This window comes from Streptacidiphilus sp. MAP12-20 (assembly GCF_041262525.1).
Classification (GTDB): Bacteria; Actinomycetota; Actinomycetes; order Streptomycetales; family Streptomycetaceae; genus Streptacidiphilus.
The window spans coordinates 1-57671 of sequence record NZ_JBGCCK010000001.1; the positions used below are offsets into that span (position 1 = coordinate 1).

Annotated in this window: 47 protein-coding genes and 1 tRNA gene (1 of these 48 running past the window's edge); 22 read left to right on the plus strand and 26 right to left on the minus strand. The window is 70.7% G+C overall.

What is annotated here, in order from left to right; genetic code table 11:
* Positions 1-109: 109 nt before the first annotated feature.
* Entirely contained in the window at positions 110-808 is a 699-nt protein-coding gene (locus ABIA32_RS00005; protein ID WP_370091503.1) for a hypothetical protein, read from the plus strand.
* Between the two features lie 458 nt (positions 809-1266).
* Here ABIA32_RS00005 and ABIA32_RS00010 read toward each other — a convergent pair whose 3' ends face one another.
* From ABIA32_RS00010 to ABIA32_RS00025, 4 genes are all read right to left on the minus strand, one after another.
* Positions 1267-3033: a relaxase/mobilization nuclease domain-containing protein gene (locus ABIA32_RS00010; protein ID WP_370091504.1), complete on the minus strand. Its 1767-nt coding sequence runs from the start codon at positions 3031-3033 to the stop codon at positions 1267-1269.
* The gene (locus ABIA32_RS00015; RefSeq protein ID WP_370091506.1) at positions 3023-3835 is read right to left on the minus strand and encodes a MobC family plasmid mobilization relaxosome protein; all 813 of its coding nucleotides are present in this window, start codon (positions 3833-3835) and stop codon (positions 3023-3025) included. Before ABIA32_RS00015 ends, ABIA32_RS00010 begins: the two co-directional genes overlap by 11 nt.
* 158 nt (positions 3836-3993) lie before the next feature.
* Positions 3994-4983: a DUF2637 domain-containing protein gene (locus ABIA32_RS00020; RefSeq protein WP_370091507.1), complete on the minus strand. Its 990-nt coding sequence runs from the start codon at positions 4981-4983 to the stop codon at positions 3994-3996.
* A 666-nt stretch (positions 4984-5649) separates the two neighbouring features.
* Entirely contained in the window at positions 5650-6837 is a 1188-nt protein-coding gene (locus ABIA32_RS00025; protein ID WP_370091508.1) for a DUF3631 domain-containing protein, read from the minus strand.
* A gap of 387 nt (positions 6838-7224) precedes the next feature.
* On the opposite strand from ABIA32_RS00025, the gene ABIA32_RS00030 reads away from it, so the two are divergent.
* From ABIA32_RS00030 to ABIA32_RS00040, 3 genes are all read left to right on the plus strand, one after another.
* Positions 7225-7731 (plus strand): helix-turn-helix domain-containing protein, encoded by a 507-nt coding sequence (locus tag ABIA32_RS00030; protein ID WP_370091509.1) that lies wholly within the window; start codon positions 7225-7227, stop codon positions 7729-7731.
* Between the two features lie 187 nt (positions 7732-7918).
* Positions 7919-8146 (plus strand): excisionase family DNA-binding protein, encoded by a 228-nt coding sequence (locus tag ABIA32_RS00035; RefSeq protein WP_370091510.1) that lies wholly within the window; start codon positions 7919-7921, stop codon positions 8144-8146.
* Positions 8146-9303, plus strand: a complete 1158-nt coding sequence (locus ABIA32_RS00040; protein WP_370091511.1) for a tyrosine-type recombinase/integrase — start codon at positions 8146-8148, stop codon at positions 9301-9303. Before ABIA32_RS00035 ends, ABIA32_RS00040 begins: the two co-directional genes overlap by 1 nt.
* Positions 9304-9424: 121 nt before the next feature.
* On the opposite strand, the gene ABIA32_RS00045 is transcribed toward ABIA32_RS00040, so the two are convergent.
* The 3 genes from ABIA32_RS00045 to ABIA32_RS00055 form a co-directional block, all read right to left on the minus strand.
* A complete protein-coding gene (locus ABIA32_RS00045) occupies positions 9425-10402 on the minus strand; it encodes a hypothetical protein (protein WP_370091512.1) in 978 nt (325 codons plus the stop codon).
* Between the two features lie 81 nt (positions 10403-10483).
* A complete protein-coding gene (locus tag ABIA32_RS00050; protein ID WP_370091513.1) occupies positions 10484-11605 on the minus strand; it encodes a hypothetical protein in 1122 nt (373 codons plus the stop codon).
* Between the two features lie 260 nt (positions 11606-11865).
* A tRNA-Gly gene (locus tag ABIA32_RS00055) sits at positions 11866-11936 on the minus strand.
* A gap of 489 nt (positions 11937-12425) precedes the next feature.
* Between ABIA32_RS00055 and dcd the strand changes: the two genes are divergently transcribed.
* Positions 12426-13001 carry a dCTP deaminase gene (gene dcd, locus ABIA32_RS00060; protein ID WP_370091514.1) on the plus strand — a complete coding sequence of 192 codons (576 nt, stop codon included), beginning with the start codon at positions 12426-12428 and terminating at the stop codon, positions 12999-13001.
* 28 nt (positions 13002-13029) lie between these two features.
* Here the strand turns inward: dcd and ABIA32_RS00065 are convergent, their stop codons facing one another.
* From ABIA32_RS00065 to ABIA32_RS00090, 6 genes are all read right to left on the minus strand, one after another.
* Entirely contained in the window at positions 13030-13896 is an 867-nt protein-coding gene (locus ABIA32_RS00065) for a metal-dependent hydrolase (protein ID WP_370091515.1), read from the minus strand.
* Between the two features lie 88 nt (positions 13897-13984).
* Positions 13985-14749, minus strand: coding sequence for a Yip1 family protein (locus ABIA32_RS00070; RefSeq protein ID WP_370091516.1), 765 nt, complete (start codon positions 14747-14749; stop codon positions 13985-13987).
* Between the two features lie 87 nt (positions 14750-14836).
* On the minus strand, positions 14837-15874 hold the full coding sequence (locus tag ABIA32_RS00075; RefSeq protein WP_370091517.1) for a LamG domain-containing protein: 1038 nt from the start codon (positions 15872-15874) through the stop codon (positions 14837-14839).
* A gap of 103 nt (positions 15875-15977) precedes the next feature.
* Positions 15978-17057 carry a LamG domain-containing protein gene (locus tag ABIA32_RS00080; RefSeq protein WP_370091519.1) on the minus strand — a complete coding sequence of 360 codons (1080 nt, stop codon included), beginning with the start codon at positions 17055-17057 and terminating at the stop codon, positions 15978-15980.
* Positions 17058-17119: 62 nt separating this feature from the next.
* Positions 17120-17950 carry a LamG domain-containing protein gene (locus tag ABIA32_RS00085; protein ID WP_370091521.1) on the minus strand — a complete coding sequence of 277 codons (831 nt, stop codon included), beginning with the start codon at positions 17948-17950 and terminating at the stop codon, positions 17120-17122.
* 92 nt (positions 17951-18042) lie between these two features.
* Positions 18043-20241: a (Fe-S)-binding protein gene (locus ABIA32_RS00090; RefSeq protein WP_370091522.1), complete on the minus strand. Its 2199-nt coding sequence runs from the start codon at positions 20239-20241 to the stop codon at positions 18043-18045.
* Between the two features lie 258 nt (positions 20242-20499).
* On the opposite strand from ABIA32_RS00090, the gene dnaK reads away from it, so the two are divergent.
* The 13 genes from dnaK to ABIA32_RS00155 all read left to right on the plus strand — a co-directional run bounded on the left by dnaK (position 20500) and on the right by ABIA32_RS00155 (position 37963).
* The gene (gene dnaK / locus ABIA32_RS00095; RefSeq protein ID WP_370091523.1) at positions 20500-22356 is read left to right on the plus strand and encodes a molecular chaperone DnaK; all 1857 of its coding nucleotides are present in this window, start codon (positions 20500-20502) and stop codon (positions 22354-22356) included.
* Positions 22353-23039 carry a nucleotide exchange factor GrpE gene (grpE, locus tag ABIA32_RS00100; RefSeq protein WP_370091524.1) on the plus strand — a complete coding sequence of 229 codons (687 nt, stop codon included), beginning with the start codon at positions 22353-22355 and terminating at the stop codon, positions 23037-23039. The genes dnaK and grpE overlap by 4 nt, the downstream gene beginning before the upstream one ends.
* Before the next feature lie 88 nt (positions 23040-23127).
* A complete protein-coding gene (dnaJ, locus tag ABIA32_RS00105; protein WP_370091526.1) occupies positions 23128-24309 on the plus strand; it encodes a molecular chaperone DnaJ in 1182 nt (393 codons plus the stop codon).
* Between the two features lies 1 nt (position 24310).
* Positions 24311-24790, plus strand: a complete 480-nt coding sequence (locus ABIA32_RS00110; RefSeq protein ID WP_370091527.1) for a heat shock protein transcriptional repressor HspR — start codon at positions 24311-24313, stop codon at positions 24788-24790.
* 484 nt (positions 24791-25274) lie between these two features.
* Positions 25275-26279 (plus strand): LuxR C-terminal-related transcriptional regulator, encoded by a 1005-nt coding sequence (locus ABIA32_RS00115; RefSeq protein ID WP_370091528.1) that lies wholly within the window; start codon positions 25275-25277, stop codon positions 26277-26279.
* A gap of 199 nt (positions 26280-26478) precedes the next feature.
* Positions 26479-27006: a hypothetical protein gene (locus ABIA32_RS00120; RefSeq protein WP_370091529.1), complete on the plus strand. Its 528-nt coding sequence runs from the start codon at positions 26479-26481 to the stop codon at positions 27004-27006.
* A gap of 155 nt (positions 27007-27161) precedes the next feature.
* On the plus strand, positions 27162-29201 hold the full coding sequence (locus tag ABIA32_RS00125) for a substrate-binding domain-containing protein (RefSeq protein ID WP_370091530.1): 2040 nt from the start codon (positions 27162-27164) through the stop codon (positions 29199-29201).
* A 106-nt stretch (positions 29202-29307) separates the two neighbouring features.
* Positions 29308-30333 carry a phosphate ABC transporter permease subunit PstC gene (gene pstC, locus ABIA32_RS00130; RefSeq protein ID WP_370091531.1) on the plus strand — a complete coding sequence of 342 codons (1026 nt, stop codon included), beginning with the start codon at positions 29308-29310 and terminating at the stop codon, positions 30331-30333.
* 4 nt (positions 30334-30337) lie between these two features.
* On the plus strand, positions 30338-31696 hold the full coding sequence (gene pstA / locus ABIA32_RS00135) for a phosphate ABC transporter permease PstA (protein WP_370091532.1): 1359 nt from the start codon (positions 30338-30340) through the stop codon (positions 31694-31696).
* Positions 31696-33399, plus strand: a complete 1704-nt coding sequence (locus ABIA32_RS00140) for a phosphate ABC transporter substrate-binding protein PstS (protein WP_370091533.1) — start codon at positions 31696-31698, stop codon at positions 33397-33399. Before pstA ends, ABIA32_RS00140 begins: the two co-directional genes overlap by 1 nt.
* Positions 33396-36023 carry a hypothetical protein gene (locus tag ABIA32_RS00145; RefSeq protein ID WP_370091534.1) on the plus strand — a complete coding sequence of 876 codons (2628 nt, stop codon included), beginning with the start codon at positions 33396-33398 and terminating at the stop codon, positions 36021-36023. Before ABIA32_RS00140 ends, ABIA32_RS00145 begins: the two co-directional genes overlap by 4 nt.
* A gap of 55 nt (positions 36024-36078) precedes the next feature.
* Positions 36079-37029 (plus strand): sortase, encoded by a 951-nt coding sequence (locus tag ABIA32_RS00150; protein ID WP_370091535.1) that lies wholly within the window; start codon positions 36079-36081, stop codon positions 37027-37029.
* Positions 37030-37060: 31 nt separating this feature from the next.
* Positions 37061-37963, plus strand: coding sequence for a phosphate ABC transporter ATP-binding protein (locus ABIA32_RS00155; RefSeq protein WP_370091536.1), 903 nt, complete (start codon positions 37061-37063; stop codon positions 37961-37963).
* On the opposite strand, the gene ABIA32_RS00160 is transcribed toward ABIA32_RS00155, so the two are convergent.
* The gene (locus ABIA32_RS00160; RefSeq protein WP_370091538.1) at positions 37944-39041 is read right to left on the minus strand and encodes a TDT family transporter; all 1098 of its coding nucleotides are present in this window, start codon (positions 39039-39041) and stop codon (positions 37944-37946) included. The two genes, ABIA32_RS00155 and ABIA32_RS00160, sit on opposite strands and share 20 nt — an antisense overlap.
* A 70-nt stretch (positions 39042-39111) precedes the next feature.
* Between ABIA32_RS00160 and ABIA32_RS00165 the strand changes: the two genes are divergently transcribed.
* Complete coding sequence (locus tag ABIA32_RS00165; protein WP_370091540.1) at positions 39112-40065, plus strand: LysR family transcriptional regulator; 954 nt, start codon at positions 39112-39114, stop codon at positions 40063-40065.
* On the opposite strand, the gene ABIA32_RS00170 is transcribed toward ABIA32_RS00165, so the two are convergent.
* Positions 40066-41340 carry an MFS transporter gene (locus ABIA32_RS00170; RefSeq protein ID WP_370091542.1) on the minus strand — a complete coding sequence of 425 codons (1275 nt, stop codon included), beginning with the start codon at positions 41338-41340 and terminating at the stop codon, positions 40066-40068.
* Positions 41341-41424: 84 nt separating this feature from the next.
* On the minus strand, positions 41425-42201 hold the full coding sequence (locus tag ABIA32_RS00175; RefSeq protein ID WP_370091543.1) for a carbon-nitrogen family hydrolase: 777 nt from the start codon (positions 42199-42201) through the stop codon (positions 41425-41427).
* 118 nt (positions 42202-42319) lie between these two features.
* On the opposite strand from ABIA32_RS00175, the gene ABIA32_RS00180 reads away from it, so the two are divergent.
* Positions 42320-43150: a maleylpyruvate isomerase family mycothiol-dependent enzyme gene (locus tag ABIA32_RS00180; RefSeq protein WP_370091544.1), complete on the plus strand. Its 831-nt coding sequence runs from the start codon at positions 42320-42322 to the stop codon at positions 43148-43150.
* Between the two features lie 165 nt (positions 43151-43315).
* Here the strand turns inward: ABIA32_RS00180 and ABIA32_RS00185 are convergent, their stop codons facing one another.
* The 6 genes from ABIA32_RS00185 to pdhA all read right to left on the minus strand — a co-directional run bounded on the left by ABIA32_RS00185 (position 43316) and on the right by pdhA (position 50914).
* On the minus strand, positions 43316-44707 hold the full coding sequence (locus tag ABIA32_RS00185) for a nitrate/nitrite transporter (RefSeq protein ID WP_370091545.1): 1392 nt from the start codon (positions 44705-44707) through the stop codon (positions 43316-43318).
* Between the two features lie 70 nt (positions 44708-44777).
* Positions 44778-45839, minus strand: coding sequence for a hypothetical protein (locus tag ABIA32_RS00190; protein ID WP_370091547.1), 1062 nt, complete (start codon positions 45837-45839; stop codon positions 44778-44780).
* Positions 45840-45951: 112 nt separating this feature from the next.
* The gene (locus ABIA32_RS00195) at positions 45952-47055 is read right to left on the minus strand and encodes a M64 family metallopeptidase (protein ID WP_370091548.1); all 1104 of its coding nucleotides are present in this window, start codon (positions 47053-47055) and stop codon (positions 45952-45954) included.
* A gap of 315 nt (positions 47056-47370) precedes the next feature.
* Positions 47371-48768 (minus strand): dihydrolipoamide acetyltransferase family protein, encoded by a 1398-nt coding sequence (locus ABIA32_RS00200; RefSeq protein WP_370091549.1) that lies wholly within the window; start codon positions 48766-48768, stop codon positions 47371-47373.
* 18 nt (positions 48769-48786) lie between these two features.
* Entirely contained in the window at positions 48787-49749 is a 963-nt protein-coding gene (locus tag ABIA32_RS00205) for an alpha-ketoacid dehydrogenase subunit beta (RefSeq protein ID WP_370091550.1), read from the minus strand.
* A 40-nt stretch (positions 49750-49789) separates the two neighbouring features.
* Complete coding sequence (gene pdhA / locus ABIA32_RS00210) at positions 49790-50914, minus strand: pyruvate dehydrogenase (acetyl-transferring) E1 component subunit alpha (RefSeq protein WP_370091551.1); 1125 nt, start codon at positions 50912-50914, stop codon at positions 49790-49792.
* A gap of 251 nt (positions 50915-51165) precedes the next feature.
* On the opposite strand from pdhA, the gene ABIA32_RS00215 reads away from it, so the two are divergent.
* Positions 51166-51825, plus strand: coding sequence for a response regulator (locus ABIA32_RS00215; RefSeq protein WP_370091552.1), 660 nt, complete (start codon positions 51166-51168; stop codon positions 51823-51825).
* Between the two features lie 67 nt (positions 51826-51892).
* Complete coding sequence (locus ABIA32_RS00220) at positions 51893-52972, plus strand: phosphotransferase enzyme family protein (RefSeq protein ID WP_370091553.1); 1080 nt, start codon at positions 51893-51895, stop codon at positions 52970-52972.
* Between the two features lie 80 nt (positions 52973-53052).
* On the opposite strand, the gene ABIA32_RS00225 is transcribed toward ABIA32_RS00220, so the two are convergent.
* The 4 genes from ABIA32_RS00225 to ABIA32_RS00240 form a co-directional block, all read right to left on the minus strand.
* Positions 53053-54600: a protein kinase gene (locus ABIA32_RS00225; RefSeq protein ID WP_370091554.1), complete on the minus strand. Its 1548-nt coding sequence runs from the start codon at positions 54598-54600 to the stop codon at positions 53053-53055.
* Positions 54601-54729: 129 nt separating this feature from the next.
* Positions 54730-56250, minus strand: a complete 1521-nt coding sequence (locus ABIA32_RS00230) for a protein kinase (RefSeq protein WP_370091555.1) — start codon at positions 56248-56250, stop codon at positions 54730-54732.
* Between the two features lie 161 nt (positions 56251-56411).
* Positions 56412-56957 carry a bacterial proteasome activator family protein gene (locus ABIA32_RS00235; RefSeq protein WP_370091556.1) on the minus strand — a complete coding sequence of 182 codons (546 nt, stop codon included), beginning with the start codon at positions 56955-56957 and terminating at the stop codon, positions 56412-56414.
* 139 nt (positions 56958-57096) lie between these two features.
* Positions 57097-57671: the 3' portion of a hypothetical protein gene (locus ABIA32_RS00240; protein ID WP_370091557.1), read on the minus strand. 76 nt of this gene lie beyond the right edge of the window; only the last 575 of its 651 coding nucleotides appear in the window; its start codon lies off the right edge, out of view; it ends in the stop codon at positions 57097-57099.

A 57671-nucleotide genomic window follows, 5' to 3' on the forward strand; every position in this document is an offset into this window, starting at 1 on the left:
GAGATCGTTGACCGATCGTCAGGAAGCTATGTCAGCTGACAGGTGTCAAGCATCAACTGAAGCCGCAGTGTCAAGCATCAACCGAAGTAGGACAAAATCGGCAGATGAAATGCGTGACTACTTCGCCTACGAGGCCAAGGATCTGACGCCGTGGGTCGCGAAGCACCTCGGGCGCATAGGCAACGCGATGTACCTGGAGAGCAGGTTGGAGCTCGTCGGGACGGAGCAGAAGATCGCTGGCTACAGGATCGATGTTCTGGCCAAGACCAAGGTCGATGGAGCCGACCGCTTCGTTGTGATCGAGAACCAGCTTGAGCGCTCTGACGCGGATCACCTCGGGCGGCTCATCACGTGCGCCGCGGAGATCAACGCGAGTCATGCCATCTGGGTGGGCGTGGACTTCCGCGCGGATCACCTACGGGTGATGGAGTCGCTGGCTGGCTCGATGGGCTGCCAGTTCGTCGCGCTCCAACTCGATGCCGCAATCACCAAGCAGGGCAGCGCCTACATCGATTTTGTTCTCCCGAGCACGTATGAGTACCCCGAAGACCATCTGCGAGCCGTGCTGCAGGACGCCACTCGCTGGGCACAGCGGAACTACCTGACGCTCATCCGCCTCAAGCGCGTCCGCGAGCTGTATTCCGGCGCGGATTACACGCGCTATCGCCGGCAGGTGGAGGAGATGGGCCTCTGGTCTGCCTGGACGGACCAACTGGCCGACAAATTCCTTGAGGAGGCACCCACATCGCGACGCACCGGTCCGGTCGTTCCGGCAAATGCGGAAGCAGAGGGAGCACCGAAATCCTGACCTGGGCAGGGGAGTTCCGTCCTGTCCGGACGGCGTAGATGGTGACGCCTGCGCGTCTCACAGTGCGACCTCAGTAGTTGGTATCTGTTGGCCCCGGCTGGCGGTCGGGTAGCCGGGTGCAGCCTGGTCGGCCCCAGACGCGTGGTGCAGCGGGTGATCACGCTTCAAAGCCGTTCATGCATCCCGTCGGCGGTGGCGTTCTGCAAGCGCCGCAGGGGGACTTCGGCGGGTTGTTCTCGCTGATCAGAGCCAAGATGCTCAGCTGGGCTGGGCTTCGACCAGACCCAGCTGCCTACTGCCGCGAGCGCGGTGGCCCCTCCCGTCCTGGCCCACGTCTGCGTGACCGACGGCTACCGTCGCTACCGGCTGAGATTCCAATGCGAAATCGGAGAATTTCACTTTGAAATTCGCCGGGCTTCGCGTTGAAATCTCTCCTGCGCTCGGCTCCGATCTCTGTGTCAGCGGGTGCGGCGTCGGTGGTCGGTGTCGATCGGGCGCGGCTGGCCAGGTGCGACTCCGGTGCCGGGTGTGATGGGGGTTCGACGGGTGGCGCTGCGGTGGGTGGCGGCGTTGGTGCGGCGGTTGATCTGGTCGGCGGTGTGGTTGCGCAGGCGCCACAGGAGGACTTCGGCGGGGTGGTCGGCGGTGGCGAGTTCGCGTTGTCCGGTCAGGTCGGCGAGAGCGCGGCGAGCGGGGGTGCCGGCGGATTCGGCTTGGGCGAGTGTGGTCGCCAGGGCGGGCCAGGCGGGGTCGGTGAGGATCCGCTGGGCGTGCTCGGGCACGACCGTCCGCACGACGACGGCGAGCCGGTCGGCCTCCTCTCGATTGGGGGTGCGGTCGGTGAGCTGCGCGAGTCGGGGCTGGGCGGCCTGCTGTTGGGCGCTCCGGAGGTGGGCGAGGGCCTGGTGGGCGGCTGCGGCTTGCTGCTCGTGGCCGCGCTGGGTGTGCCACTCCCCCAGGGCGATGAGCAGGAAAACCGCGGAGACAAGTGCGGCGGTGACGAAGTCGCCGTCCTTGCTTCCGGGCACGGTCAGCAGCGCCCTTCCGGCCTGGCGCAGTGCGTCGGCGGCCCGGTGCTCGGCGCGGATCGCTGACCGGTTGGCGCGGCCGAACGTTGCTGCTGCGGCGCGCAGTTCGGCGCGGAGCTGGCGCGGTGCCGCGGCGGCGGTGTTGTGGAGCAGTTCGGCGAACGCCGCCGCCTGCGCCTGGACCTGGGCGTCCATCTCCGCGCTCGCCGATCCGTCCGTGGCCTGAGCGACGAGTGCGAACGCGGTGCGCAGCTCGGTGTCGGCACGCTGCCAGGTGCTGCCCGCATCGGCCTGACGGTCGACGCGGACGACCGACACCGTCTGCACGCTGTCCTCCTCGGCGGGGGTGAAGCGTTCGCGGAGCCGGATCACGGACAGGTCGGGTGCGAGTTCGGAGCCGCCGTAAAAGATCAGCTCCCCCTTGCTGTTGGTGTCGCCGGGCGCGGCGAGACTGTAGCCGGTGACCTCTCCGGTCACGGGTCCGAGGCGTGGCCGGACGTTCACGCCGAGGGCGGTGAGGACCGCGAAGAACTCGGCCTCGTCCCGCGCGGCGGCTGCGGCGGCGTAGGCGTGCTCGCGCAGCCAGACCCGCGCGGTGTTCTTGCGGCCCTGGCGCTCGGCCTTGGCGCGCTCGGCGCTGGTCGGAGTCTTGGGCGCGGTGCCGTCGCCGGACTTGAGCCGCCGCAGCCCGAGTTCGGCCTCGATGCGACGGCATTCCTCCTGGGCGCGGCGGCCGTCGCCCTTGTTGCGGGGTCGGCGGCCGTCCTCGCGGACGCTGGTGGCCATGATGTGGATGTGGTCCTCGGCGTGGCGGACGGCGATCCAGCGGCAGGCGGCGTCGTCGCCGTGTTCGGCGATGCCGGTGGCGTGCACGATGCGGCGGGCGACCTCGGCCCACTCGGCGTCGGTGAGGTAGCGGTCGCCGGGGGCGGTGCGGACGGGGCAGTGCCACACGTGCTGCGGCACCTTCTTGCCCAGGCGCTGCTCGCGCAGCCGCACGGGCTGGTCGAGGTAGTCGGCCAACTCGGTGAGCGCGGCCTGGTGCTGGTCGAGCGGAACGCGGCCGGGATCGATCAGGCCTGGCATGGCGAAGGCGGCGACGATGTGCGGGTCGGTGTGCTCGTCGCGGCGGCCGGGGCCGAAGAGGTAGGAGAGCAGGCCGCGGGAGCGGTCGCCGGTGGAGACGTCAGGCACCACGGCGGCCACCTCCGTCCAGGACCTGCTCCAGGGCGCGGCGGGCCAGCACCGCGACCTGGTGCAGCTCGTCGAGGATCTCCTCGGCCCGGTCGGGCAGCACGCCGCTGTTGACGGCGCGCATGAGCTGGTTGAGGTTGTTCCCGATACGGCCGAACTCCCGGATCAGCTTCCCGAACAGGACCATCAGGTCCTGGGTGGCCTGCGGCGACGGCAGCGCGGGCACGCCCTCGGGACGCTGGTCGGGCAGGTAGGCGTGCGCGAACGCGAGGCCAGCGTCCATCAGGTACCCGGAAAGGGAGCGACCGGCCTCCTGGGCAGCGCGCTTGAGGAACACGCGTTCCGCTGGTTCAGCCGAGCATGTCAGCTGCACCGAGCGCGTGATACCGGAGCGCGGCCGGTACAGGACGTCACTCAGGTGCCGGCGACGTGCGGCGCCGGGCACGGAGTCGTCGTGAGCGGGTGCGGGGATGTCGTTCGCGGCGACGCCGCGGTGGACGAACTCGGCAGGAGTGACGGTCGGCGCGAAGCGCGCGTCGTCGTCGGGCTGGTCCTGGTGGTGGCCGCGCTCGGCCCCAACCCCCGCCTCTGCTCCGGTCGCGGCCCCGTGGGCCAGGGCGGGCACAAGCGCGAAGTCCGCATCGCCGTCAGGCGATGTGGACTTCGCCCCAGCTTGCTCCGCTGTCGAGGGGAGGCCGTCCCCGATGATGCTGCGGTCGAGCGTGGGCGGTTGCCCTGCGGCGAGGCTAGCGGCTGGCGGCGCTTCGGTCGTGCGGGACTTGCGGGAGAAGGGGTTGCGGCTCACGAGGGGCGGGGGCTCCAGTCGTTGCTCGGACGGGTGTGAGGTGGCGAGTGTGCGGAGATTCGACGGTTTGGCCTGGCCGGACTTCTCCGGTAGGGGGTCGGGAAGCGGGCGCTGCCCGGAACCGGTTCAGGTCCGGGCAGCGGCCCGTTGATGCGGGGTCAGTCGGCGGGGTGCTCGCGGGCTTCGGATCGCCGCCGCACCAGGGCCATTGCTTCGGTCAGCCGGTCGGTGCCAGCGCCGAGGCCAGCCGCGGCGAGGGCCTTTCGGGCGCTGTCGCGCGTCAGTCCGGAACCGTCGGGGTGCGCGGCGGCGATGACGTCGGCCAGCTCCGCGATCGAGGCCAGCGCGGGACGCCCGCCTGCCTTCGCGGCAGGGGCCGAACCCGAACCCTCCTCTGGGTCCTGGCCTTCGGGTTCCGGCTCGGTCTCGGTGTCGTCCTGGGCGACGCCCGGATCGTCGTCGCCGTCGTGCCCGGCCTCGGGCTCGGTTCCGTCGGACGACGGTGAAGGGGCGAACTCTGCCTCGGTGGAGGCGGCGAGAGCGAGGCTCGGCTGCTGGGGCGGTGCCGCCGGCATCGCTGCGGAGGCGGTGTACGGAACCTCGGCGGCCTGCTCGGGCACCGGTTGCGTACCGTCCTGAACCCCGGCCGGGGTCGCGGGCACCGGCGGCGTGGGGACGGGCTTGGTGAATGTGCCGCCGTAGCGGGTGATCAGGATGTGCAGGTGCGTCGCTCCGGCCAGGGCGAGCGGCGCGACCGAGGACAGGACCGTGACGGTGGTGTCGTCCAGGTGCAGGGTGACCGTGCCGGGACGGTTCAGGTCCAGGGCGTGCAGGCCGTTCGCCCAGATGCTCGCGGCGCTCGCCGCGATGAACAGCCCCCACGCGTACAGCCTTGCGGGCAGCGGAGCCTCGCGCAGGACCAGCAGGGCCCGCACCCCGTAGGCGATGAAGCCGTCGATGACCACGGGGAAGAGGTAGGTCAGGGTGGGGCGGACGTGAACGGCGGTGGCCATCTGCCGCAGCGCGTCGTAGGACAGGGCGCATCCGGCTACGCCGAGCAGCACGATCGCGCAGCGGTCCCACCAGGTGGCGCGGTGACCGCTGGCCGGAGCGGATGGGTGGGCGGGTATGGCGGGGGCGTCGGACATGGGTGTGGGTGTCCCCTTCAGGGGTGAGGTCTTGGTGGTGGTGTGCGGTGATCCGTCTTGGCCGTCTTGCCGTTGACGTCGCAGGTCAGGCCGGGTACGGCAGCGCCATGGCGTGGCGTCTTCGCGCCGTCCGGCGGCGCGTCTCGGCGTCCTGCCGGTCCCGTTGGACCGAGGTGGTGACGGTGCGCCTGACGGGCCGCGATGGGAGCGGGCCGTGCCCCCGCCGGCGTCCCGGGACGGATCGCTATCCGTCTTGGGACGCTCTGCCGTCTTGGCTACATGGCCGTTGACCTGCCGTTATACGGCTGGGACGGCAAGGACGGCACGAGACGCGGATGGCCAGGGCTGCCCGCAGCCGCCGTTCACTCGGGGAACAAGCGCTGCGTTCCACGAGAGAACACGGCGCGCGTTCCACCAGGGAACTCAGCCTGGGCGGCAGCACGGGCCGGGCAGGTGTGGCCTGGGCCCACCTCCAGCCGCTGTTCAGAAGCTGAACGGCTGGCTTGTTCAGAATCTGAACGGGCTCCTGTTCAGATTCTGAACGCCCTGTGGCTGATCGGGGTGAGACGCTCCCCCACCGGTTCGAATCACTAAAAATCGCGGCGATTATCGATTGAACGGGTCCGGATTTTCGTGATTGAAGCCAGCGGGGGCTGGCTCGGCGGCTCAGTCGGGCTGCGCGGCCCTGCTGACGTCACCGCTGGTGAGGGGGTGGACGGTGGGGCAGTAGCGCTTCCAGGCGTCGGTGAACTTGGTGCGCAGGTAGCCCTTGAGCTGGGTCTGGTCGGGCATGCGGACGTTGCCGGAGCGGATGCCGTACTCGCGCAGCATCCCGGCCAGGGCGCGCGGGTTCAGCCCGCCGCGCCCGGCCTCGGCCCAGGGGGCCTCGGGGTCGGAGTTGAGGCGGTAGAGCAGGGCGTCGGTGGACATGCTCTCCGGATCACCAGCGGCGGCGAAGGCGCGGCGGATGTCGGCGAGGATCCGGGCGTTGGACGGGTTGTCCTGTTCGGCCTGGGCCTCGGCGGCGACCATCCGCTGGCAGGCGGTGCGGGCGCGGTCGGGCCAGGTGCCGCCTGCGAGGTCGGCGACGATGACCAGGGGCTCCCAGGTGTCGGCGGCGCGGTCCTCGACCGGCATGACCGGCTCCAGGTGCAGGGCCTGGTCGGCGACCTTGGCGGCCCAGCGCGCGATACGGGCCCGCAGGGCGTGGAGGGCGGGGCTGTCGCGGCGGGTGCGGTAGGGGCTGACATGCTCGCCCTCGGCTCGGCGGCGCATCCGGATCACGACCGACCGGTCCATGATCGTGTCGGGGAGGTCCCCGATGCCGGCGAGCGCGGCCATGGCGAAGGTGGCGAAGGAGTGCGGGGCGTGCTCCTTGCCGACCACGCGCAGGACGGGCCTGCCGCGCTGGTGGCCGGCGTTGAGCAGGCCGCGCATCTCCTCGTTCTTCTCGGCGACCTTGGGGCTGCCGAAGATGGTGTCGGCCTCGTCGACCAGCAGGGTCGGCGGCTCGTCCGAGATGGAGCGGAAGATCGCCGCCGCCGTGGAGTTCACGGTGATGACGGGGTTGTGGACCGTCTCGGTGAGCAGGTCGAGCAGGCGGGACTTCCCGCAGCGCTTCGCGGGGCCGACCACCGCGAGGCGCGGGGCGTGCTGCCACACCGGCTGCAGGTGGGTCGCCGCGATCCACAGCACGGTCGCGTCCAGGGCCTGCCCGGTGGGCAGGACCACGAAGCGGGCCAGGGTGGTGCGCAACTCGTCGAGCAGCGCGGCGGCGTCAGCCTGTCCACAGGCTGGGGACGCGGTTGCGGGCTGGGGTGCCGCTTGGGGGGCGGGGGCGGTACTCTCGTTCATGGAGATCCTCACTCGGCGGCTCCGGGGGGCAACCCGGTTCCGCCGCAGACGACTGTCCTGGGATGGGCGGTGGCGAGGCATCCAGCAGCCCCCGGTGTTCGTAGCGCCGGGGGTTTTCGCGTTCCTCGGGGCGGGCACCTACACGTTCAACCTCTCTCCGACTCGTCTTCTGATGCCCTTGCAGCATGAGTATGCACGGACGCATGCCCGCTGTCAACCTCACCCCGCATGGCAGACTCAGCCGGATCCAGCATATTGCCTGGCCAGAACCACTGTGATCTGCGCCACATTCGGCCATATGCTCTTGCAGGTTGACCAGGCGATGCTGTTATAGTCTAGGAACTGTGGTCATGTAGACCCGTCCGCATGAGAGAGGAGGCAGAAGAAGTGGACGATGCCAAGCCCCAGCGCTGGGCCCCGCCGGAGGGCGAGGCCCTGGTCGCGCACAACCTGAAGGTCCTGCGCACGACGGCTCGCCTCTCCCAGGAGGACATGGCCGAGCGCATGCGCCGCCTCGGGTTCAAGATGCACCAGACTCAGATCGCCAAGATCGAGAACGGCACCCGGGGTATCAGCTTCGACGAGGCCCTCGGCCTCGCCAAGGCCCTGCACGTCCCCGCCGGCCACTTCATGCTCGAAGCCGTCGCCGGACCCGACGACCCGCACTGGGAGCTCCAGGAAGCGGGCTTCGACATCCAGAAGGCCGAGCAGGAGCATCAGGTCGCCCAGGACCTCGCCGACGCCGCCAAGGCCAGACTTGAGGCGGCCGAGGCCAGATACGACGAGATCGCCGAGCGCCTCGGCGTCGAGCCGGATCCCGGCGGCTTCACCTTCTACCCGGCGCCGAACTCGCCCGAGGACCCGCTCCGCAGCGAGCCCGGCACCGACGGGTAACGCCCAGTCGCGATCTTTCTAGGTATACGGCCGCTGTCGCCGTAGCCTGCCCGCTCACATCCGCCGACCGACCCCCGGTGCTACGAACCCCGAGGGCCACCAGCGCGGACGCCCCACCGAAGTCCACCGCCCATCCCGAACAGTCCAGCGGTCACGTTGCCCCCGTGACCGCCGAAAGGCGTCCCCTATGTCACAGCCCAACGGGCTTCAGCGCTACCTGAGCGTCTCGGAGGTCGCCGAGATCCTCGGCACCACCGAGCGCTTCCCCCGCCGCCTCATAGCCGAGCGGCGCATCGACTTCGTCAAGGCGGGGAAGTACGTTCGCATCCCCCAGAGCGCTCTCGACGCGTACATCGCCGCCAACACGGTCACGGCGATCCGCCGTTCCTCCGCTCGGTCGCGGAGGGCTGCCTGATGGCCAACAACAGCGGTCGCCGTCGGCGCTTCGGCTCTGTCCGGAAGCTGCCGTCAGGGCGGTTCCAGGCCCGCTACCTCGGCCCGGACGGGCTGGAGCGGACGGCTGACACCACGTTCCCGACCAAGACGGACGCCGACGCGTGGCTAGCCGAGGTCGAGACCGACATGCGCCGGGGAGACTGGCGCGACCCACTCGCGGGCGCGGTCAACTTCGGCACCTACGCGCAGACCTGGATCGCCGAGCGCGACCTCGCTCCGTTGACGAGGGAGTTGTACCGTCGCCTCCTGCGGCTCTACCTCCAGCCCGCCTTCGGCGACTGGGAGGTCAAGGAGATCACCGCACCCCGCGTCCGCGCATGGCGGGCGGAGCTCCTGGAGAGCGGTAAAGCAACGACGACGGCGAAGTGCTACCGCCTGCTCAAGGCGGTGCTGGAAACGGCGGTCGACGACGAGCTGATCCGTCGCAATCCCTGCCGCATCAAGGGCGCGGCAAAGGAACAGGCCGCCGAGCGGCCGGTCGCCACCATCGAGCAGGTACTCCACCTCGCTCACCTGATTGGGCCGCGCTGGCAGTTGATGGTGTTCATGGGCGCCTTCTTGTCGCTGCGCCCGGAGGAGCTGGCTGAGCTGCGCAGGTCGGACGTCGATCTTCTCGACGGCGTCGTCCGGATCCGGCGCGCAGCGCCCGAACTCTGTTCCGGACACCGTGTCGTGAAGGAGCCCAAGTCCAAGGCCGGCAAGCGCGCCATCGTCATCCCGGAGATGCTGCTGCCGGACTTCGAGCACCACCTCAAGCTCTACGTCGGCCAGGAGCCGGACAGCCTCCTGTTCCTCGGCGAGCGCGGTGCTCCCTTCCGTCGCTCCACCTTCGGGCGCAAATGGCGCAAGGCGCGGGACGCCGCCGGGATGCCCGGCTTTCGCTTCTACGACCTGCGCCACACGGGGAACACCCTCGCGGCGAACACGGGTGCCAGCCTCAAGGACCTGATGACCCGCATGGGGCACGCCTCCGTCAGCGCCGCGATGGTCTACCAGCACGCCACTGACGAGCAGCAGCGCAAGATCTCCAGGCAAATCAGCGCGGCCGTGGTCGACATCCGGACTCGCCGTCAGCAGCCGATCCACGAAGACGGTGGCGAGACTCGCGAGGCGTAGGTGCACCACAACAGCGGGGCAGGGCCTGGTGACAGGGCCTGCCCCGCTGGTCTTTCACCATGCCAGTGAGTCGGGCCAGATGGTGCCTCGATTCGCGGCAAGCCCGTGCGCTGGTCGATCGTCAGTCGACCGCGGCTCTCGCGAGCAACGCATCGAGCGTCGTGCGCAGTTCGGTCAGTTCGGCCGGGGTGGGATCGGTCGGTTCGTGCGGAACCAGCGCTGCGGGGTTGACCACGGGGACGGTGCCATCCGGACCCGGCGCAGCCGCGGCGCGGGCAAGCAGCGCGCCGTTGTCGGGCGGCGGGGTACCGAGGCCGTCGCTGAGCCGCCGCAGTGCGGAAGCGAGCGGGACTTGGGGGAAAGGGAAGTGAGCGGCGAGCACGTGGGCCTGATGGGTGTGGTCGTCGCCACGGAAGTCCAGGGTCCAGTTCTCCCAGCCCGGCAACGGCCAGTTGTGGATGCCTGCCACGGTCTGTACTGCCCAGAGCGAGACGGTGCGAGTCTGCGGCTCGAAGTGCACACCGCCATAGGGCATGTCCGTGAGCAGAGGAGTGGCCGGCGCATCAACGAGCAGGTCGATCAGACCGGGGCCGTCCGCGACGTGCTCGACAGTCTCCCTCCGGCTGCCCCAGGCGCCAACGCTTCCGTCGGGCAGACGCAGGGAGACCACGGACCAGGGCTCGGCGTCCTCGGTGTCCGAGTACCAGGAAGGCTCGAAGGTCTCGAACCAGCCTGGTGCACGCGTCAGTTCCCGGCCCAGGCCCAGGTGGTGGGTCAGATCACCCATGCCGTCGTGCGCGAAGCGGACGTCCCAGCCGGGCCATGTCCGGGCCAGTACCATGCGGGCGGCAAGGTGGTCGGCCCAGCTGTCAGCGAAGGCGAACCAGAGGAGGATCCGGCGGTCGTGGTCGACGAGGGCGGCTCCCTCGCACCACACGTCGTCGAGCCATGCGTCGATCTCCCGGTTGGCGCGGAAGCAGCGCGTCGCCGCGGCGGGCCCAGGCAGCAGATCGTCGACCACTCTATTGGCGGCCCAATGCGAGTAGTACCGCTGCCAGGCGCCGTCCTCGATCACCACATACTGCGCTCGTGCTCCCATGACTGGAGGCTAGTGCCGCTCCGCAAGAGTTCATGGAGGGGTGTCCGGGCCGGTCAGGCTCGTGCACCCGATTTTTGACTCTCAGGACGGTGGCGGCCACGGACCGGCCAAAAGCCTGCGGGCGTCGTCGACAATCCGCTGTTTGTAGACCTCACGTGGCATCCCCCAGTCCTCGCTCCAGTCGTCCCATTGAATCGTCCAGGCACGGAACGACCGAAGCGCCTCCGAGCAGCCGAGCCGGTCCCCGGCCTCGTTGATCAGCTTGCCACCCTCGATGGCGTCCATGCTGCCGTTGGAGATGAGTTCGAGCCACCACCGCAACAGGGTCCACCGGGCATCGCGGTCCGTGGACGGGAGCTGTGCGGTGAGGTCTAGTTCGTCCAGAGCCTGCGAGAACAGCCGCTGGGCCTCGCCCCCGTCCCGGAGGCTGTAGCTGGCCAGGTCGCGGAGTGCCGGGGAGTCGGCCCCGAGGGCGTAGGCGACAAGCGCCGCCTGAACGAGCGTGTCGGTATCGACGCCGCGGCCCACGCTCAGCTCGATCGCGAGCATCCGCAGATTTTCGACGGCCTCCTGGGCGGTCGCAGCGTAGGGGTCGTGCGGCGTCGTCGTGGTGTCCTCCGCGAGCCCGCCATCGTCGTCGTCAAGGAAGTAGGACCAGAAGGGCAGCGTCGTCCGCGTAGCCGCGAGGGAGCGGGACGGGCCGATGCCGAACTCGTGCCGCAGGTAGTCGGCGAGGTCGTTGCCGTAGTAGATGATGTCGGTCTGGTACACCGACAGCACCGGGTGACCGATCTCCCCCTTGATGCCGGGCAAGTACCGATGCGAGTAGACGGGCACCAACTGCGGCACCTCCCGGAGCCGGGCCGCCGCCAGTTGCAAGGCCTGCTGTCGGCTCTCGGGCTCAGTGCCCCAACCCGGGTACCAGAAGCCATGCTTGACATCGAACATCACGCCGTGCGTCGGCCAGTCCAACCGCCCGCGCAGTTCCTCGGGATCGGCGCCGCGCCAGTCCGGCCAGCTCTTGCCCAGCGGAAGACCCGCTTGCAGGAAGGTCCTGTGATCCGCCGCGAAGCGGAATCCAAATCGCGCCTCGACCGCGTCCAACTCCGCGTCGCTCAATCCAGGACCGACCTCCGCCGGCAGCGCGGCCAGCAGGGTGAGCGCCAGGTCCCTGGTCATCAGTTCGGACGATTCAGCAGTCACGATCCAGCAGCCTAACCAGGAAGGGCCCGCCCCGACTCAGCACCCAAGCAGGCACTCCCAAGTGGCGCAGGTCACAGAGGATGCGTCTCGCGATTTGAGACGGTTCGATGCCGATCGTCAATTCAGCACCTGGAAACGGCCCTATTCAGCCGAGCCCGAGGGGTTGCAAGCAGCCTTCTGGCACGAATCTGGCACGGGGATCTGGAAATGGTCTGGACAACAAACAATCCCCAGGCCTTTGACCTGGGGATTCATTGAAGAGCGGGCGACGAGAATCGAACTCGCGCTCTAAGCTTGGGAAGCTTATGTTCTACCATTAAACTACGCCCGCCTGACCAGCCGTCAGCAACGGCCGTTCCACCCTCACTCTACCCCATCAGCCACGCGACGTGCAGCGGTGGTGCGCGTGCGCGGCGTGGGCGTAACGTGACGCCTCGGATGGCGAGTCGGCGGCGAGCCTGTGGGCGTTATGTCCGGAAGATCCCCTAGGGTGGCAGGGCTGGCCTACGGCGTTGGGGAGAGGATGCAATGGAGCGCACAGTCGTCCGTTGTGCCGAAGGGCACCTGTTCAGCACCGCGAGCTTCCCACTGCAGAATCTGCGGTCCGCACGGATCGGCCCCGGCCGGCTGATGCGGTGCCCGCAGTGCGCGCGGCTGCGCAGTGCGGTGCCTGCGGACCTGGCGGTGCTTTCGACGGAGCAGATCACGCGGGCGTTGCGGCGGGAAGCCGCGGAGTTCCTGGCGTAGCGAATATCAGGAGTTGACGCGGACCCCCGTGCCGGATTGGGCGGGGGTCCGCTCATGCACGTAACCTCGACCCGTGCTGCTCTCAGACAAGGACATCCGGAACGAGATCGAGTCCGGTCGTGTGGTCATCGACCCCTACGACCAGGCCATGATCCAGCCGTCCAGTATCGACGTGCGTCTCGACCGGTTCTTCCGGGTCTTCGAGAACCACAAGTACCCCCACATCGACCCCGCAGTCGAGCAGCCCGACCTCACCCGGCTCGTGGAGCCGGACGGGGACGACCCGTTCATCCTGCACCCCGGTGAGTTCGCGCTCGCGTCCACCTACGAGGTCGTGTCCCTCCCCGACTACCTGGCGTCCCGCCTGGAGGGCAAGAGCTCGCTCGGCCGCCTCGGGCTGCTGACGCACTCGACGGCCGGGTTCATCGACCCCGGGTTCAGCGGGCACGTGACGCTGGAGCTGTCCAACGTCGCGACGCTGCCGATCAAGCTCTACCCCGGCATGAAGATCGGCCAGCTCTGCATGTTCCGGCTGAGCTCGCCGGCCGAGTTCCCCTACGGGTCCGAGAAGTACGGCTCCCGCTACCTCGGCCAGCGTGGCCCGACGCCGTCACGCTCCTACATGAACTTCCACCGGACGAAGATCTAGAAGGATCCAGAAGATCTGAGGCCCGGCCTCAGGCCCGCTTCGGCGTGGTCGTGACCGTCAGCTCGGTGCCGTCCTCGCTCAAGCGGAGCTCCGCCGTCAGCGCGGCGAGCTCGCCGAGGTGGTGCAGGTGGGTGCCGCCGCAGAAGATCGAGGCATGGCCTTCCGGGAGCGAGGCGTGCCATTCGCGGCGGGCGGTGAGCTCCGGGCTCGGGGCCTCGACGCGGACCGACGAGTCCGCCGCGACCCAGGCGGCGAGGCGGGCGTTGACGGCGTCGGTGACGGCCGCGAGCTCGTCCGCCAGGCCGTCCGCCGTAAAGCCCTTCTTCTTCAGGGACTTGCCGATCCGGTAGACGTCGTAGCTGGCGGCCGTGTCCATCCGCGAGGTGTCCATGGCCAGCGAGTCGAAGTCCGGGCTGCCGAGCGAGTCGCTGCGACCCGGGTCCTTGCGCCAGCGCGGCGCGAGCGCGGAGTTCAGGGCCAGCGCGAGCAGGTGGCAACCGGTGTGCGAGGCGCAGAGCGCGGCGCGGCGGTCGGCGTCAACGCGCAGCTCGACGTCCTCCCCCACCGCGACCGGCTCCGCCACGACGTGGACGACGAGCCAGGACCAGTCGGCGTCGCCGCGCCGCACGGGGATGTCCGCACCCAGCGAGAGCTCACCCTCGGGGCTCAGGCCGCCGGTGACGCAGTCGAGCACGGCCTGCCCGGCCAGCGTGCCGGTGTCGGCCGGCTGGTCCGGCCAGGTGTGGTCGAGCGGGTGGAAGGGCGTGCGCTCGACGACGACGCCGTGGCGGCCGTCCGGCAGTGGAACGCAGGCCACGACCGTCGACCGGCCCTCGACGTCCCCGGCGGGGAAGGTCACCTGGGTGGAGACGGCGGGGAGGGAGGGCGCGGTCATGGGATGCTCCAGACGGTCATGGGTTCGTGCTGGACCATTCAACCGCAAGCGGGCAGAGAAGCCGGAAAGCCGAGCTACGCGGGACCGGTCAGCCCAGGGTGGGCAGCTTGATCACGACGAGCAGCATGATCAGCTGCAGCGCCCCCGCCGTCGCCGCCTTGCCCCAGGGCAGGTCGTGCACCTGCCGCAGCATCGCGGTCAGGAGCCACGCGCACAGCGCCCAGGTCGCCCAGCCCAGCGCCTGGACGACGCCATTGCCCGGTGCCACGAAGAGCGCGAGCAGCAGCCGGGGCGCGTCCGTCAGCCAGGCGATCAGCATGGACAGCCCGACCGTCGGCGCGTAGGCGCCGTCCCCGCCGAGGCGGCGCGCCAGCGCCTGGGTGACCGACCCCAGCATCAGCCCCGCAAGGACGAAGCCCACCACGCTGCTCAGCACGATCGTCAGGGCGATGCCGAAGGTCGAGCTCAGGATCTGGTCGCTGGTGCTGCCGAAGGCGAAGGTGGCCAGCAGACCGTAGAGGGCGGAGACGGTCAGCGCCGGGCCCCAGACCTGGTGCGCGCGCATCTGCGCGAAGGTCCGGGTGGGGTGGCGGACCAGGCCGCGCAGCAGCTCACGCCAGTGCAGCCGGTCGGAGCCGACCTTCGGGTGGGGCTGGCCGGCCCGGTAGACGGTGACGTGCTCCCCGTCGAGCTCTCCCGCCGCGGGCATCTGTGGCAGGGTGAAGGAGCGGGTGTGGCCCCGCTCGTCGGCCGGGTCGACGGCCACCGCCGCGGGGGCGGACCCGCCCGAAGCCGCGGTCACGGCCTCCGCCTGCTGCCGACCGCTGCCGATCCTGATTCCTCGTAGACGCACAAGCTGACGGTACCCGGCCGCCGGGTACAGAAAAGATCAAGCGGGCAGCCGGGACAGAGCTGTGACGTGGCACAGCCCTGCGGACACTCAGCTGACCAGCCACGAGTGCGCGGTCTTCACCCCGGACTTGTCGTGAAGCGCCGCCGCGACCTGCGCCGGGGTCAGCGCGGCGGTCCAGATCTGCACGTGCGCGATCGCGCCGTCCCAGTTGTTGCCGAACTGGCCCTTGTAGGCCGCCCGGCCGATCTGCAGCGCACCGGGGTTGTGCCAGATTCCGGGCACCTTGGACGACTGGGCGAGCTTGCCGTTCACATAGAGGGAGATCGTCCTGCTCTTGGCGTCGTAGGTGCCGGTCAGGAACACCCAGGTGTTCAGCGCGGCGTCACCCTTGCCGTAGACCGGGTAGGACGTGTTGTCCGAATTCCCGGCAGCCGACTGGACCTTGAACACCCAGCCGTGATGGCCCGGCCAGTAGTCCCGGCCCAGGGCAAAGGCGTAGTAGCCGCCCTCTCCTTGACTGATCGCCATGACCGCGCCGTCGGCCCGCTTGTCGATGACCCAGGCCGATACGGTGAAGCTGCCGTCGGTGTTCACCACCGGTGCCGGGGCGGCCGCGTAGGCGTCGGGGGTGCCGTCCAGCCAGAGCACCTTGCTGCCGTTCCCCGGCCGCACCTGCGCGCCGGGCTGGTAGCTGAGCGAGACGTCGCCGTCGGCGTCCGCGAGGGCGCCGGCCGATGCGGCGGATGCCGAGGGGGAGGCCGACGCGGAGGTCGACGCGGAGGTCGAGACGGAGGCAGATGGGGAGCCGGACGGCTTGCCCGAGGCCGCAGCGGAAGCGGTCCCGCCGTCCATCGCGTGCACGCCGACGCCGCCGGCGACCGCTCCCAACACGAACGCGCCACCCACGGCGCCGACCAGGCGCCACTTGCCGCGCTTGCTGTCGCGCTGGTGCCGATCGGCGAGCGCGTTCCAGTCGGGCTCAGGGGCACGCGTGTACGCCGGCTGGTAGCCGCCGCCGTACCCGGGAGGCTGCGGCTGGGACTGCTGCGCGGGCAGCGTCGGCCAGTCGGCCCCCTGCGACTGCGATCGGTTGGCGTCGCCCGGTATCGGATCCCCGTATGTCATGCGCGCGATGCTATCGGGACCCGTCGAGCCCACGGCAGGCCGCCCGGAGCGCAAGACAGGGACGGCAAGACAGGGAGGGCAAGGCGGGGACGACGGAAGGAGATCAGCTCACCAGCCAGGCATGGGCCGGTGCGGGCACGCCAGGGGCCTTCGCGGTCGCGGCCACCTGCGCGGGCGAGAGAGCCACCGGCCAGACCCTGACATCCCTGATCGCGCCGATCCAGTCGTCCGTCCAACTGCTCTTGTAGCGGACCCGGCCGACCTGCAGCGCCCCGGCGTAGGGCCAGACGCCGTTGGTCCTGGTGGTCTGCGCGAGGCGTCCGTCGACGTAGAGCGAGATGTTCCTGCTCTTGGCGTCGTAGGTGCCGGTCAGCAAGGTCCAGGCCGCGCCGGGCGCGGCTGCGGCGCGGGCGTAGAGCGGCTGGGAGGGATTGCCGGGCTTGTTGGTCGGCGACTGGACCTTGAACATCCAGGAGAACTTTCCGGCCCGGAACTCCCGCCCCAGATCGAAGGCGTAGTAGTCGTGGTCGCCCTGGGTGACGGCCGCCCGGGTGTCGCTGAAGTCCTGGTTCAGCACCCAGGCGGAGACCGTGAAGCTGCCCTTCGTGTCGACCAGCGCGTTCGGCCCGGCGGCGAAGGCGTCGGCGGTGCCGGTCAACTGGAGTGCCCTCGCGCCCTGCACGTCGGTGACCTTCGCGCCGGAGCCGACGCTCAACGGGACCGAACCGGCAGCGTCGTCGAGCCGGGTGACGACCGGGGACGGGGGCGAGGAGGAGGGCGACGCCAACGCTGTGGGGGAGCCCGATGCGCGGCCGGAAGCGACGGCCACGGCTGCGCTCGGGCCGCCGTCCACCGCCTTGACCGCGACGCCGCCCGTGACTGTACCCAGGACGAAGGCGCCGCCGACGGCCGCAAGCAGCCGCCACTTCCCGCGCTTGCTGTCGCGCTCGTGCTGGTCGGCCAGCGCGTTCCAGTCGGGCTGCGGCACCGGCGGGCGCGGTGTGGCCGCAGATCCCGGGTACCCGTACCCCGGGCCCTGCGGCGGGACCTGAGCAGTCGGCTGCGTCGGCCACGACGGCCCGCCGAACGGCCCCTGCGCGGCCGACTGTTGCGCGGGCGGCTGCTGCGGGGGCGGCTGCGACGTCCGGTCGCCGTCTGCTGGTATCGGATCGCCGTATGTCATGCCCGCGATGCTAGCGAGCCCCCGGCCCGAGGTCGGCCGGGGACCCGGGAGACGACCGTTCCTCAGGCCACGAGCCAGGAGTGCGCGGCCGGGACGCCCTTCGGGCCGCCGTGCTTGTCGATCTCCAGGACCTGCGCCGGGGTCAGCGCCCGGTTCCACACCTGCACGTGGCCGATGACGCCGTTCCAGGCGTCGGTCCAGCCGGCGATGTCGGCCTCGCGGCCGAGCTGCAGGCCGCCGTGCCCGACGACCACGCGGGCCGCGGTCTGGATGCCGGCCAGCTTGCCGTCGACGTAGAGGGAGATGCGGTGGCGGCTCGGGTCCCAGACACCGGTCAAGAGCGCCCAGGTCTTGTCGACGTGGTACGAAGCCGGGGCGAACACGGAGACGACCGTGCCGGGCGCCGTGCTGACGGAGAAGTCCCAGAGCGGCGTCCGGGCGAAGTGCCCGGGGTTGAAGGCGCGGCCGAGGCTGAAGGAGGCGTTCGCCGTCCCGGCCCCCTGGCTGACCGCTGACTCGCTGCCGCCGCGGCCGTCCGCGTAGACCCAGGCCGAGACGGTGAAGGCGCCGCCCACGTTCACCGCAGGTGCGGCCGACTGGGCGTAGGTGCGCCCGTCGCCGTGAGTGGCGAGCACCCAGCCGCCGGGGATGTGCTTGATCGAACCGCTCGGGCCGGTGACGGCCAGCGGAAGGCGGCCGTTGGCATCGGCCAGCAGGCTCGGGTGGCCGGGAACGGTCGGCGAGCCGGTGTGCGGCGCGGCGACGGCTGACACCGGCGCCAGGGCCAGCGCGGCCGCAGCCGCCACCGGCGCCAACGCGCGCCGGAGCACGCGTGCGATCCCCCTCGTCCCCCTGGCCGTCCCACGCATGTCTTCGTTCATGTGATCGGTCATGGAACAAGATCCTAGTGAACGCTGACGGCCCGCCAGATCCAGGGATCCAACGGGCCGCCAAGAGATACACAGACGCTCAGACTCACAGACGCTCAGGACGAGACCGGCTCCGGCTCCGCCGCCGGGGCGGCGGGCGCGGCCGGGTCGGCCTTGACCGACTCCAGCAGCAGCTGGGCCACGTCCACGACGCGCAGCGACTCCTTGGCCGCGCCTTCGTTCTTCTTGCCGTTGACCGAGTCGGAGAGCATCACCAGGCAGAACGGGCAGGCGGTGGAGACGATGTCGGGGTTGAGCGACAGCGCCTCGTCCACGCGCTCGGTGTTGATGCGCTTGCCGATCCGCTCCTCCATCCACATCCGCGCACCGCCGGCGCCGCAGCAGAAGCCGCGCTCCTTGTGGCGGTGCATCTCCTGCTGACGCAGACCGGGGACCTTGTCCATGATCTCGCGCGGCGGGCTGTAGACCTTGTTGTGACGGCCCAGGTAGCAGGGGTCGTGGTAGGTGATCAGACCCTCGACCGGGTTCACCGGCAGCAGCTTGCCCTCGTCGATCAGGTGCTGCAGCAGCTGGGTGTGGTGGATGACCTCGAAGTGGCCGCCCAGCTGCGGGTACTCGTTCGCCAGGGTGTTGAAGCAGTGCGGGCAGGTGGCGACGATCCGCTTCACGGGTGCGTCCTCGAGCGCCGCGTTCAGCGTCTCGACGTTCTGCGCGCCGAGCATCTGGAAGAGGAACTCGTTGCCCAGGCGGCGCGGGGAGTCACCGGTGCAGGTCTCCTCCTTGCCGAGGATCGCGAACTTCACGCCCGCGGTGTGCAGCAGCTCGGCGAAGGCCTTGGTGGTCTTCTTGGCCCGGTCCTCGAGCGCGCCGGCGCAGCCGACCCAGTACAGGTACTCGACCTCGGTTGGGTTGATGTCCTCGCCGATGACGGGGACCTCGATGCCGGTCTCCTTCTTCAGCTCCTTGACCCAGTCCAGGCGTGCCTTGGTGGCCAGGCCCCACGGGTTGCCCTTGTTCTCCAGGTTCTTGAGCATCGTCCCGGCCTCGGTCGGGAAGTTGCTCTCGATCATCACCTGGTAGCGGCGCATGTCGACGATGTGGTCGATGTGCTCGATGTCCACCGGGCACTGCTCGACGCAGGCGCCGCAGGTGGTGCAGGACCAGAGCACGTCCGGGTCGATGACGCCGTTCTCTTCCGCCGTGCCGATCAGCGGGCGCTCGGCCTCGGCCGCGGCGGCGGCCGGGACGCCGGACTTGTCCTCACCCGCGAGCAGGTAGGGCGCCTTCTTGTAGGCGTGGTCGCGCAGCGACATGATCAGCAGTTTGGGCGAGAGCGGCTTGCCGGTGTTCCACGCGGGGCACTGCGACTGGCAGCGGCCGCACTCGGTGCAGGTGGAGAAGTCGAGGATGCCCTTCCAGGAGAACTCCTCGACCTGGGAGACGCCGAAGGCCGCGTCGTCGGCCGGGTCCTCGAAGTCGATCGGCTCGCCGCCGGAGTGCATCGGCAGCAGCGCGCCGAGCGCGACCTCGCCCTTGGGGTTGCGCTTGAACCAGATGTTGGCGAAGGCCAGGAAGCGGTGCCAGGCGACACCCATGTCGGTCTTCAACGAGACCGTGATCATCCAGATGAAGGAGGTCGCGATCTTGATCATCGCGGTCAGGTAGATCATGTTCGTCAGCGTCGACGCGGACGCGCCCGAGAACGCCTTCACCAGCGGGTACGAGACGAGGTAGGACACCTCGTAGTGGTTCACGCCGTTGAGCGCGCCCTCCAGGCCGCGCAGCGTCATGATCGCCAGGCCGATGATCAGGATGACGGCCTCGACGAAGTACGCCTGGCCGAAGTTGGAGCCCGCGAAGCGCGACTTCCGGCCGGCCTTGTTCGGCTTGCTCAGCTGGCGGATCACGATCAGCGTCAGGATGCCGAGCGTGGTCATCGTGCCGATGAACTCGACGAAGAGCCACCAGATCGTCCAGTTCCCGATGACCGGCAGCACCCAGTCGGCGTCGAAGAGCTGTCCGAAGGCGTTCACCAGGGTGAGCACCAGGCTGAAGAAGCCCACCGCGACGAACCAGTGCGCGACGCCGATGACGCCCCACTTGTTCATCCGGGTGTGACCGAGGAACTCCCGGGCGACGGTGATCGTCCGGTTCGTCGGGTCGTTGGTGCGCGCGCCGGCCGGCAGCTTCTGTCCGAGCCGGACGAAGCCGTAGATCTGCAGGATCGCGCGCACGAAGAGCGCCGCGCCGACCACGGCGAGGACCAGCGACACGATGATCGCGGCGATTTGCATGGGGCTCCACCTCATGACCTACGGGGCGACGTCTACTCAGCTCTACTCAGCAGTAACTTATCGCAGTTCATGCCGAGAGTATCGACTCCATGACCCAAACCACAGCCGAAGCACGGGTGACCTACGTCATCAGCCCCCTTGCGGCCTAAGGGCGACATAAAGTTGAGCGGCTCACACTCATGTCTGTTGACGCAAGAGGATTTCTGAGGCACGCTTGAGTCTGTTCAGCTCAACTTCCTCTCTTTGGAGGGTTCAACGATGGCTCGTGCGGTCGGAATCGACCTCGGTACGACGAACTCTGTCGTCAGCGTCCTCGAAGGCGGTGAGCCCACCGTCATCACCAACGCAGAGGGCGCCCGGACCACACCGTCCGTCGTCGCCTTCGCGAAGAACGGTGAGGTGCTGGTCGGCGAGGTCGCCAAGCGTCAGGCGGTCACCAACGTCGACCGGACCATTCGGTCCGTGAAGCGTCACATGGGCACCGACTGGAAGATCAACCTCGACGGCAAGGACTTCAACCCGCAGCAGATCTCTGCATTCATTCTGCAGAAGCTGAAGCGCGACGCCGAGGCCTACCTGGGCGAGAAGGTCACCGACGCGGTGATCACCGTCCCCGCCTACTTCAACGACTCCGAGCGTCAGGCGACGAAGGAGGCCGGTGAGATCGCGGGCCTCAACGTCCTGCGCATCGTCAACGAGCCGACCGCCGCCGCGCTGGCCTACGGCCTCGACAAGGACGACCAGACCATTCTGGTCTTCGACCTCGGCGGCGGCACCTTCGACGTCTCGCTGCTCGAGATCGGCGACGGCGTCGTCGAGGTGAAGGCCACCAACGGTGACAACCACCTCGGTGGTGACGACTGGGACCAGCGCGTCGTCGACCACCTGGTCAAGCAGTTCCAGAACGGCCACGGCGTCGACCTGTCCAAGGACAAGATGGCGCTGCAGCGTCTGCGCGAGGCGGCCGAGAAGGCCAAGATCGAGCTCTCCTCCTCCACGGAGACCACGATCAACCTCCCCTACATCACGGCCTCCGCCGAGGGCCCGCTGCACCTGGACGAGAAGCTCACCCGGGCCCAGTTCCAGCAGCTGACCGCGGACCTGCTGGAGCGCTGCAAGACCCCGTTCCACAACGTCATCAAGGACGCCGGCATCGCGCTGTCCGAGATCGACCACGTGGTCATGGTCGGTGGCTCCACCCGTATGCCCGCCGTGGCCGACGTCGTCCGCGAGCTGACCGGCGGCCGGGAGCCCAACAAGGGCGTCAACCCGGACGAGGTCGTCGCCATCGGCGCGTCCCTCCAGGCCGGCGTGCTCAAGGGCGAGGTCAAGGACGTCCTGCTGCTCGACGTCACCCCGCTGTCCCTCGGTATCGAGACCAAGGGCGGCATCATGACCAAGCTGATCGAGCGCAACACGACCATCCCGACCAAGCGCTCCGAGATCTTCACCACGGCCGAGGACAACCAGCCGTCCGTGCAGATCCAGGTCTACCAGGGCGAGCGCGAGATCGCGGCGTACAACAAGAAGCTCGGCATGTTCGAGCTGACCGGCCTGCCGCCGGCGCCGCGCGGCCTGCCGCAGATCGAGGTCACCTTCGACATCGACGCCAACGGCATCATGCACGTCTCCGCGAAGGACCTGGGGACGGGCAAGGAGCAGCGCATGGCCGTCACCGGCGGCTCGGCCCTCCCCAAGGACGACATCGCGCGGATGATGCGCGAGGCCGAGCAGTTCGCCGACGAGGACCACCGCCGCCGCGAGGCCGCGGAGACCCGCAACACGGCCGAGCAGCTGGTCTACACGACCGAGAAGTTCGTCAAGGACAACGAGGACAAGGTCCCCGGCGAGGTCAAGGACGAGGTCAACGCCGCTGTCGCGGAGCTCAAGGAGAAGCTGAAGGGCGAGGACACCGCGGCCATCCGCGAGTCGTCCGAGAAGCTCTCCACCGTCTCCCAGAAGCTGGGCCAGGCCCTGTACGCCAACGCCGGCGGCGACGCCGCGGCCGCGGCCGGCGCCCCCTCGGACGCGCCGCACGCGGACGCGCACGCCGAGGACGACGTGGTCGACGCCGAGATCGTCGACGACGAGAAGCGCGAGGGCGGTGCCAAGTGACGACGGAGGAGACGCAGGGCAACGCTGAGAAGCCCGGCGCCGCTTCCGGCAAGGCCGCGAAGGGACGCGGCGCGGCGGGCTCCAAGCCCGCCGCGGCCGCGGCCCCCGCGGAGGAGGCCGGTGCGGGCACCGAGTCCGCCGCCGAGCTGCGCAAGCAACTCACCGAGCGCACGGCCGACCTCCAGCGGCTCCAGGCCGAGTACCAGAACTACCGCAAGCGCGTCGAGCGCGACCGGGTGACGGTACGGGAGATCGCGGTCGCCGCGATCCTGGAGAACCTGCTCCCGGTGCTGGACGACATCGGCCGCGCCCGCGACCACGACGAGCTGACGGGCGGCTTCAAGTCGGTCGGCGAGTCGCTGGAGACGGTCGTCGCCAAGCTCGGCCTGCAGCAGTTCGGCAAGCAGGGCGACATCTTCGACCCGCAGCTGCACGAGGCGCTGATGCACAGCTACTCGGCGGATGTGGACGAGACGACCTGCGTGCAGATCCTGCAGCCCGGCTACAAGATCGGCGACCGGATCATCCGTCCGGCGCGGGTCGCCGTGGCCGAGCCGGAGCCGGGCGGCTCGGGCTCGGGTGACGGTGCGGCCGAGGAGGGCGCGGACGAGGACGCCTCGGCCGAGCAGAAGTCCGAGAAGACCGCCGCTTCCGCCAAGGGCGAGAGTGACGCGGACGAGTAGCAGGCCCGGGGTCGGCCGCCGGTCGGCAGGTGCCGACAGGGCGGCCGACCCCGGCCCTTATCTGTCGATGCGGTGAGGAGGAGAGCTTTTGAGCGGCAAGGACTACGTGGAGAAGGACTACTACAAGATCCTGGGCGTGCCCAAGGACGCCTCCACCGCTGAGATCAAGAAGGCCTACCGCAAGCTGGCCCGGGAGTTCCACCCGGACGCCAACAAGGGCGACAAGGCCGCCGAGGAGCGCTTCAAGGAGATCTCCGAGGCGAACGACGTCCTGTCCGACCCGAAGCGCCGCAAGGACTACGACGAGGCACGCGCGCTCTTCGCCAACGGCGGTTTCCGCACCGGCCAGGGCGGCGCGGGCGGCTTCAACTTCGACCTGGGCGACCTCTTCGGGGGTGGCGCGGGCGGTCAGGGCGGCACCTTCGGCGGCGGTGGCGGCGGTGGCGGGATCGGGGACGTCTTCGGCGGCCTCTTCGGCCGCGGCGGCCGTGGCACGACCACGCAGCCGCGACGCGGCGCGGACGTCGAGTCCGAGGTCACCCTCAGTTTCGTCGAGGCGGTCGAGGGCGCGACGGTCCCGATCCGGATGACCAGCCAGGCCGCCTGCAAGGCATGCGCGGGCACCGGCGCCAAGGCCGGGACCACCCCGCGGGTCTGCCCGACCTGCGTCGGCACCGGCCACGTCAGCCGGGGCCAGGGCAGCTTCGCGCTCAGCGAGCCCTGCCGCGACTGCAAGGGCCGCGGCCTGCTGGTCGACGACCCCTGCGAGGTCTGCCACGGCAGCGGCCGCGCCACCTCGGCGCGGACGATGCAGGTGCGCATCCCGGCGGGCGTCGGCGAGGAGCAGCGGATCCGGCTCAAGGGCAAGGGCGCGCAGGGCGAGCGCGGCGGGCAGCCGGGCGACCTCTATGTCACCGTGCATGTACAGCCGCACCCGGTATTCGGCCGGCGCGGCGACAACCTGACGGTGACGGTGCCGGTCTCGTTCCCCGAGGCGGCGCTCGGCGGCACGATCCGCGTCCCCACGCTGGGCGGGCCGGCGGTCTCCATGAAGATCCCGGCGGGCACGGCCAACGGCCGCACCATGCGGGCCCGCGGCAAGGGCGCGGTCCGCAAGGACGGCACCCGCGGCGATCTGCTGGTGACGGTCGAGGTGACGGTCCCCCCGGAGACGGAGGGCGACGCCAGGTCGGCCCTGGAGAAGTACCGCGAGGCGACGGCCGCGGAGGACCCGCGGGCGGCTCTGTTCAAGGCAGCGGAGGAGGCGTGAGATGCCCGGCGTGAACGACGGCAGTGTTGGACCTACCGGCAGTGTTGGCGGCGGCGCGGTACGCGGCGTGCGGGTGACCTATCAGCTGACGGAGTACTCACCCGTCTACGTCATCTCGGTCGCCGCGGAGCTCAGCGGGCTGCACCCGCAGACGCTGCGCCAGTACGACCGCCTCGGCCTGGTCTCCCCCGACCGCACAGCCGGTCGGGGGCGCCGCTACTCGGCGCGGGACATCGAGCAGCTCCGCGAGGTCCAGCGGCTCTCCCAGGAGGAGGGCATCAACCTCGCCGGGATCAAGCGCATCATCGAGCTGGAGAACCAGGTCGCCGCGCTCCAGGCGCGGGTGGCCGAGCTCCAGGGCGCGGCGGAGGCGGCCGCGGCAGCGGTGCACGCCTCGTACCGGCGGGATCTGGTGCCCTACCAGCAGAGCTCCGCACTGGTCGTCTGGCGCCCGAAAGGGCGGCACGACGGCGGACGCTGAGCCACCGGCAGCCGTTTCTAGCGGTGACATGCCAAGCAATTTGCTCCAGTTGAGGGGCCGTGTCCGGGGAGGCACGGCCCCTCAACTGTCGCTTGCCCCGGTCGCCGAGGAGGATCGGCCGGGGAGCTCAGGGGTTGGTGGCTGCGCCTATGGTGCCGTGCGCACCCTGCCAAATGGTGTCAGCCGAAGCCACACCGGAACAGAGAACTAGAGCTACGATCGCGACGCCTGTGGCGAGAGCCGCTCTCCACGACGAACGATGCGAAGTGCGCATGGAGCACTTCCTCTCACTAGATGACCGGGGGGGGTCGACAAAAGACAGAGTCAGGGGAGTGCGCCCCCGACCGGAGGGCAGCTATCCACCACAATGGGGTACGGATCCGACGCAAGTCAGTGTTCGATAGTGGCAACAAGTGACCAAGCCTGAAGTGGTCACAGGATAAAATCGGACAAGGTAGGCATATAGCCAATGACCGGCCCGCAGATGCCCGGAGCTCTGAGCAGCGACGCTGTCATCGTCTACCGACGAGCGCTCGCAGACGGCCGCTTCGACTCGAAGAGCGCCATGGATGCCACCGGGCTCGACTCCGAGAAGGTGGCCCGATGCCGTGACGAGCTCGTCGCCCACTGCCTTCTCCAGCCCGACGAGATCCACGACGAATGGCTCGTCACGGTCAACCCCGAGATCGCGGCGGCCAAACTGGCCCAACCGCTGGAGGAGGCGATCCGTTCCTACAGGAACGCCGTGGACGACGCCCGCGAGCGCCTGCTCCAACTGATGCCGGCCTACCTCGGGCGCACCATGTCCGGGACGGTCTCCGGAGGCCTCGAGATCCTCACGGATCCCGACGAGGTGCAGCTCATGATCAATCAGGCCGCTGCGAAGTGCCGCCGGGACGCCATGACCATGCAGCCGGGAGGAAAGCGCGACCCCGCGGCTCTGCAGCAGGCCCTACCGCTCGACCTGGGCATCGTCCAGCGGGGCGTCCGCTTTCGGATGATCTACCAGCACACCACGAGAACACAACTGGCCATGCGTTCCTACGTCAGCGCGATGGTGGAGGGTGGAGCGGAGATCCGGACCACCGACCAGCTCGCCGAGCGGATGTTCATCTTCGATCGTGAGCTCGCCTTCATTCCCAAGCGGAGCCAGCCCGGACAACCGCTCGGAGCCGTGGTCGTCCGCGAACCCGTACTCGTCTCCTTCCTCTGCGCTCTGTTCGACCAGTTCTGGATAAATTCGCAGCCGTTCGACACCGAGGGCCCCGGCTACCAGAACGTTTCCGGGGATCTGAAGCGTTCGCTGCTCGAACTCCTGGCTCAGGGGCTCAAGGACGAGGTCGTGGCTCGTCGCCTGGGCATGTCGGTGCGAACCTGTCGGCGTCATATCGCCTCGCTGATGCAGGATCTCGGTGCCGAGAGCCGCTTCGAGGCCGGCGTGAAGGCCACTCAGCTGGGACTCCTCAGTCGCGACCGTTCAGAGGGATAGCGCCCTCTCGTGCCACCGAGCGGCAGTTTGATGTCACAGGCAACTCCTGGACGCATGCCTGTTCCCCCCAGCACCATCGAGACATCCCCCCAAGGGTTGCCGGCGCCGGCACCTGTACCTCTGTTCGACCGATGCACGAGCCTCTCCGCAACGTACGGGAGCTGTCGTTGCACGGTCAACCATCTCGTTGGAGCTGATCGTGACCGAGCTGTCCGACGCCGAGATCGCGGCTGACGCACGCCGCACGATGCGCGTCTTTCTTGCCGCACCGTCGTTGCGCCTCACCGGCCCCGCGGACGGCGTCTTCAGCCTGGCCCTTCGCGGGCGCATCAACGCCCTGCGCGACGCCCTGCTGGAGTCCGGCGTCAGCGTCTTCAGCGCGCACCACGACGACGTCTGGGTGACCCGGGGCATCGGCACCGGGCTTCGCGCGCCGTCCGCGTTCCGCGCCATGCAGTCCGCCGACCTCGCCTTCGCCTACGTCGGCTCGCCGCTCTCGGCGGGGGTCGGCATGGAGCTGGGCTGGGCTTCGGCCCTACGCAAGCCCGTCGTGCTGCTGGTCGACAAGGCGGTCTCGCACAGTCCGATGATCACTACGCTGGAAGAGGTCTCCCCTGTGCTTCCGCTCGAGTTCGACACCCAGTGGTCCAACGCCCAGCTCCGACACACCATCATCACCGCGCTCGACTGGGCCGACACCTCGCTGACCTACCCCGAGTCGGCCTGACTGACCGTCAACAACGGTCAGTGCCCGCACCACCGATGAGGACCGCCATCATTCAGGCGGCGTTCATCCCGTAGTGGCGCCCATCACATCAGCCGCACATTCAATCGTCTCCCGCAAGCACTGGCCATCTCACAACCAGTCAGCAGGAGACCCACATGCGCTCCACGCGCACGCGTTCCCACAACGCCGCCCGCACCGCCCTCGCCGCCGCCGTCGTCTGCGCGACGCTCGCGGGCGGCAGCCTCGCGCTGACGCAGAGCGCGTACGCCGACCCGGGGGCGATAGCGGACAACCAACTGGTCGGCGTCGGCTCGGACACCACGCAGGACGTGATGAACGCCCTGTCCGGCGCGACCGTCAACGGCCAGAGCTACACCGGCAGCGCGGTCGCCGCGGACGGCAAGTCCCTCGCCTCCTACGACGCCGTCGAGCCGGGCACCGGCAGCACGAAGTCCACCATCCAGACCCGCACCGGCGGTGTCCACTTCCTGCGCCCGAACGGCTCGGGCAAGGGCCGCCTCGCGCTGTCCGACTCGCTGGCGGGCGGCAAGTACGCCGCGTCCGGCAACGCGGCCGACGGCACCGTGAACCTCTCCGGCCAGGTGGACTTCTCCCGCTCCTCCGGCGCGCCGAAGGTCGCCGGCACCGCGCTGACCTACATCCCGCTCGCGCGCGACGCGGTGGGCTTCATCGCCAAGAACGACGCGCTCCGCCAGCTGACCATCGAGCAGCTGAAGGAGATCTACACCGGCAACCTCACCACCCTCGACGGTGTGGCGATCCACCCCTACATCCCGCAGTCCGGCTCCGGCACCCGCGCCTTCTTCGAGAACGCGCTCGGCATCTCCGACGCGACGCTCGGCGCCAACGTGACGCCCACGCAGGAGAACCAGGCCGACGGTGCGATCACCCAGGACGGCGCCATCATGCCGTTCTCCGCCGCCAGCTGGACCGCCCAGCTCAACGGGGTGGCCCCGGACCACAGCAAGACCGCGCACACCGCCGGCGCCTTCATGGGCTCACTGGAGCTTCAGGCCGGTTCCGGTGTGTACGCCTCCCCGGTCACCACCGCGGCCGACGGCACCATCTCGCCGACCACCACGTACTACAACGACCCCTCCTTCGGCCGCGACGTCTACAACGTCGTGCCGAGCCGGGCCATCGACCCGACCAGCGTCTTCTTCAACAAGGCGATCTACGACGTCTTCGTCAGCGACTCGACCCGCACCGCGGCCATCGCCGCGCCGGCGGCCAAGGCCGTCATCGCCAAGTTCGGCTTCGTGAACGAGGCGTACGAGGGCTCGACCGACCCGATGGACCACGCGAAGATGGGTGGCCTCGAGGACTCCGGCCTGGACGCGTCCACCCCGGGCGCCACCACCGTCACCGCGAGCAGCACGGGCGTCGGTGCCCTCCACGTCGCCTGGACCGCTCCGGCGGGCGCGACCGCGACCGACTACCGTGTGCTGATCAGCAAGACCGGCAGCACCGTAGTCAGCTCGCAGGACGTCCCGGCCGGCACCACCAGCGTCGACCTGACCGGCCTGGCCGCGGGTTCGTACACCGCGATGGTGACCGCCGAGAACCTCAACGGCCCCGGCACCGCCGGTAGCGCGAACGCCACGGTCGGCGCGGCCCAGACCGCCGTCACCGTCACCGGCACCATCGCCGTCAAGGTCGTCTTCGGCACCTGGGCGCCGATCCACGTCATGGTCGCCCCGGTCGCCGGCCGCCCGGTCCCGACCGGCCAGGTCAAGCTCGACAACGGCGCCATGGCCGCGCTCGACGCCAAGGGCCAGGCCACCTTCTGGGTGCTGACCTCGCGTTACCCGGTCGGCGCCAAGACCTTCACGGTCACCTACGCGGGTGACAGCAACTCCGTGGCCGGTTCGGTCAAGGTGATGACGACGGTCGTCAAGGCGACCCCGTCGCTGTCCGTCTCAGGTCCGGTGAGCTTCAGCCACACCACGCGGGCGCGTTACGCGATCACCGTCGCCGCCCCGAACGCCGTCGCGAGCGGCTTCGTCCGGATCTACAACGGCAGGACCCAGGTCGGCTGGGCGTGGATGAGCAACGGCCACGCCACGATCACGATCGCCCCGCTCGCCCGCGGCCGCCACAGCCTGTGGGTCGCCTTCTATGGCAACGGCCAGCTCAACGCCGTCGGCCGCTGGGTGACCGTCACCGTCAGCTGATCAGCGCACCACAGCGGCGCCGGACCACGTCCGGCGCCGCCTCGCGCCGTCCGGCACATCCGACTTTGAGACCTCACAACTCCAGCAACGAAGGGGCGTAGGGACCTTGGCCCTCCCTGAAGCTTTGACCGGCGCGGGAGACGCGCCTCGTCCTGACGTCGGACCCAGACGGCTGTCCGTCGTCCCCGGCACCGGCGACCGGGTCTTCCGCGGTCTGCTGCGCGGCTCCGGCCTGAGCGTGCTGGCCATCATGGCCGCCGTCGGGCTCTTCCTGCTGCTGCGTGCGGTCCAGGCGCTCAAGGTGGCGGGCTGGTCCTTCGTCACCACCGAGCAGTGGCAGCCCGACGTGCACCACTTCGGCATCGCCGCCGTGCTCACCGGCACGCTGCTGATCGCCGCCGTGGCCGTCGTCGTCTCCGTTCCGCTGGCGCTCGGGACCGCGCTGTTCATCCAGGAGATCGCCCCGGCCCGGCTGCGCCGCACCCTGGTCGCCCTGGTGGACCTGATGGCCGCCGTGCCGTCCGTCGTCTACGGCCTGTGGGGGCTCTTCTTCCTCCAGGGCCAGGTCATCGGGCTCTCCCGGTGGCTGTCCACCTGGTTCGGCTGGATCCCCTTCCTGCACGTGGACGGCGCGCAGGCGGACCAGCCGCTGTCCACGCAGAGCGTCTACACCGCCTCGACCTTCGTCGCCGGGCTGGTGGTGGCACTGATGGTCGCGCCGATCCAGTGCTCGGTGATGCGCGAGGTGTTCAGCCGCGCGCCCGCCGGTGAGCGCGAGGGCGCCTACGCGTTGGGTTCCACCCGCTGGGGCATGATCCGTTCCGTGGTGCTGCCCTTCGGCACCGGCGGCATCATCGGCGGCACCATGCTGGGGCTGGGCCGGGCGCTGGGCGAGACCATCGCGGTCTACCTGATCATCTCCCCGGTCTTCCAGATCCAGACCCACATCCTGCAGAGCGGCGCCAACTCCGTCTCGTCGCTGATCGCGCTGCACTACGGCGACTCCTCCGACTTCGGGATGTCCGCGCTGATGGCGGCCGGCCTGGCGCTGTTCCTGCTGACCCTGGTGGTCAACTTCACCGCGTCGTCGATCGTGGCCCGCTCGCGGTCCGGCGCGCAGAGCGAGGGCTGAGGCGATGACCGTGATGCTCGACAAGCCGGACACCTGGGCGCCGCAGGAACCCGCGCCGCCGCAGCCTGCGACCACCGTGGTGGTCCGCGCCGCCACCGCAGACGCCGCCGCCTCAGCAGACGCCGCCGCCGAGCCGGTACGCCGCCGCCTCGGCGGTCGGGCGCGCCAGGAGGGCCTGGCGCTGGCCGGTGCGGCAGCGGCCGCGCCCAGCCTCACCTCGCTGCTCTTCGGGCAGCTCGCGCCCTTCTCCGGTGGCATCGGCTTCGCCGTCACCGGGTATGTCGTCTTTCTGGCCACCTACGCCCTGCTGGTCTGGCTGGAGGAGAGCGGCCCGGCGGTCCGCGACCGCCTCGCGACGGTAGCGCTGGCCTCCGCCGCGACGCTGCTCTTCGGCACGCTGGTGCTGGTGCTCGTCTTCACCGCGCTGAAGGGCTGGCACGCCCTGCCGCACTGGAACTTCTACAGCCAGGACATGCAGGCCGCGGGACCGCTCGACCCGATCAGCGTCGGCGGCATCCTGCACGCGGTCGCCGGAACGCTGATCCAGATCTCGATCGCGCTGACCGTGACCGTTCCGCTCGGCATCACCTGCGCCGTCTACCTCGGCCAGGTGCGCGGCCGGTTCACCCGATTCGTGCGCACCATCGTCGAGGCGATGACGGCGCTGCCCTCGGTGGTGGCCGGTCTGTTCGTCTACGCGACCTGGATCCTGATCCTGCACTTCCAGAAGTCGGGGCTGGCCGCCGGCCTGGCGATCAGCGTGATGATGCTGCCGATCGTGATCCGCGCCGCCGACGTCGTGCTGCGCCTGGTCCCCGGCAACCTCACCGAGGCCGCCGAGGCACTGGGCGCTCCGCGCTGGCGCACGGTGTGGCACGTGATCCTGCCGAGCAGCCGCTCCGGCCTGGCCACGGCCGTCATCCTGGGCACCGCGCGCGGTATCGGCGAGACCTCGCCGGTGCTGCTGACGGCCGGCACCGGCGCGGCGCTGAACCTGGACCCGACCAACGGGCCGATGATGTCGCTGCCGCTGGCGGTGTTCACCTTCATCAAGTCCCCGCAACCGGCCATGGTCGAGCGGGCTTTCGGCACTGCCCTGGCACTGATGGCGCTGGTGGTGCTGCTCTTCGCGCTCGCGCGCGCGATCGGCGGCCGCGGGCCGGGCCAGCTGACCGAGCGCCAGCTGCGCCGCGCGGACCGCGCCTCCCGCCGCGACCTCGCCCGTTTCAGGACCGGCCTGGCAGCCCCGGCGGCCCCGACCCCTGCGGTCGCGGCCCTGGCCGCCCCGGCCCCGGCGGCACCCGTCGCGCCAGGCGCCACCGCACCGAACCCCCATCACTCCAGCGAGCCTGAGGGCGCCTGATGTTCCGACTCCGTCTCACCCCACGCCTCTGCCGCGCCGTCGCGGGCGCGGCCGCCTTCGCCGGGCTGATGATCGGCTCCGCCGTCACGGCCGCGCCGCCCGCACGGGCCGCACAGCTCGCGTCCGGTGGCTACGTGCCGATCTCGGGCGCCGGCTCCACCTGGGCCTACAACGCCGTCGACCAGTGGCGCCGCGACGTGCAGCAGTACGGCATGCAGGTCACCTTCACCGGCTCGGGGTCCTCCGACGGCCGGCATCAGTTCCTCAGCGGTACGGCCGACTTCGCCGTCTCCGACATCCCGTTCCAGACCAACCCCACCGACGGGTCGGCGCCGGAGCGGCCGGTCTCCGGCTCCTTCGCCTACATGCCGATCGTGGCGGGCGGCACCTCGTTCATGTACCACCTGACCATCGGCGGGCGGCAGGTCACCAATCTGCGGCTCTCCCAGCCGACCCTGACGAAGATCTTCACCTCCGCCCTCGGCTACTGGGACGACCCGGCCGTCGCCGCCGACAACCCCGGCCTGCGGCTGCCCCACGAGAAGGTCGTGCCGGTGGTCCGGTCCGACGGCTCAGGTTCCACGGCCCAGTTCACGCTCTGGATGTCGAAGCAGCAGTCCGGGCTGTGGAACACCTACTGCGGGAAGGTCGGCCGCTCCGGAGCCTGCGGCGAGACCTCGTACTACCCGGCGGACAACGGCATGATCTCCCAGTCCGGCGACCTGGGCGTGGCCGGCTACATCTCGCAGGGCTACGGCGAGGGCGGGATCGGCTACGTCAACTACTCCTACGCGATCAACGCGCACTTCCCGGTCGCCAAGATCCTCAACGCGGCCGGCTACTACACCGAGCCGACGCCGCAGAACGTCGCGGTCTCGCTGCTGAAGGCACAGATCAACAACGACAAGTCCTCTCCGGACTACCTCACCCAGCAGCTCGACAACGTCTACAGCGACACGGACCCGCGCACGTACGTGCTCTCCAGCTACTCGTACATGATCCTGCCGCTGCGGGTGCAGGGGATCTTCAGTACCGACAAGGGCCGCACGCTCGGCGCCTTCTCGTACTTCTTCATGTGCCAGGGACAGCAGCAGGCACCGAACCTCGGCTACTCACCGCTGCCGATCAACCTGGTCCAGGCGGGCTTCGACCAGATCCGCCGGATTCCCGGCGTGCAGGCGCAGAGCATCAACATCCAGGGCTGCAACAACCCGACCTTCAGCTCTGACGGCACCAACCGCCTGGCCTCGACAGCGCCGATGCCGAGCCAGTGCGACAAGATCGGCGTCACCCAGTGCAACACCGGCAGCGGCGGCGCCAAGGGCACCACGACGCCGACCGGCAACACCAGCGGCGGTTCGACCGGCGGGACGGGCGGAGCGGGCGGAACCGCCGGCTCGAACGGGTCGAACGGCACGAACGGCGCGGGCGGCGGCTCGGCCGGGAGCACCTCCGGCGGGACGGTCAACCCCGACACCGGCCAGGGCGGCGGCAGCGGCGGGGGGAGCGGCACGACCGTGCTCGCCAACCCCGTCTCCGTCGCCGCATCCAGCGGCTGGGGGCAGTCGCAGACGCTGATGGCGCTGGCCGCGTTCAGCCTCCTCTTCCTGGTGCTGGCTCCGGCAGCGGTGGCGAGGTTCATCCAGGGCCCGCAGCGTCACAGCTCCGAGAGTCGCAGCACCGACAAGGGGGACGCCAAGTGACCCGTCTCAGCAGCAGCTCCGTCCGGCGGGTCGCGCTGCGGCTCGTCGCGGGCGCGACGGCCGGCGCGCTGGCCGGTCTCGGCCTCGCCGCCGCGGTCGCGCCCGGCGCGGCGGCCGCCCCGGCCGACTCCGCCTCCTCGGGCACGGCCTTGGCCAAGGCGCCCACCTCCTCGGCCGTCACGGTCGGCGGGCGCGGCGCCTTCGCGTCCATGCACTTCACCGTCAGTCAGACCCGAGGTCTCACCGACCAGGCCGTCAGCGTCAGTTGGACCGGAGGCACGCCGACGACCTTCGCCGGCAGCTCCTTCAACACCGACTACGTCCAGATCATGCAGTGCTGGGGCACGGACGACGGCAGCGTCGCCGGCAACCCCGGCCCGCCGCCGACCCAGTGCGAGTACGGCGCCTCACCGACCACGGATCGCGGCATCTGGCCGGGCAACGGCTACGACGACAGCCGCCACGTCACCTACAGCGCCGCTCCGACCCACTACGGGCAGGACAAGCAGTACGGCGCGGGCATGCCCTTCGGGCAGGGAGAGGTGCCGTTCAAGGCCGTGGACGGCGAGTCCGTCACCACCGGCACGCAGAACAACAAGTTCTTCAACTACAGCTCCACCAACGAGATCGACTTCGGCCGCACCGGCGCTGACGGCACCGGCCAGGAGTTCTTCGAGACGCAGACGCTGAAGGAAGCGCCGCAGCTGGGCTGCGGCGCGCCGGTCTCGCACGCCGACGGCACTGTCACCGGACGCTCCTGCTGGCTGGTCATCGTCCCGCAGGGCCACCTGGACCTGAACGGGCAGCCGTACCAGGACACCACGCAGGTCAACGCGGGCTCGGCCGTCTCCTCCACGGACTGGACCAACCGCATCGCCGTCCCGCTCGACTTCAACCCGGTCGGAGCCTCCTGCAAGATCGGCGCGAAGGAGCAGCCCACCGCCGGCAGCGAGCTCGCCTCCGAGGCGATGACCAGCTGGCAGGCGAAACTCTGCGCGAGCGGCACCGTCTACAGCTACACCCGCGTCGGTGACGTGGACGCCCGCACGCAGCTGGCCAAGGGCGCGGCGAACCTGGTCTTCACGACCGATCCGCTGGGCGGTGACCAGGGCCTCTACAGCATGCCGACCGACAAGGTCACTTACGCGCCGGTGGCCGTCTCCGGGCTGGTCATCGGCTTCAACATCGAGCGGCAGCCCGGCTCCACGGCGACACCGGAGGAGCGCAGGCTCAAGGGCACCCGCGTCGGCACGGTGAAGCTGACGGCACGCCTGATCGCCAAGCTGCTCACCGAGTCGTATCGCAACTCCCCCTGGGGCGCGGTCAGGCTGAGCAGCGGCGGCAACCCGGTGCTGACGGCGGCCGCGGGCTACGCCTGGGCGCTGAACAACCCGGCCGGCCTCACCTCGGACCCGGAGTTCCTGGCGCTCAACCCCGAGTTCGCGCACATGGCGATCGCGGAGAACCCGAGCACCGACACCGATCTGATCACCGCGCTGGGCCACGCGGACACCGCACAGAGGCTCTGGGCCTACATCGCGGGCGACGCGGACGCACGGGCGTTCCTGGCCGGGAAGGCCGACCCCTCCGGGATGGTCGTCAACCCGTACTACAGCACGGACGCGACGAAGAACCCGACGCACACCGGCTTCCCGCTGACCTCCGACGACTTCCCGAAGAGCGACCCCTGGTCGACGGTCCCGCCGGGCAGCGACCCGAAGGCCGACGTCCAGCGAATGACCGACTTCCACCCCTACGTCGACGCCATGCACGACGGCGCGCAGCACGCCCGTCGCGGCGACCAGTTGTGGAAGTCCCAGTGGGACTCGCTCGCCAACCCGCCCGTCTGGCGCACCCCGGGACCGCAGATGATCGGCGAGCGCTTCCAGCTCGTCGTCACCGACGCGGCTTCCGCCGCCCGCTACGGCCTGCAGGTCGCCGCGCTGAAGAACTCCTCCGGCGCCTTCGTGGCGCCGACACCGGACTCGCTCTCCGCCGCAGCGAGCTCGACCACGCCGACGAGCGTGGCCGGGGTGGTGACCCCGGCCGGGAGCGGAGCGGGCGCCTACCCGCTGACCATGTTCGTCTACGCCGCCGCACGCCCCGCCGCGCTCGGCACCGCCGACCGGGCGAGCTACGCGGCGCTGCTGCGGTACGCGGCGGCTGCGGGCCAGGTGCCGGGCGTCGAGATCGGCGACCTGCCGCCCGGCTACGCCCCGCTGAGCGCGGCGCTTCGGGCGCAGACGCTGGCGGCCGCGCAGGCCATCGTCACCTACACGGGCCCGTCGGCGACCTCCGGCGGAAGCAACGGCGGCGGTACGACCGGTGGTTCGACGGGCGGCTCGACCGGGGGCGCTGCGGGCGGCGGCACCGGTGGTTCCGCCTCGGGTGGCGCGGGCGGCGCGGGCGGTATCAACCCGGCCGCTGCGAAAACCCCTGCGGTCACCCCGAACCTGATCGCCACGGCGACCGGGCTCACCCCGGCCGACCCCGCCGTGTCGCTCAGCTGGGCCGTCCCGATCGGCGCGGCGCTCGGCCTGCTCGCCGCCCTGGCCGCGCCCTTCGCGGGCGGCTGGCGCATCCGGCTCCGCCGCCCCGCCCCGACCACGGGAGCCGGCCGGTGACCCTGCCTCCGCGCGTCGCGGTCCCGTGCCATCACCCCCGCAGAGGAGTTCGTCGGTGACCGCAACCCTTCCCGCACCGCGGCCCGCGCCGTGGACCGTACCCGCGGCTCCCCCGCCCGCGCCGCCCAACGCGCGGCCGAAGAAGCCCGCCCGGGCGCTGACCACCGCGCAGTACCTCTCGCGGGGTGGCTTGCTCGCGCTCGCCGCGCTGCTGCTCGGGGTGTGTGCGCAGCTCGTCCTGGTCAGCCCGTTCCAGGAGCGCTCCGCGCAGATCCAGGGCTTCGACGCGCTGCGCGCCTCGCTCGCGCTGGGGACCGCGCCGGTCGGCCAGAGCGACATGAACGGAAAGCCCCTGGCACCGGGGACGCCGCTGCTGCTGCTCGACATGCCGCAGCTCGGCCTTCACCACACCGTCGTCTTCGAGGGCACCGACTCCGACGTGCTCGCCATGGGTCCCGGCCACCGCAGGGACACCGTGTTGCCCGGCCAGACCGGCGTCAGCGTGCTGATGGGCCGGGCCGGCGCCTACGGCCGCCCGTTCTGGGGTCTGGCCACGCTGAAGCCCGGCGCGCAGTTCACCGTCACCACCGGTCAGGGCCGCTTCGTCTACGAGGTGCTGGGCCACCGCACGGCGGGGCAGCCGGCCCCGTCGATCCCGGCCAAGGGCAGCCGGCTGGTCCTGATGACCGCCACCGGCATGCCCTACCTGCCCTCCGGCGTGATCCGCATCGACGCGGACCTGGTCTCCAAGGCCGCCGACACGCCCGCCCCGCTCTACGCCGCCGCGTCCGTTCCCCCCGACGAGGACCCGCTCGCGGGCGGCGCGCCGATCTGGTGGCAGCTCGTGCTCTGGGCGCAGGCACTCGCCCTCGCGTCCATCGCCGCGATCTGGTGCTGGCACCGGTGGGGACGGCACCAGACCTGGATCGTCTTCATCCCGCTGATCGGCGCCGTCGGCCTGCAGGTCGCCGAGCAGGTCACCCGCCTGCTGCCGAACCTGCTCTGACGTCTTCGCGATCGAAACTGAGGATTCCGTCATGACCGACACCACCGTCGACACCAACGAGGCCCCCGGTCCCGTCGCGGAGACGCAGGAGCTGCCACCCGTCACCCCGCCGTCCGTCACCCCACCGTCCGTCACCCCGCCGCCTGTCCCGGGTCCCGGCCCGGCCACCCTGGACGCTCGCGAGATCACCGCCTGGTTCGGCAGCCGCAGGGTGCTGGACCGGGTCTCGCTGACCATGCCCGCCGGTCGGGTCACCGCGCTGATCGGCCCCTCGGGCTGCGGCAAGTCGACCTTTCTGCGCATCCTCAACCGGATGCACGAGATGATCCCCGGCGCGGCCCTGGCGGGCGAGGTCCTCTTCGACGGTGAGGACGTCTACGCCCCGGGCCGCCGCCTCACCGAGGCCCGCCGCGACATCGGCATGGTCTTCCAGAAGCCCAACCCCTTCCCGGCGATGAGCATCTACGACAACGTCGTGGCCGGGCTCCGGCTCACCGGCGTCAAGCTGCCGCGCGACGCCAAGGACGCCCTGGTCGAGGAGTCGCTGACCCGCGCCGGCCTCTGGACGGAGGTCCGCGACCGCCTGCGCGGCCCCGGCGGCGCGCTCTCCGGCGGCCAGCAGCAGCGCCTCTGCATCGCCCGCTCGCTGGCCGTCCGGCCCCGCGTCCTGCTGATGGACGAGCCCTGCTCGGCCCTCGACCCGACCTCGACCCGCCGCGTCGAGGAGACCATCGCGAAGCTGAGGGACCAGGTCACCGTCGTCATCGTCACCCACAACATGCAGCAGGCGAACCGCGTCTCCGACCAGTGCGCCTTCTTCCTCGCGGAGCAGGGCACCCCGGGCGGCATCGTCGAATTCGGCCCGACCGACGCCATGTTCAACTCCCCCCAGGACCACCGCACCTCCGACTACGTCAACGGCCGCTTCGGCTGACGGCGGTGAACGCAGGCAGGTGGCGCAGGGTGCGGGCGGCGACGGTGAACCAGGCGGTGACCAGGAGGGCGTAGAGCGCCACGGCCAGGACCGCGAAGGCGTCCAGGCCGGTGCGGGCGTAGAGGCCGGCCGCGCCGGTGACGCAGGTGCCCACGGGGAAGGTCCAGGCCCACCAGGTCATCGCGAAAGGCATGCCGTTGCGCAGGCCGTGCGCGGTCGCCGCGCCCGCGATGGCCAGCCAGAACAGCGCGAAGCCGATGACGGGGACGCCGTAGAGCAGGGCGAAGGACTGGAACTCGGAAGGCCCGTGCGCGGCGAACTGGGTCACCGCGGTCACCGACTGGCCGAGCGGGCCGAGGACCAGGAAGAGGGTGGGGATCAGGGCCGGGGGCAGCGGGGCCTCGTGGGCGAGACGGCCGAAGAGGGTGGGCAGCAGCATCAGGACCGCCAGCAGGCTCATGCCGAACATGGCCAGACAGCCGTAGAGCATGGCCTGCTGCGCCTGCCCGGCGGGCAGGTGCGGGATCAGCGCCGGGCCGAGCGCGGCGGAGACCATGGGCGCGACGACCGGCAGCAGCCAGGTCGGCGCGGCGTCGGCGCGGGCCACGTCGTAGTGCATCGCCAGCCGGTACATCACGGTCCCGGCGGCCCACAGGCCGTACGCGGTCCCCAGCGTCCACAGCACCACGTCCAGCCCCACTGCTAGTTGCGCGCCCAGCAGTGGCTCGCCCGCCCCCAACGCGCCGAAGCCGACCGCCAGCAGCGCCATCGGCGGGCAGCCGAGGAAGACCGCGACGGAGGGGTCGGCCAGCGGGCGGACCCGGTCGTGGTGCAGTCGCCCGGCCAGCCGGATGGCGGTCAGCGCCAGCAGCCCGGCGAGGCCGAGCACCCAGAACACCTCCGCCCACGCGGTGAGCGCGCCGCCGACCGCCCCCGGGAGCGCGTGGGCGCCGTTGGCGACGATCGCGGTGCCCATCACGGCGGCGTACCAGTTCGGTCCGAACCGGCCTGCGGCTTCGATGACGGGGTGAGCGCTGAGCCGCTGGGTAAGCGGAGGAGTGAGCGTGGTGGTGACCATGCCTCCACCATCGTCGCAGTTCAGGACGGTCGGTAGGGAGCTCTCTTCGATGAGGGCATAAGCTGCGTCTATGAGTACCAGCCCGGCGCCACTCTCCCCCCGCGTCCCGGATCTGGGCGCGCTGGAGCTGCTGCTCGAAGTCGTCCGGCTGGGCAGCCTGGGCCGTGCGGCCGCCGTCCTCGGCATCACCCAGCCCGCCGCCTCCGCGCGGATCGCCTCCATGGAGCGGCAGATCGGCGTCACCCTGCTGGACCGCTCCCCGCGCGGCTCGCGCCCCACCGAGGCGGGCGCGCTGGTCGCCGAGTGGGCCGCTCAGGTGGTCGGCGCGGCGCACGCGCTCGACGCCGGCATCGCCGCGCTGCGCGAGCGCCGCGACGCACGGCTGCGGGTGTCGGCGAGCATGACCGTCGCCGAGTACCTGATGCCGGGCTGGCTGCTGACCCTGCACGCCGCCCTGCCGGGCACCGCGGTGACACTGCGGGCGGCGAACTCGGCGGAGGTGGCGGCGCAGGTCCTCGCGGACGAGGCCGACCTGGGCTTCGTCGAGGGCGTCCGGCTGCCGACCGGGCTGGACGGCGTCGTCATCGCCCACGACCGACTGGTCCTGGTCGTCTCCCCGACCCACCGCTGGGCCCGCCGCCGCGCCCCGCTGACTCCGGCCGAGGTCGCCGCCACCCCGCTGATCCTGCGCGAGCAGGGCAGCGGCACCCGCGAGGTACTGGACGCCGCGCTGGCCCCCTACGGCGGCGTCGCCACCCCGTTGCTCACCCTCGCGTCGACGACGGCGCTGAAGTCCGCGGCGACGAGCGGCGCGGGACCGGCCGTCCTCAGCGAGCTGGCCGTGGCCGACGAACTCGCGTCCGGCCGCCTGGTGGCCGTCCCGGTCGAGGAGCTCGCGCTGCAGCGCCCGCTGCGGGCGATCTGGCCGAAGGGCAGCAAGCCGAAGGGCCCCGCGCGCGAACTCCTCTCCCTGATCAGAAACCTTCGGCCCACGCGAGAGATGAATCGCAGCCTGCCGCAGTGATCACACCGGCAGGTCCCGCAGCGTGCGCAGCGGTGAGGCCAGCAGCCACAGCCAGGTGGAGGCGATCAGGCCGGTCGCGACCCAGAGCGCGGCCTGCAGCCCGAACCGGGTACCGACCACGCCGCCGAGGAGGATGCCCAGCGGAACCGCGCTCAGCACGACCCAGCGGATCGAGGCGTTCGCACGCCCCAGCAACTCCTGCGGGATCATGAGCTGACGGTAGGTCATCTGAGCCGTCTGGTGGACCACTGCCCCGAAGTTGAACACACCCCAGCCGAGCGAGTAGAGGACGATGCCATAGCCCGGCGTCGCCAGCGGCATGAGCAGAGCAACGGGTGCGCAGACCAACAGCGACAACCACATGATCCTGGCGCTGCCGAACCGCCGGGCCAGTGACCGTGCGCCAAGACTGCCCGCGAAACCGCCGAGCACCCCGATGCCGACCACGACTCCGACCAGTGCCGGCGCGACCTGCAATTCGCGTACGAGATAGAGCACTTCAAGACTGACTACACCGCTCACGCCAAGGTTGGCGGTCATCGCGCAGCAGGCGATCGCGCGCAGGGAGCGGTCCCGCCACACGTAGCTCAGGCCCTCCGTCATCGCTGAACGGAAGGTGACACCGCCGGCCCGCGGCGACTGCGGCTTCGGGTCGGGCGTACGCATCAGCAGGAGGGCGAGAACGCTGACGCCATAGGAGAGGGCGTCGAAGGCGATCGCCCTGGCTGCGGTGACGGCTCCGGCCAGCAGCGCGCCGAGGGCAGGCCCCGCAGCATCGGCGGCCGTCTCGGTCGCATTCAGTTTGGCATTGCCGTCGACAAGTTGATCACGTTCCAGGACGTTCGGCAGATAGCTCGTGTCCGCCACGGAGAAGAGCACGGTGGCACTGCCGATGAACGCCGCGACCAGATACAGCTGCCACAGCCCGACTCTGCCCCCGAGCAGCGAGGTGGCAGGAATGCTGAACACGGCCAGCATGCAGGCGAGGTCGCACCAGATCATGATCCGACGTCGGCGCGCGCTGTCGGCGAGGACGCCCGCGGGGAGCGAGAGCAGCATCGGAGGAACCCGCCGGGCAAGACTCAGCATGGCAATCTGGAGCGTGGTCGCACCCAGGCTCTGGACGGCCATCAGTGGGATGAGAAGCGCCGAGACAGCCGAACCGAGGTCGCTGGCCGAGCCGCCTCCCCACAGGAGGAGGAAGTCCCTGTGACGCCAGAGGGTTGAGCGCACCTGTGAGGGTATGGGCGTTTTTGACGCGGTCTTGTCAGGCACTCACTACAATTACACCACCACGGAGCTCAGGCCAACCGGTATCCGGTCAAAGAATGGATCATTCGTGGCAGCTCCTCAATTCTCTTACCACTTCTGCCGATCCCGCAGCACCGGGAACTCCTCGCGGGTCCGGGCGACGACCGCGGGGGCGAACTCCACCGTCAGCACCTCCTCGCCCGTCCCCGCCTCGCCGAGCACGTCCCCCCAGGGGTCCACGACCACGCTGCGGCCGGCCTGCTCCACTCCGCCGTGCGTGCCCGCGTTGTTGCACGCGAAGACCAGCGCCTGCTCCTCCACGGCCCGCGCCCGCGCCAGCAGCGACCAGTGCGCGGTGCGGCGCGCGGGCCACGCGGCGGGGACGACGAAGAGCTCCGCGCCCCGGTCCAGCATCGCCCGGAACAGCTCGGGGAACCGCAGGTCGTAACAGGTGGCCAGGCCCATCCGACCGAACGGCGTGTCCACGACGCACAGTTCCTCACCCGCCGCCATCAACGCGGCCTCACCGCTGTCGAACCCGAAGCGGTGGATCTTGCGGTAGACGGCGTGCAGCTCCCCGTCGGGAGCGAAGAGCAGCGAGGTGTTGCAGAGCGGCCCGTCCGGGTCGCGCTCGACGATGGACCCGGCGTGCAGCCAGACGCCCGCGTCGCGGGCGGCCGCCGACATGACGTCAGCGGTCGGCCCGTCCAGGGGCTCCGCCCCCGCCTGCCAGCTCTCGTAGGCGAAGCCGCCGAGCGGCCACAACTCCGGCAGGACGACCAGGTCCGAGCCGCGCAGGGACCTGACCAGCTCCCCGATCCTGGCCCGGCGCTCGGGCGCGGACTCACGCTCGTTCACATCGATCTGGACAAGAGAGGCGCGCACGGTACCACCCGCTTCGTCAAGGGCCCTACGATCAACACGGGAAAGCGCCGACCTGGGAACACCAGGCAGCGTAACGTGCCCATAGCGCAATTGGCTGCTCCGCCGAGGGGTCGTGAACGTGACCGACAAGCAGACCGTCCAGGCATACGCCGATGCCTGGACCCAGTCCATCGAGGCCATATCCGAATTGGTCGCCCCGCTGAGCGAGGGCGAATGGAACCGTCCCACCGAGTGCCCGGGATGGTCCGTTCGTGACGTCGTCTCGCACGTCATAGCCATGGAACTGGAGCTGCTCGGCGATCCGCGCCCGATCCACACGCTCCCGCGCGACCTGCGCCATGTGGTGGACGAGTTCAGTCGCTACTGCGAGGTGCCGGTCGACAAGCGGCGCTGCCACACCGCGCCGGAGATGACGGCGGAGCTGGAGTACACCATCATCCGCCGCGGCCGCGCGCTGCGGACCAACACACGCTACGAGCCGATGGACGACATCCGCTGGCCGATGGGTCCGTACAGCCGCGACGTCCCCTACCACCAGCTGCTGCGGACGCGGGTCTTCGACGTCTGGACCCACGAGCAGGACGTCCGCAGGGCGCTCCGCGCGCCGGGCGGGCTGGACTCCCCTGCGGCGGCGGTCACGCGGGACTACCTGATCGAACTCCTCCCGAAGGCGGTCGCCAAGCTGGCGGGCGCGCCGGCGGGCTCGGCGGTGGTCTTCGACGTCCATGGCGCTCAGGAGTTCATGCGGACGGTCCGGGTGGACGAGGCGGGCCGCGGCAGCGTGGACGCGCGGGTCCCGCTGGCGCCGGTGGTCCGGATCACCACTGACTGGGAGACCTACGCCCGCCTCGCCTGCGGCCGACTGGCCCCGTCTGCGGCGGACGTGAAGTCCGAGGGCGACGAGGCGCTGGCGCGCCACATCCTGGAGAACTTCTCGGTCACCCCTTAGGCAAACGCTGCGGTTGCACCTTCAGGGGCGCGAGGAACTGCGCGAACAACCACCCTGTGCGGATGGCCCTGCACGTTCGGGGCTCTACCTCGCAGGGTGGCTTGTCGCGCACGTAGTGAATCAAGCAGAGCCTCGCGCCCCTGGAGGTGCAACTGAACCCTGTGCCTAAAGTGCGGCGCGGGCCTGGGGGAGGAGCTGGCGTTCGCGGCGGAGCGCTGCGCGGCGGAGGCGGAGGATCTGGAGGATTCCCAGCGCCATCGGCGCGTACAGCGTCGCGAAGGCCGCGCGGAACGCCGAAGGCGTGTAGCTCGCGCTCGTGCCCGTCGTCGTCGCGTCCAGGACGAGGCCGATGAGGAAGAGGGCCAGTACCGCGGCGATGAAGCCGCCCATGTTGACGATGCCCGACGCGGTCCCGATCCGCTCCGGCGGGTTGACCGGACGGGCGTAGTCGAGGCCGATGAGCGAGGCCGGGCCGTTGCTGCCCATGACCACCACCAGGGTGATCAGCAGCCAGACCGGCACGTGTCCGCCCGGCCAGGCCAGGACCAGGCCCCAGACTCCACCGGTGACCAGCACCACCGTGAAGACCGTCGGCGTCCGCAGCCCCGGGCGGCGTGACATCAACTGGCCGAAGAGCACCGCGAAGCCCATGCCGGCGACGATCACCAGGCTCAGCATCCCACCGGAGGCGGCCCGCGACATGCCCTGGCCTTCCATCAGGAAGGGCATTCCCCAGAGCAGCAGGAAGCTCGACGCGGGGAAGGCCGTCGTGAAGTGCACCCACATGCCCAGCCGGGTGCCCGGCTCGCTCCAGGAGGCGCGGATCTGCTCGCGCAGCGAGAAGCCTTCCGGGCGTTCGGTGACGACCTCGCGCCCCCGCGCGAACAGCGGTTCGCGCGCCGTGCTCTCCGGCGTCTCGCGGAGCGCCAGCAGGACCAGGGCCAGGACCGCGACGCCCAGCAGCGCCGTCGTCCCGAAGGTCGGCGTCCAGCCGGCACTGTGCAGAACCTGGGAGAGCACCATCGTGCTGACCAGGTTGCCGATCGTGCCGACCAGACCGGTCAGCTGCGCGATGAAGGGGTTGCGGAAGACCGGGAACCAGCGTGAACCGATCCGCAGCACGCTGACGAAGGTCATCGCGTCGCCGCAGCCCAGCACGCCGCGCGCGAGCAGCGCCGGGGTGAAGGAGGTCGCCAGCGCGAAGCCCAGCTGCCCGACGGTGAGCAGCACGAGGCCCGCGCTGAGGATCCGGCGCGGGCCGAAGCGGTCGACGAGCAGACCGACCGGGATCTGCATGCCCGCGTAGACGAGGACCTGCAGGATGGAGAAGGTCGAGAGCGCGGAGGCGTTGATCCCGAACCGCGCCGCCGCGTCCAGCCCGGCCACGCCGAGGCTGGTGCGGTGGACGACCGCGAGCACGTAGACGGTGACGCCGATGCCCCAGGCCGTCCACGCGGCTCTGCCGCCCGGCGGCTCCCGGCGCACCGTGACCGCCTCGGCGGCCACGTCGGTGCTGGGCGCAGCGGCGGTGGACGCGGCGGCGGGGTCGGCACTCATGATGCGTCCATCCTATTGGTAGGACGAATCGATCCCGACCCCGCGGGGCGTCCGCGGGCTCAGCCGCAGGTCAGTGCGTCTGCGCGTAGGCGAAGAGCGAGAAGATCCGGTCGTCGAACATCGGGCTGTAGCTGATCCAGCTGTTCGGCCCACCGCCGTACAGGCCACCGGTGAGGCCGACGATGTAGCCGGTCCTGCCGTTGAAGTAGGTGATCCACGGCCCGCCCGAGGTACCGCCGTAGAAGCCGGTGCAGTACATCACCATCTGGCGGTAGCCGGGCAGCTTGCCGGTCCGCACGTTCGGTGAGCAGCGGATGGCCTTGTCGGTGCTGTCCGCGGTGATCTTCGGGTAGCCGAGCGCGGTCACGTACAGGTAGTAGCTCGACGTGCGGGAGAGCGCGTAGCCGCCCGTGACGCTCTGGATCTGCCGGCCCTGGCCATTCGCGGCGACCTGGGCGAAGGCGTAATCGTAGTCGCTGCCCGCGCCGCTCGTGCCGGTGAAGTGGGCGTCCTTGAAGACCTTCCTGACCGCCCAGATCCCGTAGGGCTGCTGAGCCGCCGACAGGCCGTGCTGGTAGTCCGGCACGTAGGCCATCCAGTTGCCCGGGTTGCAGTGCGCGGCCAGGACGAGCAGGTTGCCGTGGGCGCTGTTGACGACACTGGCCGTGCAGTAGTGCGTCGAGGGGTCGTTGTTCGACGCGAAGAAGATCACGCCCGTGGCCGGGACGCCGGCGAAGTGGTACGAGTACGCCATGTTCGGCGTGGCCACCAGCGGCGTCCTGCCGCCGGACGACGGGGTCGCTGCCGCGCCGGAGCCGCTCTTCGCAGGTGCGGACGTGCCGCCGGGCGTGGCTTGGTCGAGCCGGGCGGGGGTCCAGAACCTGGCCGCGGCAGCCGCGTCCCAATGGGCAGCGGCACTGACGGCGAGGCGCGGAGCGACGGCCATCGAGCCGGCGCCGGGCAGCGCGGGACCCCCGGAAGGCTTCGCCGCCGAGACGCCACCGGACAGCGGGGTCCCCCCGCTCGCCCCGAGCGCCGACGGCGCGAAGATCGCGCCCAGCACACCCAGCGCGACGAGCCCACCAACGGCCGCCTTGAGGCCAAGAACACGACCGCGACTTCGCTCGCCCACCGACTGTCCCCCCACACTCGCTTACTTGTCGTCACACACTCTCATATGACTACCTGTCCCCCTGATACGTCACCGCCCCCCGTTAGCAGAAATTGACCTTGTGCGAACCCTGTCAGTACACCCCGACCGACCAGGCCACGCTCGCGCTCATGCGCGCCTGACGGAACGGCTCGTCCCGGACCCAGTCGGTCGTGTCGACGACGCCGGCCCGGACGATGGCGTGACAGTGCCGGGGCAGCGCCAGCGCGCCGGTGTCCAGGGAGAGTCCGCCGTCACGGAGCGCGCTGCTCGGGGCCGGACGGTCGTCCACCGTCCAGCTGACGGCGAGTCGGCGGCCGCCGGCGAGCGGCAGCGGCGTGACGGTGAGCAGTCGGCCCGGTGCGACCGGTCCGGCCTGGGGCGGGGGCGTGGCGGCGTCGATCGTGTCGAGCCTCCGGTAGAGGGACTCGATGATCGCCTCGCGGCTGGGGAGGTTGTAGACGGCGCCGAGGGTCCGCATGATCGAGTCCTGGGTCGGCCGGTAGAGCCCGTTCGCGCTGCGGTACGTGCCGACGACCCCGCCGCTGGGATCGGCTGCGCCGAGCCAGCGCCACCACTTCGCGTGGGCGGAGGAGAGCGCCGAGGCGTCCTGGGTGGAGAGATTGGGGAAGTCGGACTGCCCGCCGGGTGCGGCGTCGTACTCGTCGCCGAGGCCGCCGACGGTGTGGCCCATCTCATGCTGGATGATCCGGCTCGCGTCCTTCGATCCGGCGGAGAGCGTCGTCACGCCGCTGCCGCCGGCTCCGCCGTAGGCGTTGGAGTCGGCCAGCGCGATCATGTAGGTAGGCCCGACGGTCGGCCCGGCGTAGTGCGAGACGGCTGCGTCGTCGGCGCAGAGGAGGCGGGGCGTCCCCCCGCAGTCGAAGTGCATGCCGAGCGGTGAGCTCGGCCCCAGCCCGGACTCCGGCGAGACCAGATCGACGCGCCGGACGTCGAAGTACGAGGCGTAGGTACGGAACGGCTCGACGGAACTCAGCGCCTGCCAGGTCGCCGCGGCTTGCGCGCGAAAGCGCGGGAGCTCGTCGGCGGTGTAGCCGTCCCCGATCAGCACGAGCGTGATCCGGTTGGCGGCAGGCCCGTTGTCGACGAGCATGGCCGTCCCGGCGACGCGAGCGGGCGGCGCGGCGGCGGACGCGGGCGTGACGCCCGCGAGCAGGGCGGTCAGTATCAGAAGCACACAGAGTGGGCGAAGCACGGGGCGGATCTCTACCGCGCGTCGCCTGCGGCTATGCGTCCGTCGACGGACACTTCACTCGCACGAGTGGGTTGCACCCTGCAGGGGGCGCGAGGAACTGCGCGAACAACCACCCACTGCGGATGGCCCTGTTCGTTCGGCGACTTACCACACACGGTGGCTTGTCGCGCAGTTCCCCGCGCCCCTGAGGTGGTGCAACTGACCCCGCTGCGGACCGGTCGCGCCCACGCGGCAGAGCCGCAAATCAGCGGAGCCCCGCGCCCCTGAGGTGGTGCAACTGACCCCGCTGCGGACCGGTCAGCCCCAGCTGATCAGGCGCTTGGGCTGTTCCAGGATCGCTGCCGTGTCCGCCAGGACCTTGGAGCCCAGTTCGCCGTCGACCATGCGGTGGTCGAACGACAACGCCAGCGTCGTCACCAGGCGCGGCACCACGCGTCCCTTGTGGACCCACGGAAGCTCGCGGACCTGGCCGAAGGCCAGGATCGCGGCTTCGCCCGGGTTCAGGATCGGGGTGCCGGAGTCGACGCCGAAGACGCCGACGTTGGTGATCGTCACCGTGCCGCCCTGCATCGCCGCCGGAGGCGTCTTGCCCTCCCGCGCGACCTCGATCAGCGCGGTCAGCGACTGCGCCAGCTCGGTCAGCGACTGACTGCCCGCGTCCTTGATGTTCGGGACGATCAGACCGCGCGGCGTCGCCGCCGCGATGCCGAGGTTGACCTGGCGCTTCTGGACGATCTCCTGGTTGGCCTCGTCCCAGCTGGCGTTGACCTCCGGATGGCGGCGGATCGCCGTCAGCAGCGCCTTGGCGACCAGCAGCAGCGGGCTGACGCGGACGCCCGCGCCCAGCTCGCCGGTCTCCTTGAGCTTGCGGACCAGGTTCATCGTCCGGGTGACGTCGACCTGGACCCACTCGGTCACGTGCGGCGCGGTGAACGCCGAGGCGACCATCGCCGCCGCCGTCGCCTTGCGCACGCCCTTGATCGGGACCCGGACGTCGCCCACGGCCGAAGCCACGGCGACCGGCTCCGCCACGACGACCGGCGCGGCCGCCACAGCCGGCGCAGCCACGTGCGCGTGCAGGTCCTCGCGGGTGACCGTGCCGTTCGGGCCCGTCGGCCGGACGGCCGCCAGGTCCACGCCGAGGTCCTTGGCCAGCTTCCGCACCGGCGGCTTCGCCAGCGGGCGCTCCGCCGACACCGGCGCTGCCGGCACTGGCGGTACTGCCGGTACGACCGGCGCAGGCGTGGGTGCGTAGTACGTCGCCTCGGGACCGGCGGCCACCACCGTGGGGGCCACCGCCTCCGGCGCCTTCCGTGTGCGCCGGCGTGACGAGCCCGAGCGCGGGCCGTAACCGACCAGCACCTCGCGCCGCTCCGGCTCCGCCTCCTCCTCGACGGCCGCGGGGACCGCCGGGGCAAGAGCCTCCGCCGGAGCAGCGCCGCTCACCGCGACGCTGATGATCGCCGTGCCGACGTCGACCGTGACGCCTTCCGCGAAGAACAGCTCCTGCACCACCCCGTCGAAGGGGATCGGCAGCTCGACGGCCGCCTTCGCCGTCTCCACCTCGCAGACGACCTGACCATCCGTCACCGTGTCACCCGGTTGGACGTACCACTTGAGGATCTCGGCCTCGGTCAGTCCCTCGCCCACGTCGGGCATCTTGAACTGACGGACATTCCCTACCGCAGTGCTCATCGTGCTCTCCATCCCCCGTCAGAAGGCGAGGGCGCGGTCGACAGCGTCGAGCACCCGGTCCAGGTCCGGCAGGAAGGTCTCCTCCACGCGCGACGGCGGGTACGGCGCGAAGTAGCCGCCCACCCGCAGCACGGGAGCCTCCAGCGAGTAGAAACAGCGCTCGGTGATCCGAGCAGCCAGTTCCGCGCCCATGCCCATGAAGACGGGCGCCTCGTGCACGACGACCGCGCGGCCGGTCCGCTTGACGGAGGCCTCCAGCGCGTCGAAGTCCACGGGGGAGAGGGAGCGCAGGTCGACGACCTCCAGCTGGGTGCCGTCCTCGGCGGCGGCCTCGGCCGCCTCCAGGCAGACCTTGACCATCGGGCCGTAGGCGATCAGGGTCAGGTCCCGGCCCGGACGCGTCACGCGCGCCGCGTGCAGCGGGGCCGGGGCCTCGCCGAGCGGGTCGACCATGCCCTTGTCCCAGTACCGGCGCTTCGGCTCCAGGAAGATGATCGGGTCGTCCGAGGCGATCGACTGGCGCAGCATCCAGTGCGCGTCCAGCGGGTTCGACGGCGAGACGACCTTCAGACCGGCCGTGTGCGCGAAGTACGCCTCGTGCGACTCGCTGTGGTGCTCGACCGCGCCGATGCCGCCCGCGTAGGGGATGCGCACGGTGATCGGCAGCTTGATGTGGCCGAGCGCACGGGCGTGCATCTTGGCCAGCTGCGTGACGATCTGGTCGAACGCCGGGTAGACGAAGCCGTCGAACTGGATCTCCACCACCGGGCGGTAACCGCGCAGCGCCAGGCCGATCGCGGTGCCCATGATGCCGGACTCGGCCAGCGGGGTGTCGATGACCCGGCTGTCGCCGAAGTCCTTGTGCAGTCCGTCGGTGACCCGGAAGACGCCGCCCAGACGGCCCACGTCCTCGCCCATGATCAGGGTCTTCGGGTCGGCCTCCATCGAGCGCCGCAGCGCCTCGTTGAGGGCCTTCACCATCGTGACTGGGCCTGAATTAAAAACAGTCTCGGCAGCCATGTCAGCGGCCCTCCCCGACCTCTTCGGAACCGTCGAACGACGCTGCGTACGCCAGATACTGCGCGCGCTCCTCGTCCACGAGCGCGTGGCCCTCGGCGTAGACGTTCTCGAAGATCGAGGACGGGTCCGGGTCCGGCATGGTGCGGACGCCCTCGCGCACCCGGCGCGCGAGCTGCTCGCTCTCGGCCTCGAGCGCGTCGAAGAACTCCTGGTCCGCCCAGCCCTCGCGGACCAGGTAGGCCTTGACCCGCTCGATCGGGTCCTTGAGCTTCCACTCCTCCAGCTCGTCCGCGATCCGGTAGCGGGTCGGGTCGTCCGAGGTGGTGTGCGCGCCCATGCGGTAGGTGAAGGCCTCGATCAGCGTCGGGCCCTCGCCGGCGCGGGCGCGGTCCAGCGCCCAGCGGGTCACGGCCAGGCAGGCCAGCACGTCGTTGCCGTCCACCCGGACGCCGGGGAAGCCGAAGCCCGCCGCGCGCTGGTAGAGCGGGACGCGGGTCTGCCGCTCCGTGGGCTCGGAGATGGCCCACTGGTTGTTCTGGCAGAAGAAGACCACCGGGGCGTTGTAGACCGAGGCGAAGGTGAAGGCCTCGCTCACGTCGCCCTGGCTGGACGCGCCGTCGCCGAAGTAGGCGACCACGGCGTCGTCGGAGCCGTCCTTGGTGATGCCCATCGCGTAGCCGGTCGCGTGCAGCGTCTGCGAGCCGATGACGATGGTGTAGAGGTGGAAGTTCTTCTCGTTCGGGTCCCAGCCCCCGTGGTTCACGCCGCGGAACATGCCGAGCAGGTTCAGCGGGTCGACGCCCTTGCACCAGGCGACGCCGTGTTCACGGTAGGTGGGAAAGGCGTAGTCGCCCGGGCGCTGTGCGCGTCCCGAGCCGACCTGGGCGGCCTCCTGTCCCAGGAGGGAGGCCCAGAGGCCGAGCTCGCCCTGCCGCTGCAGCGAGGTGGCCTCGCTGTCGAAGCGACGAACCAGGACCAGGTCTCGATAGATGGAGCGCAGCTCTTCCGGGGTGGTCTCCAGGGAGAAGCGCGGATGCTCCACTCGCTCCCCTTCGGGGGTGAGCAGCTGCACCAGCTCCGGGGCAGCGTCCACTGCCCCCGCCGTGCTCTCGACGGTCACGTTCACTCCTCGGTCTTTCCGGCCTCCGGGGTTGCCGGCAACCGGTCCGGTCGCCGAACTCCGTGCGCTCTCGCTGTGGGTGTGCGCGAGCTTCGGATCGGCGGTTAGGTGTGCCCTGATCCTCTTAGAGAACGTTACCTATGGGAAGCCCCTATCGCTTCTGTCGTAGGACGTCCAAGTACCACGCTCTCCCCCAAACCGGGGCGAATCACCCCAGGCGTGGGGCGGAGCCTCTGGCCGTATGCGAGGCTGTCTCCATGAGCGAATCAGGACATATCCGTGTTTTCCTCCTGGATGACCACGAAGTGGTCCGCCGTGGCGTCCACGAGCTGCTCTCTCTGGAGGACGACATCGAGGTCGTGGGCGAGGCCGGCACCGCCGCCGAGGCGCTGACCCGCATCCCGGCGACCCGTCCCGACGTGGCCGTACTCGACGTGCGGCTGCCGGACGGCAGCGGCGTGGAGGTCTGCCGGGAGATCCGCTCCCAGCAGCCGGAGATCAAGTGCCTGATGCTCACCTCCTTCTCCGACGACGAGGCGCTCTTCGACGCGATCATGGCCGGGGCCAGCGGCTACGTCCTCAAGGCGATCCGCGGCACGGACCTGCTCTCGGCAGTGCGCGACGTCGCGGCCGGCAAGTCGCTGCTCGACCCGATCGCGACCTCCCGGGTGCTGGAGCGACTGCGCGACGGCGGCGGCAGCAAGGAGGACGAACGGCTCTCCGGGTTGACGAAGCAGGAGCGCAAGATCCTCGACCTGATCGGCGAGGGGATGACCAACCGGCAGATCGGCGGCGAGCTGCACCTGGCCGAGAAGACCGTGAAGAACTACGTCTCCAGCCTGCTGGCCAAACTGGGCATGGAAAGGCGCACCCAGGCCGCCGCGTACGTCGCCAAGATGCACGCGACCGAAGGCTGACGATCAGAGAAGGTCAGCGAAGATCAGCACGGCTGTCCGGCCCCGCCCCGGCAGTAGCATCTGGCCCGTGACGCAGAGTCAAACTGTCGCGCCGACAAGGGGCTTATCGGCCGTTCCGGGAGCTGTTCCGGGGCCTGTTCCGGCCTGGCTGGACGCCGTCCTCGCGCGCTTCGATGTGGGCCGCGCGGTGGCCGTGGAACGCACCGCCCACGGCCTGCTGAACCGGGTCTGGCGGGTCGCCACGGACGACGGCCGGACGTGGGTGCTCAAGCAATATCTGGACGACGCCGGCCGCGCCTCCAGCGGCGCGCTCGCCGACCAGCACCGCACGATCGCGGCCCTCGCCCACGCGGGCGTGCCGACCGTCCCGCCCGTGACCGCCGCCGACGGCAGGACCCTGGTGCTGCAGCGCGGCCGCCGCTACGCGCTCTTCCCCTTCGTCGCGGGCGCCCCGCCCGCGACCGGCAGCGGACTCCCCCCGGCCGCCTGCGCCGAGCTCGGCGCCCTGCTCGGCACGATCCACGCGGAGCTGCGGCGGCTCCGGCCCCCGTGCGCGGACGCGGCTCCCTGGCCCAGCGCGGACCCGGCCGAGACCCAGCGCACCATCGCCGAACTGCTGCGCGCGGCCCACGCCCGCGCCCCCCGCGAGCCCTTCGACGCGCTGGCGGAGCGCCGCCTACGGGAACGCCGCGTGCTGGTCGCGACTCACGCCCACCTGCGCCCCGGCCCACGCAGCGCGCCACCGGCGGGGTGGGTGCACGGCGACTTCCACCCGCTCAACCTGCTCTACCGGGACGACCGCCCGGTCGCGGTGCTGGACTGGGACCGCCTGGGCGTCAGACCGGTCGCCGAGGAGGCGGTCCGAGCGGCGACGCAGTTCTTCTGCGACGACCGCTCCGGCGTCCTGGACCTGCCCAGGGTCCGCGCCTACTCCCGCGCGTACCGGGCCGCGTCCGGCTGCTCGTCGGAGGAGCTGGCGGCCGGGGTCCACCGGGTCTGGTGGGAGCGGCTCAATGATTTCTGGATGCTCCGCTGGCGCTACACCCGCCGCGACGACCGCGCCAGCGCGCTGTTTCCGGCGGCGGCGGCGCAGATCGTCTGGTGGTCTGAGGAGTACCAGCAGGTCCGCGACGCCTACGTGAACTGACGAGCTGGACAGAGGTTGCACTCGCAGGGGGCGCGGGGCTCTGCTCGATGAACTGCGGGGGTTGCAACTGGCTCAGTCGCCTACGCGCTCGTGTGGGGCGACGGGGTGCCGGCGATCGGGCTCTGGCTGGTGCCCGTGCTGTGGCTGACGCTCGGGGTCGGCGTGGGAGTCGGCGTAGGCGTCGGCGTGGGAGTCGGCGTAGGAGTGGGCGTCGGCGTAGGCGTAGGGGTGGGCGTCGGCGTGGGCGTCGGCGTGGGGGTCGGCGTAGGCGTAGGCGTGGGCGTGGGGGTAGGTGTCGGCGTCGGGGTGGCGGAAGTCGACTGGGAGACGGAGGTGCTCGGACTCAGTGACGGGGTTCCGCCGCCCCCGTTGCCCGAGCCGTGCATCGCCAGGGCCACGCCGATCGCGATCGCCGCCGCGACGACCAGCACCGCGACCACCGCGAAGAGCCCGCGTCGGCTGCCGCCCTCGTGCTCGTCGTCGTACTGGTCGTCGTACGCGGGGGGCCGCGCGCTGCCGCCACCTTGGGTCTGCGGCGGGGGCGGCGTCGCCGCGCCCATCACCTGCGTGTGGCCGTAGCCGTCCGCGTTCCCGCCGGAGGCCGGCAGCACCGTCGTCGGAGCCGTCGCGATCACCGGCGGCAGCGGGGAGAGGATCTGCGTCGCCGCGGTCGTGCCGTGCATCTGACGCAGCGCGTGCTGGATGTGGGCGCGCATCTCGTCGGCGGACTGGAAGCGGTCGTCGGGGTCCTTCGCCAGGGAGCGCATCACCAGCGCGTCCAGCTCGGCCGGGACCCGCGGGTTCGCCTGCGACGGCGGCACGGGGGTGTCCTGGACGTGCTGGTAGACCACCGAGAGGGGCGTGTCACCGGTGAACGGCGGGCGCAGCGTCAGCAGCTCGTAGAGCATGCAGCCGGTGGCGTAGAGGTCGGAGCGGTGGTCGACCGCCTTCCCGAGCGCCTGCTCGGGCGAGAGGTACTGCGGGGTGCCCATGACCATGCCGGTCTGGGTCATCGTCGAGGTGACGCCGTGCAGCGCCCGCGCGATGCCGAAGTCCATCACCTTGACCGCGCCGGCGTTGGTGATGATCACGTTCGCGGGCTTGATGTCCCGGTGCACGATCCCGTGCCGGTGGCTGTAGGCCAGCGCCTCCAGGATCCCGGCGGTGATGATCAGCGCCTGGTCGACCGGCGGCGGTTCCTCGCTCTGCAGCAGCTCGCGGACCGTGTGGCCCTCGACCAGCTCCATCACGATGTACGGCACGGTCTCCGCGCCGTGCGCCTCCTCGCCGGTGTCGTAGACCGCGACGACAGCGTGGTGGTTGAGCGAGGCGACCGAGTGGGCCTCGCGCGTGAAGCGGGTGCGGGCGATCGAGTCCTCGGCCAGCTCGGGACGGAGCACCTTGATCGCGACCGTGCGGCCGAGCCGCTGGTCCTCGGCGGCGAAGACCTCCGCCATGCCGCCCCGGCCGAGCTTGCGCACCAGCCGGTAGCGGCCCTCACCGACGACGCTCAGGCCGGTGGTGGTGACGAAAGCCTCGGGCGTGCCGGCGGCCCCGGGCGCCACAGCATCGGATCCGGGTCGGGGCTCCAGGCCGTCCTCGTCCCGGGGGTGCTGCGTGTCTGCCATCGTTCTCCGCCATCGTTCCGCGTCGTCGTACCGTGCCGTCGTGCCGTCCGACCGCGCGACGTCTTAAGTCTCTGCGGGGGTACACCTCCTCCGCACGCTACCGGTTTCCGCCCGGCGATGCGGAGCCCGTCAGGTGGCCGGAGCCGAGCGGGTGACGGAAATCGGTGCTGACCTGTGCATTCCGCTCGAGCCCGAGCCGGAGGTGTTGTTGTACGCGAGGTAGCCGATGAGCGCGAAGATCGCGATCAGCGCCACGAACACGATCACCAGGATCAGCGCGATCCGCCCGCAACCACGCGCCGCCGAGGTCGGCTGGGCCCCCGGCCGGGGCGGCAGCACGGTGGAAGGACGAGGCGGCACCAAGGGCGGCGGCACCGGACGCTGCTGCTGCGTGTAAGGCGGCATGCCGGGCGGCGGCGTCTGCACACCCATCGGCACCCCCATCGGCATCGGCGCCGGGGTCGGCCGCTGGGCGTACGGCGGGGGAGTCGGCCGGTACGGCGGCGGGGTCCCCGGGCGCTGCGCGTAGGGCGGCGGCGTCTGCTGCGGGTAGGGCGGCGGGGTTCCGGGACGCTGACCGTACGGCGGCGGGGTCTGCTGCGGGTAAGGCGGCACAGTGCCCGGCTGCGGCTGCGGGTACGGCGTCTGCACCGGCGGCATGGGGGTGTTCAGCGGACCCTGGGCCTGCGGGAAGACGGCGTTCTGGCCGGAGCCGCCGACATTGCCCACGCGCGGCCCGTCCACCAGCATCTGCGGCTGGTTGGCGGCCGTGCTCCCGCCCTGGGCGACGCGCAGGCACTCCTCGCGCATCGCGTCGGCGGTCGGGAAGCGGTGCGCGGGATCCTTCCGCAGCGCCCGCGCGACCAGCGCGTCCACGGCGGGCGGGACGGCGGCGTTCATGCTCGACGGCGCTGGCGGCGTCTCCTGGACGTGCTGGTAGGCCATGCCGAGCGCCGACTCGGACTCGAACGGCAGCCGCCCGGTCAGCAGCTCGAAGAGCAGGCAGCCGACGGAGTACAGGTCGGAGCGGGCGTCGACGCTCTTGCCGAGCGCCTGCTCGGGGGAGAGGTACTGCGGGGTTCCCACGACCATGCCGGTCTGCGTCATCGAGGTGACCCCGGACTGCATCGCGCGGGCTATGCCGAAGTCCATCACCTTGACCACACCGCGCTTGGTCAGCATCACGTTGGCGGGCTTGATGTCGCGGTGGACCAGCCCCTGCTCGTGCGAGGCGGCGAGGGCGGCCAGCACGTCGGCGGTGATCGTCAGCGCCTTCTCGGTGGGCATCGCGCCGTGCTCGGCTATGTCCTTGCGCAGCACCGAGCTGAGCGAGGCGCCCTCGACGTACTCCATGACGATGAACGGCACCGGCGTGCCGTCGAAGTCGTCCTCGCCGCTGTCGTAGACGGCGACGATGTTGGTGTGGTTGAGCCTGGCCACCGCCTGCGCCTCGCGGCGGAACCGCTCCCGGAAGGAGGGCTCGCGGCTCATCTCGCCGAGCATGGTCTTCACGGCGACCGGCCGGTCGAGCACCGAGTCGTCGGCGAGGTGGACCGTGGCCATACCGCCCTGACCGAGCAAGTCCCGCAGCACGTACCGGCCGTGGCCGACCGTCCGCCCCCCGCCGGCCGCGCCGCCCTGCTCGCTCATGCGCCCTCGCTCCCCCAACCGGGCTACCGTTCTGGTGCGCCGTCAGGGCCAACGTTAGCGCTACGAGCGGGGCACGAGACAGCAGGGTTCGCGCCCTGGCGGGCAGCATCGGCAGGCCGGCCCGGGGACTGGTCCACAGCGAAGGGTCTACGGGTAAGGGTCTACAGGTAAGGGCCCGAACGGATTCCGCCGTGGCCGTCCTCGCCCTCGTCGTGGCCGGGGGCCCCGGGAGGCAGCGCGCGTCGCATCTGCTCCAGCTGGGCCCGCGCCGCCATCTGCTGGGCGAAGAGCGCCGTCTGGATGCCGTGGAAGAGGCCCTCAAGCCAGCCGACCAACTGGGCCTGCGCGATCCGCAGTTCCGCCTCGCTGGGAATGGCGTCCTCGGTGAAGGGAAGCGACAGCCGCTCCAACTCGTCGACGAGCTCGGGCGCGAGGCCCTGCTCCAGCTCCTTGACGGAACTGGCGTGGATCTCCTTGAGCCGGACCCGGCTGGCCTCGTCGAGGGGAGCCTGGCGGACCTCCTCCAGCAGCTGCTTGATCATGCTGCCGATCCGCATGACCTTGGCGGGCTGCTCCACCATCTCCGTAATCGGCAGCTCCCTCGGCTCGCCGCCCTCGGTGGCGTGGCCGACGCCGACGGGCATGCCGTCGGGGCCGACGATCAGGACGTGGGGGTTGTCTTCGGGCCGGGCGCTCGGGCTGTTCATGGACGTCATTCTGTCGTACGAGGGTGTCAAGGGGACGTGATATTCCCCAGAACCAGTGTGCGCCGACCGGCGGACGAACAGCAGGCAGGCCGTGCCGAGCCCGGCCTGGAGCCGATCCGGAGCCGGTCCCGGAACCGGTCTAGAGTCGGCGGATGCGCCAGCCGAAGAGGGCGGCGCCGGTGCCGATCAGGGCCAGGCCGACGCCCAGCAGGCGGCCGCGCGGCCCAAGCCCGCCGGAACGGCGTCCATCCGACGCGACCTGCGCCTTCACCGCCTCCGCCGGAAGCACCGCCTGGGGGCCGAGCGGCGGAGGCACGCTGGTCTGCGGCCGGTCCGGCTGCGGCTGTGCGGCCTGCGGGAGCACGGCCTGGCCGTCCTGCGCGGGCGACCCGTCGCCGGCCTTCGAGGGCTGGGCGGCGGCTGAGCGCTCCGCCGAGGCCGAAGCGGAGGCGGAGGCGGACTCGCGGTGCGGCGTGGCACTGGGGCGGTCGGGGTCCGCGGACGCGGAGGGGTTGGGCCGGTGGCTGCCGCCGGTGGCCGACGGCGAGGGGAACAGGGTGCTGACCACCGGTACCGGCAGTTCGCTGGTCGACCCGCTGGGCAGCGCCGACGGGCTGCCTACCGGCGGCGCGTGGGTGGGGCGGAGGTGCGTGGGGCCGCTGTGGGTCGGCCGTCCGGCGGCGGGCGCGGAGGCGAAGTGCACCGGCCGCCCGT

Coding starts and splice junctions, on each gene's coding strand:
- ABIA32_RS00115 (WP_370091528.1), top strand. CDS start 25,275: ATGCCCGGAGCTCTGAGCAGCGACGCTGTCATCGTCTACCGACGAGCG.
- ABIA32_RS00205 (WP_370091550.1), bottom strand. CDS start 49,749: ATGGTGAAGGCCCTCAACGAGGCGCTGCGGCGCTCGATGGAGGCCGAC.
- ABIA32_RS00065 (WP_370091515.1), bottom strand. CDS start 13,896: ATGACCGCGCCCTCCCTCCCCGCCGTCTCCACCCAGGTGACCTTCCCC.
- ABIA32_RS00160 (WP_370091538.1), bottom strand. CDS start 39,041: ATGGTCACCACCACGCTCACTCCTCCGCTTACCCAGCGGCTCAGCGCT.
- ABIA32_RS00225 (WP_370091554.1), bottom strand. CDS start 54,600: ATGGCAGACACGCAGCACCCCCGGGACGAGGACGGCCTGGAGCCCCGA.
- ABIA32_RS00200 (WP_370091549.1), bottom strand. CDS start 48,768: ATGAGCACTGCGGTAGGGAATGTCCGTCAGTTCAAGATGCCCGACGTG.
- ABIA32_RS00125 (WP_370091530.1), top strand. CDS start 27,162: ATGCGCTCCACGCGCACGCGTTCCCACAACGCCGCCCGCACCGCCCTC.
- ABIA32_RS00090 (WP_370091522.1), bottom strand. CDS start 20,241: ATGCAAATCGCCGCGATCATCGTGTCGCTGGTCCTCGCCGTGGTCGGC.
- ABIA32_RS00035 (WP_370091510.1), top strand. CDS start 7,919: ATGTCACAGCCCAACGGGCTTCAGCGCTACCTGAGCGTCTCGGAGGTC.
- ABIA32_RS00165 (WP_370091540.1), top strand. CDS start 39,112: ATGAGTACCAGCCCGGCGCCACTCTCCCCCCGCGTCCCGGATCTGGGC.
- ABIA32_RS00080 (WP_370091519.1), bottom strand. CDS start 17,057: ATGACATACGGCGATCCGATACCAGCAGACGGCGACCGGACGTCGCAG.
- ABIA32_RS00230 (WP_370091555.1), bottom strand. CDS start 56,250: ATGAGCGAGCAGGGCGGCGCGGCCGGCGGGGGGCGGACGGTCGGCCAC.
- ABIA32_RS00235 (WP_370091556.1), bottom strand. CDS start 56,957: ATGAACAGCCCGAGCGCCCGGCCCGAAGACAACCCCCACGTCCTGATC.
- ABIA32_RS00140 (WP_370091533.1), top strand. CDS start 31,696: ATGTTCCGACTCCGTCTCACCCCACGCCTCTGCCGCGCCGTCGCGGGC.
- ABIA32_RS00215 (WP_370091552.1), top strand. CDS start 51,166: ATGAGCGAATCAGGACATATCCGTGTTTTCCTCCTGGATGACCACGAA.
- ABIA32_RS00185 (WP_370091545.1), bottom strand. CDS start 44,707: ATGAGTGCCGACCCCGCCGCCGCGTCCACCGCCGCTGCGCCCAGCACC.
- ABIA32_RS00020 (WP_370091507.1), bottom strand. CDS start 4,983: ATGTCCGACGCCCCCGCCATACCCGCCCACCCATCCGCTCCGGCCAGC.
- dnaK (WP_370091523.1), top strand. CDS start 20,500: ATGGCTCGTGCGGTCGGAATCGACCTCGGTACGACGAACTCTGTCGTC.
- ABIA32_RS00025 (WP_370091508.1), bottom strand. CDS start 6,837: ATGAACGAGAGTACCGCCCCCGCCCCCCAAGCGGCACCCCAGCCCGCA.
- ABIA32_RS00110 (WP_370091527.1), top strand. CDS start 24,311: ATGCCCGGCGTGAACGACGGCAGTGTTGGACCTACCGGCAGTGTTGGC.
- pstA (WP_370091532.1), top strand. CDS start 30,338: ATGACCGTGATGCTCGACAAGCCGGACACCTGGGCGCCGCAGGAACCC.
- ABIA32_RS00155 (WP_370091536.1), top strand. CDS start 37,061: ATGACCGACACCACCGTCGACACCAACGAGGCCCCCGGTCCCGTCGCG.
- ABIA32_RS00085 (WP_370091521.1), bottom strand. CDS start 17,950: ATGACCGATCACATGAACGAAGACATGCGTGGGACGGCCAGGGGGACG.
- ABIA32_RS00005 (WP_370091503.1), top strand. CDS start 110: ATGCGTGACTACTTCGCCTACGAGGCCAAGGATCTGACGCCGTGGGTC.
- ABIA32_RS00040 (WP_370091511.1), top strand. CDS start 8,146: ATGGCCAACAACAGCGGTCGCCGTCGGCGCTTCGGCTCTGTCCGGAAG.
- ABIA32_RS00045 (WP_370091512.1), bottom strand. CDS start 10,402: ATGGGAGCACGAGCGCAGTATGTGGTGATCGAGGACGGCGCCTGGCAG.
- ABIA32_RS00075 (WP_370091517.1), bottom strand. CDS start 15,874: ATGACATACGGGGATCCGATACCGGGCGACGCCAACCGATCGCAGTCG.